The sequence below is a fragment of the bacterium genome, from assembly GCA_024224155.1.
Taxonomy (GTDB): domain Bacteria; phylum Acidobacteriota; class Thermoanaerobaculia; order Multivoradales; family JAHEKO01; genus CALZIK01.
This window is the reverse complement of the sequence record JAAENP010000013.1, coordinates 1-57,671: the sequence shown is the minus strand read 5'-3', so window position 1 is coordinate 57,671 and position 57,671 is coordinate 1. Positions and strand designations below refer to the sequence as shown.

Sequence of the window (57,671 nt, the reverse complement as noted above, 5' to 3'; positions counted from 1 at the left end):
CGGCCTGCCAGGTGTGATCGGGTTCACGGGTGATCGAGATCATGTGGGGCGCCAGGAGCCGCAGAAAGATGCCGAAGAAAGGACGGGAGATGGTCTTGTCGGCAACCGGAACGTGGCCACGAGTCGCGATCCTCTTCAGAAAATGGTCGGGAAGAGCGCCCGCGAACAGCCATTCGAAGAGACTGGTGTGGTTCATCACGGTGACGATGCGCAGATCGTCCCAGGGTGGATCGGGTTCCCCATTCATCCACTCGAACTCGAACCGATAGAAGATGCGGCTCCAGAGCTTGAGCAGTCTGAGGACCTGCGTGCGCGTGAAGTTCTCCACCATTTACTACTCGGGCCGTCTTGCTGGAGGGCACGGGCCCGGTTTTCGGGCTGCAAGATTCTCTCACAGGGCCGGCCGATCGGCGTCGCCCCTGCGGTAGGATTCTTCCGATGAAATCCGATCTCGACCTTTCAAGGAGAACGCAATGAAAGAGCTACTGCCTAAGCAGGCGCAGGACTACATGGAGCGGGCGCGCCACATCGCTGAGACCGCGGTTTACCCGGTCGCGGCCGACCTCGATCGGTCGGGAGAATACCCCTGGAGCGTTATCGAGGCGCTTCGCGCGGCCGACCTGATGGGCATATGGATCCCCGAAGAGTACGGTGGCAAGGGGGCCGGGGTGCTCGATCTCTGCGTCGTGGTCGAGGAGCTGTCGCGAGCCTGCGGTGGAGTCGGCGTGGGTTACGCGGTCAACGCGCTGGGGAGCTTCCCGATTATCGTCGGCGGTACCGAAGAGCAGAAAAAGAAGTGGCTGCCACCGGTCGCCAGCGGCGAGAAGCTGATTGCGTTCGGACTTTCCGAGAAGGCCTCGGGCTCGGACGCCGGCAGCCTCAGAACGCAGGCGGAGCGCGACGGAGACGAGTACGTCATCAACGGTGAGAAGAAGTGGAACACCAACGGCAACGCGGCCAGCTTTTACACGGTTTACTGCTCGACCCGCCCGGATCGTGGTCATCGCGGCATCTCGGCGATCATGGTCGAGAAGGGCACGCCGGGTTTCGAGATCGGCAAGCGCGAAGAGCTCATGGGCATCCGCTGCGTGCCGGTGCACGAGCTCTACTTCGACAACTGCCGCGTACCTGCCGAGAACCTACTCGGTAACGAAGGCCAGGGGTTCGGCAATGCCATGAAGACTCTGGATCGGGCGCGTCCGGGTGTTGCCGCGCAGGCCGTCGGTCTGGCGCAGGGAGCCCTCGATTGGGCAGTGCGCTACACGTCGGAACGCCAGCAGTTCGGCCAGTCGGTGCTTTCGTTTCAGGCGACCCAATTCAAGGTCGCCGATCTGGCAACCGAGATCGAAGCGGCGCGCCAGATGGTGTGGACCGCGGCTCGCGCCATCGATGCCGGCATCGGTAACGTCACCAAGTTCGCCGCGATGGCCAAGGTATTCGCCACCGACGTGGCGATGAAGGTCACGACCGAGGCCGTTCAGATGTTCGGCGGCTATGGCTACTGTCGAGATTATCCGATCGAGAAGTACATGCGCGACGCCAAGATTACCCAGATCTATGAAGGCGCGAATGAGATTCAGCGCCTGGTGATCGGCCGCGCGCTCACCAAGGAGGCCGGCAGGGCGACCGGCCATCTCGACGTCAAGGTCGAGCACTTCGAAGAGGAGCTCGAACAGGTCCCGGTCGGCGTCTAGCCGACCGAGCCGGTGGGTCGGGGGATCGAGGCCATTCGGCCTCCCGGGTTCGGATGCCTGCAGGAGCGCCGCGTGCGCCCCGGAGCGAACCTCTCTTCGTTCGCGAAGGGGCGGTACCGGCGTGACTCTATCGCTTCGGTCGGCACCCTTCGCTTCGTTCGAGGGCAAACGGAGGTCGACCGCCACAGCGTCGGGGACGGAGCCTCGGCGCTACTCCCATGAGACGTCGGTTTCGACCGGTTCGTCGTAGTCGACGCCGTCGACCTGGAACCCGAAGAGCTGCAGGAACTCGCGCTTGAAGCCGCTCCAGTCGCTGATCTCGTTGAGGTTCTCGGTGTCGACGATCTCCCACAGTTCCTGAACCCGGCGCTGGGTCTCGGGAGACATCTCGCGATCGTCCAGCCGGATCCGTCGATGCGCGTCGAGGGTCGGCGTTCGTCCGGGACCGACATGATCCTCGAACATCCGGATCATCTGATCGCTTGGCAGCTCGTGCGTTCCGGCCTCTTTCATGACCCTGTAAAGCAGGCTTTTGTAGAGCGGAACGGCCGGGATGACCGCCGATGCCTGGGTGACGGCGGCTTTGTTGACGCTGATCCAGCAGTGTCCGCCGACGAGGTCCTCGAGCAGGGAGTCCAGCCGATTCGCGGTCGCCTCTAGATGCTCTTTGGCCCGGCCGATGGTGCCGGTGCGGTAGATGGGATGAGTGACACGAGGTCCGATGTAGGAGTACGCCAGAGCGCGGGCGCCGTCGGCCAGGAGACCCTCCGCGGCCAGCAGCCGAATCCACAGCTCCCAATCCTCTCCGCCCATGACCTTGACCGTCGCTTCGACCTCCTCTTCGGTAGCCGGCTCGAGGCCATGACCGGTGACGGTCTCCGAGCGGAGCTCGATGTGCTTGCCCCCGTGCGGCGTGCCGATCGGTTTGATCACGCTGTTCCAGACGGTGTCTGAATCGGGGTCCTTGCGCCGCGGGCTGGCCAGGCTGTAGATGACGAGGTCGACGAGGCCGAAGCGCTCCCGAAGAATCTCCACGACCTGTGTTCTCATTTCGTGGGCAAAGGCATCACCGTTCAAGGTCTCGACATGACGACCCTGTTCACGGGCCATTCGATGGACTTCCGCGATGTTGTACCAGCCGGCACTCGCGGTCCGAGTCTCCTGGGCTGGGCGCTCGAAGCAGACGCTCAGCGCGCTCGAGCCCCAGCCCCAGATCGCCGTGGCCAGCGAAGCCAGGCCGTATCCGGTGCTCGAGCCGAGGACCAGGACGTTCCCGAGCCCGGTCTTGGGCCCGGCCTGTTGGACCTTGTCGACCAGGCGCCGAACGTTGACCGCACAACCTTCCGGATGGGCGTTGGCGCAGATGAGGCGCCGGACCCTCGGGGTTACGACCTTTCTCGCCATGTTCTTTCGCGCCTCGTCTCGATCACTCCCGCGCTCGGCCTCTCGGTTCGCAGCGCGGGTCGGTGGACTGCACAGGTTCGCGGCATCCTACCGCAGCGGTTGGCGCGAGGTCGCCGGTCCCCGTCGGTTGTTCTCTTACACGGCCGCGGGGGCGTCTCCTATCTCGCGCCCGGCCTTCGTCCGGTTCCCGCGGTCCGAATGGGTGGGTACATTATCTGCATGAGCAACGCACAGATCCAGGTCAAGCTAGGCCGATGCGAGACACAGGGCGGAACCAGTTCAGAACTGTCGATCGACGAGAGGACGCGGTACAAGGTCGACAATGTCGAAGGGCGCCTGGGCACGTTCGACACTGCAAACGTGGTGAATATCAGCCTGGGCGGTCTCGCGATTGAAACCCACAAGTACCTTCAGGTCGGCAAGAGCTACCCGATGAGGTTCAAGCGCCCAACCGGGCTGCTTCGGTTGAGCGCGACCGTTGTGTGGAGCCGGCTCATCAGGACAGTGCCGATCGAGAACAAAGAGTTTCGCCCCATCTACATGGCGGGATTCCGGTTCTCGAGCCTGACGGCAAAGCAAAGAGCAGAGCTCGAAGCATTCATCGTCGACGAAGTCGACCGAACGGCCGCCGGTCGTGCGGAGCCGCGACTTGATGCAAGTGCCTGACCTTCGCAAGCACGGGCGACGACCGGGCGCTTCGTTGGAGGCCCGAGTCGGGAGGGGACTGCCGCCATGACTGAGGCGCGGCGTCGAATCCTGATTCTGGATGATGATCCGGAGACCCTGCGGCTGCTTACGGCCTACTTACGGGCGCCTCACGTAGATCTTGTCGCCTGTTCCGAGATCGAGGCCGCGGAGTGTCTGATGGATCGCCAGAGATTCGATGTTCTGGTTACCGATCTGGAAGTCTCGGACCTGGGCGGACTTGAGGGAATCCGGCTGATCCGTCATGTGGCCTGCAACTTTCCAGGGACCGACGTGATTGTCTTCAGCGGCAAGATCGACGAAAGCGTTCGAACCCTCGGCAGGGCCCTTGGTGTCGTGGAGCTGCTGGAAAAGCCCGAGGGTTTGAACCGGCTCAGGGAGTCGGCAGGCGTTGGCTTGTCCGCCGCAAGCGCACCTCCCCGGAACGGGACCGGAACGATCGGATATGTCGAGACCTTGGACGAGATCCTCAGAAGTCGTTGCATAACGGCGGTCTTGCAGCCGATCATTTCGCTCGAGCCCGCACATTCCTCGGCGACCGCGTTCGGCGTGGAGGGTCTTTCCCGGGGACCCGAGGGATCGCTGCTGAGGAACCCGGAGATTCTCCTCGACTATTCCTCGAGGAAAGAGAGACTGTTTGAGGCCGAATTGCAGTGCATCGAAGCCGTTCTGGTCGAAAGCTGCCAGCTGCCCGGTCTCGGCAGGCTCTTTATCAACACCAGTCCAAGGTCGTTGTCGACACCTGACTTCGTCGGCCGACTCCGCGATCTGGTTCGGCAGCATGGTTATTGCGAGAACGACATCGTCCTGGAGCTGACCGAGCAGCAGTCCATTATCAACCTCCGAGCGTTCGACGCGACGCTCGACTCGCTTCGTGGCTATGGGTTCGGGTTGGCCCTGGACGACTATGGCAGCGGATTCGCCAATCTCCATCTGGTACAGCAGCTGAGCCTGGACTACGTGAAGATCGACGGTTACTTCTGCAACGGCATCGCCAGCGATTCGAGGAAGCAGGCGATCGTTGGGTCGACCGTGGACATGACTCGAAAGCTGGGCATTTCTACGATCATGGAACGGGTGGAAACGGAAGAGGAGCTCAAGGTAGTGCGGCGCCTCGGAGTCGACTACGCCCAGGGCTACTACTTCTCGGCACCCCTGCCAGGTAGCGAGCTGGCGGCGTGGTTTCAGCCTGCTGCTCCGACCGCGAGCACGGTGGCTACTTCCACGGAGTTGCCGGCCGGATCTTCCCGTGGTGGTTTGTCCTACACGCCGTCGGGGCCTTGGCCGATTGTCCAGGGGACGCTGGGATCGCAGTATGAGACCAGGAAGTGATCACGATGTCGATCCTCGAGGCAGCCAGCTACTCCGAGACCAGTCTGAGGTTCTGTTCCGCGGTAAGCGCTGGGCCCGAGACAGCGAGCGTCGCAGCCGCGGATCGCGTCGAGCCGGCCCGACCCACCGGCACGGGCAAGGTGCTCGTCATCGATGATTCACGGGTGGCGCGACGATACCTCGAGACGGTTCTGCTCAAGAGTGGGGTTTGCAGGCTCGTTTTGCTTGCCGAGAGTGGAAGAGAGGGGATGAGTCTTCTCCGGGAGCACGACGTCGACCTCGTGCTCAGCGACGTGAACATGCCCGGCCTCAGCGGATTCGACTTTCTCACGCGAATGAGAGCCGACCGAGCATTCGCCGAGATACCGGTGATCATGCTTACCGGCGAGCAGAGCTTCCAGTCGAAGCTCAGATGCCTGGAATCCGGAGCGTCCGATTATCTTCTGAAGCCGTTCGCCGACGAGGAGTTGGTTGCTCGCGCCAGGATTCATCTCCAACTCAAGGGCCTTCAGGACGAGCTGCGAAGCAAGAACGAGCAGCTCAGTGAGCTGGCGCATCTCGATTCCCTTACGGGAATACCCAACCGCCACTCTTTCTTCGAGAGCCTCGAGCGCGAGCTCGGCCGGGCTCAGCGGCAACGGCAGCCCTTGACGCTGGGCATGATCGACATAGATCACTTCAAAAGGGTCAACGACGAGCGTGGCCATCTCTGCGGCGACCAGGCTCTCGTCCGGACCGCGGAGCTACTGAAGAGTGGCTTGCGCAACTACGATCTCCTGGGCAGATATGGTGGCGAGGAGTTCGCGACCCTATTTGTCGATGCGGGGGCGGAGGTTGCCATGATCATTGCCGAGCGTTGTCGACGCCGGGTGGCCGAAAGTCCCTTCGTTCTCGATGGCCGGAAGCTCAATATCACCGTGAGCATAGGGTTGGCCTTGGCTCTGGAGCCGGAGCCGGGCATGCTGACCGAGCTGATCTCGCGGGCGGATGAAGCTCTGTACATGGCCAAGCACCGGGGCCGCAACCAAGTGGTCCTGGCGCCTCAGGAGATCGCCTGTGTTGGCGGTGGTCGAGAAAGCGGAGACCGATCCCTATGAACCAGCAGCAACCCTCAGTGGAAACCGATGAGGGCCCGCTCGCTTGTGGTGAGCCGGCGACCAGCAACGGGGAGTTTCGAGCTCTCTTCGAGAGCGCGCCCGACGCCATTCTCGTCGAGGATCTGGATGGCAACGTGCTGGACGTCAACCCGGCGGGCTGTCGTTTACATGGCCTGCGCCGGGAAGAGCTGATCGGCCGGAACTTCGTGGATCTGGTTCCTCCGGAAGACAGATCGGAGGCACTCGACAGGTTCGCCGATCTGGCAAACGGGAGAGCGGATCAGGCCGAAGGGACGAGCTACACGAGCGACGGGCGCTCGATACCGGTCAGCTTGAGAGTGAGTCATTTCAGCTACCTCGGCAATCCGGCGCTGTTGTTTCACGTCAGCGACATCACCGGCCAGCGCCAGCTCGAGGAGCGGCTTCGTCAGTCTCAGAGGATGGAGGCGATCGGCCGTCTGGCCGGCGGCGTCGCCCACGACTTCAACAACCTTCTGACGGCGATACTCGGCTACACCGAGCGCGGCATCTCATCCCTTGCGCCCGATCACCCCGCGCAGGCCGGCCTGATCGAGATTCAGAAAGCCGGCGAGCAGGCAGCCGACTTGACTCGCCAGCTCCTCGCTTTCAGTCGTCAACAGGTATTGCAGCCCAAGGTACAAGACCTGAACAAGATCGTCACCGACATGGAAAGCCTGCTTCGCCGGACGATTGGGGAAGACATCGAGATAGTGACCAGGCTCGAGCCGGGACTCGAGCGAGTCAAGGTCGACGGCGGTCAGATCGAGCAGGTTCTGCTGAATCTGGCGGTCAACGCGCGAGATGCCATGGTGGACGGAGGTGAGCTCTTCCTCGAAACCCGAGACGTCATTCTGGACGAGCACTACGCGGCTGCCCACATCCCGGTTCAGCCGGGTGCGTATGTAGCGCTCACGGTCTCGGATTCGGGGTCCGGAATGAATGAGGACGTCCGCGGCCAGATCTTCGAGCCGTTTTTCACCACCAAGTCGCCGGACAAAGGGACCGGGCTCGGGCTCTCGACCGTCTACGGCATCGTCAAGCAGAGCGGAGGCTACATCTGGGTCAACAGCGAGCCGGGGAAGGGGACGTCGATCGATATTTTCCTGCCCCCTGTCGAAGCGGAGATTGAAGAGACTCCGGCAGAGATGGGGATCGACCCCGAGATCGCAAGGGAGAAGACGATCCTGTTGACGGAGGACAATCAAATGGTCCGCCAGCTGTCGGGACAGGTTCTCGAAGAGCTCGGGTATCGAGTCCTGACGGCCGAAGACGCGGAAGAAGCTCTGCGCTTGAATGCGTCTCACAGCGGACGCATCGATCTACTGGTTACGGATCTGGTGCTACCCGGCAAGGACGGCTTGACTCTGACGCGCATGATCCTCGCGGAGAATCCGGGCACGAGAGCGCTGCTCATGACCGGCTATTCGAGCAAGGCTCGGTTCAATCCGGAGCCGCTGCTCGAGGGAACGTCGTTCCTGCAGAAACCATTCACGCCCAAGGACCTCGAGAGAGCCGTCGGACAGGCATTCCAGCAGCCGGAGTAACCCGCCTACCGGGGGAGCTCTGGGTGCCGGAGATGGATCCGTTGGTTGGGCTCCCCAGGCGCTGAGCATCACTTGGTTTGTAGGTCTCGGTCCTACAAGGCGCTTGCCCGGACCTCGCCCGGAGACCAGACTAGTTCCTATAGCAGCGCGCCCGCCTGCCTTCTAGCATTCCCGCATGGTGGAGTGGTGGAGGTCGCCGGCGGCGGCCAGGCGCGAGACCGGGCGAGAGCACCCGAGCCTCGCGAAGAGGCGTCGAGATCCGTGGCACCTCCGGAGACGTTGCCGGGCTTTCGAGAGAAAGGTGTCAGATTTCCGGCCCATGAGGGAATCTGTAGTTAATGAGGACTTGTTTCGTCCGTCCGGGCGAGGGTCCACCCGGCTCTTCTATCTCGGAGCTCGGAGCAGTTAGGCAATGCGCACTTACCTCACCAGAATTCCGTTCCTAGCTGGGAGGATCAGCTCGGAGGCGAGGGAGACTCTGGACGGGCAGGTCCTGCGGGCGCTGGCTCCGGTCTCGGGCGGCTTGGCCATCGCGTTCTCGCTATTCGCCGTCCTCAACTTGTTGGATGACCTGTCGCCCCGGGCGACGACCGCGATCGTCGGCGGGGACCTCGGCTCGGTGGGCTGCTTCCTCTTGCTGTACATCGCGCTGAAGCGCCGGATGATCCCCGCGCGCCGGGCCAACGTCTTGGCCTTGGGTGTCGTCGCCCTCAGCCTTGCCAACATTCTGGTGGTCATTGGGCTCGCACGGGAACCGCTCTATCTCAGCTATTTGGCGATCGTGGCCGTTGCCTGTGGCTCGATTCTGCTGTCCTTGCGATGGCTGCTGGCCGCGCTCGGGCTTGCGGCGGTTTCCTCGGCGCCTCTGGCGTGGAGGATGCTCTCGTCGGAGAGTCTTTTCCACTACGGTGTTCTGCTCGTCGCCGCTTCGGCGCTCGCTGTCATCGTTCTCGTCGCGCGGCGAAGCGATGCACTGGCAACCCACAGGGCCCTGGCCTCGGCCAAGCGGGAGACTGCCAGGCGTCGCGAAACGGAAGCGTCACTGCTCGACAGCGAGCGACGAATGGAGTTCGCGATCGCCGGGTCGCAGGGCGGCTGGTGGGATATCTCGATGGACCCGGACGCCCCGGAAACGCTTCCCGACGCCATCACCCTGGATCCGACGGTCAAAGCGTTCATCGGCTTCGAAGATCACGAGTTTCCCGGTTCTCTGCGGGAGTGGCGCAGTCGGATTCTGCCGGCGGACCTGGAAAGGCACTCGGCCGCGGTAGCCGAGCATCTGGCCGGAAAGACGCCGCTGCTCGAGGTCGAGTACCGCATTCGCCACAGAAAGGGCGGTGTTCGCTGGATCTACAGCAGGGGCCGCATTCAGCGAGACGAGAATGGCAACCCGACGCGCTGGTCGGGCATCGACTGGGACATCACCGATTCCAAGCAGACCGAGGATCGCCTGAATCTGCTCACGCGAGCGGTCGAGCAGAGTCCGAGCCTGGTGATCATCACCGACATCGAAGGCACGATCGAGTACGTGAATCCCAAGTTCACCCGTACCACCGGCTACTCCGCCGAAGAGGCGATCGGCAAGAAGCCAAGCTTCTTGAAGTCGGATCAGACCGCCCCCGATACCCATCGGGAGCTCTGGGAGACCATAGCGGCGGGCCGCGAATGGCAGGGCGAGTTCCGGAACACGAAGAAGGACGGCAGCGCCTTCTGGGTGATCTCCTCCATCTCGCCCATCAAGAGCGCGACCGGCGTCACGCAGCACTACCTGGCGGTGCAGGAAGATGTCACCGAGCGAAAGAAGGTCGAAGCCCGGCTGGCGCAAGCCCAGAACCTGGAGAGCGTGGGACAACTGGTCAGCGGTGTGGCCCACGACTTCAACAATCTTCTCACCGCGGTCATCGGGTTCGCCGAGTTGGGGCTGCGCCAGGCCGCCGAAGGCATGCCACTTCACAGGGAGCTGATGGAGATCAAGAAGGCCGGACTGAGCGCGAGCGATCTGACCCGTCAGCTCCTGGCCTTCAGCCGGCGGCAGATGCTGGAGCCCCGTGTGCTCAATCTGAACGACGTCGTGACCGATGTCGAACAGCTCCTCAAACGCACGATCAACGAAGACATTCACGTCGAACTGACCCTGGACCCCGATCTGGGCGCGACCCGGGTCGACCCCGCTCAGGTGAGCCAGATTCTGGTCAATCTGGCTGTGAATGCGCGTGACGCAATGCCCGAAGGCGGCCGGTTGACGATCGAGACCGCTGAGGTCGAGCTCGACGGGGATCACGCCTTCGGTACCGCGGTTCCCGACCCCGGACCCTATGTCCTACTGGCGGTCTCAGACACCGGCGAGGGCATCGACGAGCAGACGCAAGAGCGCGTCTTCGAGCCCTTCTTCACGACCAAGCCGCGAGGTCAGGGAACCGGCTTGGGCCTATCCACTGTGTATGGTGTGGTCAAGCAGAGTGGTGGTTTCATCTCGCTTTATAGCGAGCCGGGGATTGGAACGTCCTTCAAAGTCTATTTTCCGAGAGTCGAGGCGACGGTCGAGGCTCGTACAGCACAGGCCGCAACCGAGGCTCGAGGCGGAGGTGAGACGATCCTGGTCGTCGAGGACAATGATGGGGTGCGCAAGGTGGCCGCCCGAACCTTGAAGAACCGGGGCTACCGCGTCTTCAGTTGCGCAGAGGCGCAGGAGGCCGTCCGCATCTTCGGCGAACAGGAGATCGACCTCCTGCTTACGGATATCGTGATGCCTGGTACGAACGGTGCCACGCTGGCCCAGGATCTCAAGGGGAAGCGGCCGTCTCTGCAGGTGCTCTTGATGTCGGGCTATACCGAACGCTCGGTTCTGGATGCTCACGAGATGGGTTTCGATACATTCTTTCTCCACAAACCGTTTCGGCTCGATGACCTGCTCACCAAGGTAGGTCGCTGCCTGGACAGCAGGTCGTGAGCGCAGGCGACCCTTCTGTCAGGACGATCCTGATCGTTGATGACGAGCCGGAGAGCCTCGGGGCCCTGGTCGAGTACCTGAGGGCCCCTCATCTTCACATCATGACGTGCTCTGAGATCGAGGCCGCGGAGTGCTTGATGGATCATCACGGCGTGGATGTTCTGGTTACCGATCTCGAGGTCGCCAACCTGGGAGGTTTGAAGGGAATCCGTCTCATCCGGCACGCCGCCGCCTGCGCTCCGGAGTTGGAGGTGGTCGTTTTGAGCGACGGGCTGACTCCCGAGCAGCGCGATCTCGCGATGGCTCTGGGGGTGACGGAGCCGCTCGAGTACCCGAAAGATCGGAATCGCCTTCGGGATCTGATCGCGGACGCCCCCCGCGCGCGGGGCCGTGCCACCGGCAAGGCCGGCGGCGAGGTGACGCATATCGGTTCGCTGGAAGAGGTTCTCGAGAGTCACGGCATCTCCGCCGTGCTTCAACCGATCTTTCATCTCGACTCGGCACTCCCGGTCCCGGAGGGCTATGGCGTGGAAGGCCTGGCGCGCGGACCGGAGGGGTCGGTTCTGCGGGACCCCGAGATCTTCCTGGCCTATGCGTCGAAAAAGGAGAGGCTTCTCGAAACCGAGCTGCAGTGCATTGAAGCCGTGCTCGACGAGGCTCGACATCTGTCACGGGTCGGCAAGCTGTTCATCAACGTACGGCCTCGCTCGCTGTCGACTCCCGGGTTCGCGATGAAACTCGTTGAGCGGGTGCTCGAGCACGGCTTTCGTCCAAGGGACATTGTTCTGGAGTTGACCGAGCAGCAGTCGATTCTCGACCAGCGAGCTTTCGGCGCGATCCTGAACGCCCTTCGAGAAGACGGCTTTGGACTGGCTCTGGACGACTTCGGAAACGGGTTCGCCAATCTGCACCTTGTCCAGCAGTTGCCGCTGGACTACCTCAAGATCGATGGCTTCTTTTGCCGGAACATAGAGAATGATCCGCGAAAGCAATCGCTCGTCCGTTCGATCGTCGAGATGGCGCGAGGCTTGGGGATCGCGACCATTGTGGAGGCTGTGGAGACGGAGAGCGAGCTCGAGGCCGTGGGCTCGTTGGGAGCCTCGTTGGCGCAGGGTACTTACCTTTCCCCTCCGGTGCCCGGCTCGGAGCTGGCGAAGTCGTTCAGTCCGCGGAAGGCTACGGATGGCGGGGAGGATTCCTCGAGCTCCGAGCCGGAGGAATGGCTGCCGGTCAGGGGAGAGCAGGATCGCGTCGATCATGAAATCTCGAACCTGTTGACGGCGATCGCTCTCTACGCGGCGCAGAGCATGAAGAGAGTGGGGACGGACCACGCTCTGTACGAGGACCTGAGGCAGATTCTGTCGGCGAGTGAGGAGGCCATCGCGCTGAAGGAGAGCTGAAGACGACAAGCGATACTCTCTCGGAGTCCGCTAGATGCTTGTTCTCGCCACACAGATTCTCCTTGTCGGACTGGTCGTCCTCGGCTTGTACGCCCTTAAGGGGCGTCTGGGCCTTGCCCTGGTCTTCGTGTTCGTCGCCTCCAATCAGTTCGTTCAAAACCTGTTGGTGACGACGGTCTACGTCGACCTCTTCGACCGCTACCCGGTCTCGCCGGGATCGGCGGTGCTATTCAGCTCGAGCCTGTTCGCGCTGCTGCTGATTTACCTGAAAGAGGACATTGCGACTACCCAGAGGCTGATCTACGGCATCCTGCTGGCCAACCTGACTCTCGCTGCCGTGGCCCTGAGCACGCGCTGGGGCGTGGCCCAGGGCCAACTCGAGGAAATCGGCGCCGTGTCGGACTGGTTCGCGCATTACGAGATAGGTGGCTTCGCTCTGGGAACGGGGCTCCTCGTCGCGGATGCGTTCCTCTTGATCATCCTCTACGAAACGTTTCGCTCGAGATTCCGTTGGATCCCGGAGTGGTTTCGAATCGTGTTTTCACTCTTGATCGTGCTCTGGCTGGACACGGCGGTCTTCGTCGGGTTGGTGTTTCGCGGCGAGCCCGGCATGGTCGACACTCTGTTCGGGAACCTGGCGGGCAAGGGCCTTGCCGGGGTCCTCTACGGGAGCCTGTTATGGGGCTACCTCAAGTTGAGTCGAGAAGATCCAGCTGTTCAGGAGAGCCGGGAAATCAGGGATCCGCTGTCGATTCTCACGTTCGGAGAGCGCTACCAGCTCCTCCGACAAGAGGTCGAGCAGCTCGAGCGGCTGCGCGAGCGTGAGAGACAGCGCGCTGAGATTGCCCTGCGCGGCGCCAGGCTGGGTGCCTGGAACTGGCAGATCCAGACCGGCGAGACCTTCCACGACGACCTCTGGGCGGAGATGCTCGGCTACTCGAGAGAGAGGATAGACGCCCGCATCGAGTCTTGGCAGAACCGGATCCACCCCGAAGATCGAGCTCCGGTGAAGGAGACTCTGAACGCTCATCTCGACGGAGCCACTCCGTTCTATGAAGTCGAGCACCGGCTGCGCACCAGGACCGGTGACTGGAAGTGGATTCTGAGCATGGGCAGGGTCGTGGAGTGGGACGAGGACGGAAGACCGCTTCGGATGACCGGAACCCACATGGACATCCACGAGCGCAAGCTGGCGGAGGAAAGGGCCGCCCGCTTCAGCGTAGTGCTCGAGGGGTCCCTCAACGAGATCTACACGTTCGACGCCGAGACGCTTCGATTCGAGGAGGTAAACCGCGGCGCCAGGGAGAATCTGGGCTACTCGATTGAAGAGCTCCGCCGGCTGACCCCCCTAGATATCAAGCCGGAATTTACCGCCGAGTCTTTCGCGGAGCTGCTCGAGACCCTGCGACGGGGGAGCCAAAAGGTAGTCCACTTCACCACGGTTCACCTGCGCAAGGACGGAACGCGATACCCCGTCGAGGTCCATCTCCAGCTCATGACCGGTGGCGCACCCGTCTTCGTCGCCATCGCTCTCGACATCACCGAGCGTCGGCGAGCGGAGTCCGAGCTCCTGCAGCTGGAAAGGCGATACCGGGAGTTGTTCGAGGGAGCACCGCTGCAATATGTAATCACCGAGAGTCACGACGGCGTTCCCATCGTGACCGAGAGCAACTCCACGTTCCTGGAAACCCTGGGCTATGAGCGGAACGAGGTCGTAGGGCGCCCTTTGAGTGACTTCTACACGCCGGAATCAACCACCGAGTTGTTGGAAGGAGGCGGATATCAGAATGCCTTGGACGGGCAGCCAGTTCACTCTGAGCGGCAGCTGGTGGCCAAGAGCGGCGAGGTGGTCGAAACTCTGCTGCGGGCGCTGCCGGAGACGGACTCGGACGGCAAGGTGACAGGTACGCGCGCGATGTATGTGGACATCACCGATCGCAAGAGAGCGGAGACCAAACTGCGGCACTCGGAGCGACAGTTGCGCAGGCTGGCGGCCCGGCTCGAGGCGATTCGTGAAGAGGAGCGCAAGGAGATGTCGCGGGAGATCCACGACGAGTTGGGGCAGGCGCTGACCAGCCTCAAGATCGATCTGTCCTGGATGGGGCAGAAGCTCGATAGCGCTCCGAGCGACCTCGTCGGACGGGTCGAATCGATGATCTCCACGGTGGATCAGACCATCGAGCAAGTGCGTGACTTGTCGGCGCGGCTCAGACCGGCCGTGCTCGATGACCTGGGTCTCGGTGAGGCCGTCCGCTGGCAGGCTCGGCAGTTCGCCGACCGATCAGGCCTCGAGTGTTCCGTGGATCTGCGGGCTCCGGCGGAAGCCGACCTTGATTGCGAAGCGGAGTGCGCGACGGCGGTTTTCAGGATCCTCCAAGAAGCACTCACCAACGTTCTGCGCCATGCGGAAGCCAGTCGGGTCGAGATCACGCTGGGCCTGGTCCGTTCGCAGTTAGAATTGAGGGTGGAGGACGACGGTAAGGGGATGGGTTCGGACCGGGTGTCGGGTGAAGGCTCCCTCGGGTTACTCGGAATGCGTGAACGTGCGGAACAGCTGGGCGGGTCGGTGGAGACGGGCGCGTCGGGGACCGGTGGCACCATGGTGTTGGCGAGGATTCCCCTATGATCCGCCTTCTCGTCGCCGATGACCATCCGATTGTTCGGGAGGGCTTGAAGCGACTCGTCGAGGAGTGTCGCGACATGGAGGTCGTCGGCGAGGCGGAGTCGGGGGACGAGATCCTGGCAATGGCGCATACCCACGAGGCGGACGTCGTCTTGCTCGACGTGTCGATGCCCGGTCCCGGGGTTCTCGAGACCATCCGGCGGCTCCGGCTCACGAGAGAGCATCTCCGCATCCTGGTGCTGAGCGTGCAGCCGGAGGAGGAATACGCGACGAGGGCGCTACGGGCAGGGGCGAAGGGCTATCTCATGAAGAATCACTCGCCGGAAGAGCTGGTCGGTGCCGTACGCAAGGTCTTTGATGGGGGCACCTACATCAGCTCGGCGCTGGCAGAGAGGCTGGTGTTCGAGCCGGACGCCACGGAGTCCCCGCCTCACGAGAGGCTCTCGAACCGCGAGTTCGAGGTCTTGAGGATGCTGGCGAGCGGTCAGTCGATCAAGGAGATCGGCGCGCGGCTGTCTCTGAGCGCGAAGACGATTAGCGGCTATCGCGCGCGTCTCCTCGAGAAGCTGGACCTCAGGACGACCGCAGACCTGATTCGGTACGGCATCAAGCACGGGCTCGATTCCTAGGCCGGAAGCGATTCACCGGCTCAGACGCTCCTTGTAGGTCTTTCTCCTACAGGGTTGTGCATCAAACCTCGCCCCGAGACGAGAGCTACTCCGGTGTCTTGATCGGCGGTGGTGCCCTACGCTTTCGACATGAAGTTATCGCCTGGCGGGCCGACTGAACCGGGGGGGCTGGGCCTGAGCGTTCCGATGAAGGGTCTGGTCGTGGACGATTCACCGGCCATTCGTCGGAGATTGATCGAGAGGTTGGAGGGAATCGAAGGTGTCCGGGTCGTCGGCGAGGCCGGAGACACCGGGGAAGCGCTCGCGGCGATCAGGAGTGCTCCGCTCGATTTCATGACCCTGGACATTCGAATGCCGGCCGTGGGCGGTTTGACCCTGTTGGGAGCGCTCCAGAAGATGGCGCATGCCCCGCGGGTCGTGGTCATCACGAACAATGCCACTCCCGAGTATCGCCGCCGCTGCATGGAACTGGGTGCGTTCGCGTTTCTGGACAAGTCGAACCAGTTCGACGAGCTGATTCTCATCGTCGAGAAACTGCAGCGAACCACGGCTCACGAAAGACGGAGGGTGTGAGCAAGTCCTCGGAGGAGGGATCTCGCACACCGACCACCGCATCGTGAAAAGAGCCCTGATCCTGGACGACGACCCGGTCGTTCTGAACCTGCTGGTGGAGTTTCTGAGAGGTCCTCGGCTCCATCTCGTGACCTGTTCCGAGATCGAGGCCGCGGAGTGCCTGTTGGACCGGGACCCGTTCGATGTGCTGGTCACGGATCTCGCGGTTTCGAACCTGGGTGGGGCGGAAGGCTTTCGCCTGGTCCGGCACGCACGCGCTCATTTTCCGAACCTCCAGGTGATCGTTTACAGCGGCATGCTGAACGACGAGTTGCGCGACCGGGGGCTGGCTCTGGGAGTGATCGAGCTGCTCGATAAGCCCGCCGGGTTGCTGCGGCTCAAGGAACTGATCGAGATGGGCTCGCCCGACCGCGCTCGAGAGCCCGCCGACAGCGGCGAGGTAACGCGGGTGGCGACCTTGGACGAGGTCCTCGCGAATCACGCGATCTCGGCCGTTCTGCAGCCGATCGTCGCTCTCGCCCCGACGGTCTCGTCACCGGCGCTTCTCGGAGTCGAGGGTCTGGCCCGGGGGCCCGAGGGCTCGGGGCTCGGGAGTCCCGAGCTTCTGCTGGGTTATGCATCAAGAAAAGAGAGACTCTTCGAAGCCGAGCTGCAATGCGTCGAGGCGGTGCTCGGCGAAGCCCGACATCTTCCAGGCATCGGAAAGCTTTTTGTCAACATGAGCCCGCGCGCGCTGTCGGCGCCGGGGTCTGCGACGATCCTCGCCGACCTGGTGAGCCACCACGGCTACCGGTACGACGACATCGTCTTGGAGCTGACCGAAGAGCAGTCCATTCTCAATCTGCCGGCTTTTGACGTGACTCTGAACGATCTGCGTGAGAAGGGCTTCGGGCTGGCACTCGACGACTACGGCAGCGGCTACGCGAATCTCCAGCTCGTGCAGCAGCTGCCACTCGACTATCTCAAGATAGACGGCCTGTTCGCGCGGGATCTTCCAGGTGCCCTCCGGAAACAGGCGATCGTGAGCTCGGCCATCGAGATGGCGCGCGAGCTCGGTATTTCGACAATCATGGAGCACGTGGAAACCGCGGACGAGCTCGAGATCGTCAAGAACCTCGGAGCGGCATTTGCCCAGGGCTACTATTTTTCGGCGCCGAGACCGGCCCGGGAGCTGGCGTCCTCATTCGCGCCTCCGGCGGTGACCGGGGCGATTCTCCGGGACCCGAGCTAACCTGTTGTTGACGGCGCCCGCCCTTCCTGCGCATCCCGCCTTCTCGCTCCGGGTTCTCGCGCATCGTTCTTGCCGCCTTCGACGCGGCGGTCATCGTCCGGGTACGAATTGCAGGGTGGTCCGAGCATCAGATCCGAACAGCAGACCTCGGCGAGTGAGTGCGACATAACGGTTTCCTCCGTGTAGCTCGGTGTTGTTCCGGAGGCTCGTTTCTACAAGCTCTGGCGGAAGGCCGCGATCGCATCTCGCATCTGCTCGCCCTGTCCCGGTGTGAACTGGTTCATGCAGGAGTCGTCGGTGTAATTCATGTAATTGCGCACCGAGTCCATTCCGGGCGCCGAACAGGTGTCGCGCTTGAGAGGACAGCCGAAAGCGGGGGATTGTTCGGCGGGGGTGTCGGCAACCTGGTCTCCGTCCGAGCAGCCGCCCTCAAAGGTGTGGTACAGGCCCAGGTAGTGCCCGACTTCGTGGACGAGGGTGTCGCCCAGATTGAAGGGGGCCGCTGACCCCTTGGGGAAGGTGGAGTACTGCAGGACGACTCCGTGCATGAAACTGTCTTCCGGGAGATCCCAGGGGTGCGAGGAGTAGCCGAGATAGCCGTCGGGCATGCAGGTGTAGATGTTGAGGGTGTTGGCTGGATCAACGGCGTGGCGACTCTTGAAGTCGCGTTCGATGCCCTTGTCGGCGCAGCCTCTGGCGAACTCATCGTCGACGTGGCGGCGGATCGCCTGAAGCTCGAACCGGATGCCATGTGAGGCGTAGGCTCGGTTCAGGACACGGATCTGGCGCTTGATGTGCTTCTTTTTCAGATGCCCCGTGCGGTCCGACGTGCGCACCATGTGCAAGACGAGCGGGATGTTGAGCTCGCCGTAACGGTGCGAGCGCCCCCGGTTGGCGATCAAATCACCGAGCGCGGCATCGATCATGGTGCGCTCGAACTGGCCGACCGAACGCGTGGCGCATTTGACACCCGGTCGCATGGCTCCATCGGCGTCAGCGAAGGCGATGTTCTCTTTGAGGTCTCGGCGATCGGAATCGCGAGGAAACTGCTGGAGGAAACTGGCCGTCTCGCCGGTCTGAGCGAAAGCGGGCACCCAGCCGCAACCGAACAGGATCAGTGTCACGAGGAGGACTGCGCTCGATCTGATGGTGTTGGTCATAGCGTGGTTCCCTTCCGCGTCATGCGATTGGTGTGTTTCACGACGCCTCAAAGGTAACTCCGATGGCGGCGACTCTGAATCGGCGATCTTCTGTGCTCTCTGACAGCAGAATGCGTCTGCCCGGGTAGGCGAACAAAGCACGTCGAGTCGGACGAGCTCGCAGCAGCTGTAGGCCGATTGGTTGATCCGGGGCGGGCTTTTGGCCTACAAGGCGGTGGGTGTTTCGCCGGTGTTCGATGGGTCCCGAAAGGGGCGATGATGAGTCGACAGGAGATCGACCCATGCTGGCACTAGACCCCCTACCCACAGTCACCAGAGCCCGTCCCGAAGAAGGCCATCTCCAGTTCATGCGCCGACGGCTCCGGCACACGAGCTCGGGCTGGACGGCAAAACAGCTCGAGGACACGGAGCTCGTCGCCGAGGCCGACGACAACAAGATGTTCTGGGAGCTGATCGGAATACGGGTCAAGGGGCACCCGGGAGTCATCCTGGGCGCGGTCAAGTTCCGGAGGCAGACCTCGGAGTCCGCCTATGCCCGGCAGTCGCTGCCTTCCTATCTGGCGCTGGAAAGCCCGGCGGGCGACGGTAGTGCTCCCCATCAGCGGGCGCTGGTTTCACTCGAGGTCCCGGACGCGACGGAATCCGTTCCCGAGTTCCTTCGTGAGCTGACCGGCAAGAGCAGCCGGCACCAGGTGCTCGTCGACAAAGCGCTGATCCAGCTGGTGTTTGACTTGAGAACCAAGAACCCGTCGATCGAGAAGCTGAGCCGCCCGGCCGTATCCGTGCGTCACAAGGTGGTTCTTCGCACTCGGTGCGGCCACGTAATCTCCGGAGATCTGCTGGATCTCGACCTGAAGCTGCACCGGGACATGCCTTTTGTGGCCTTGACCATGGGCGTGCAGCACACCATTCACGGGAATATCCCGTTACCGGCGCTGTTCTTTCACCGGCGGTCCATCTCGATGCTGTTGGAGATGAGCGGCGTGGACGAACTGGAAGACAAGCTGGCCTGTGCCCCGTTCAGGCTCGAGAACGCCAACCCGCTACACCTGATCCTCGAGGGCTAGCCCGATCCGGTCAGCAGCGAATGCGCCCCGAGCGCCGGCCCGAGCCGAGAGAGGCGTCAGTCGATGAGGTCGTTGTCGAGCACGTAGCGCATGATCTCGGCGTTGTTCCGGAGCTGCGTCTTCTCGAGGATTCGGGTTCTATAGGTGCTGACCGTCTTGACGCTCAGGTTGAGCTCGTCGGCGATCTCCGAGACCGTCTTGCCGTCCCCGATCATGCGCATGACCTGAAACTCGCGGTCCGAGAGACTCTCGTGCGGCATTTGGGACGAGTCCCTGCCGATGCTCTGAGCCAGCAGCTCCGCCAGGGCTTCGCTGATGTACTTACCACCTCCGTGGATCTTGCGAATTGCGGTGATCAGCTCGTCGCTGGCGTTGATCTTGGTCATGTAGCCGTCGGCGCCAGCTCTCAGACAACGCAGAGCGTACTGGTCTTCCGAATGGGAGGTCAGCATCAAGACTCGCATGCCGGGGTTCCACCGCTTCAGCTCTTCGACGATCTCGAGACTGTCTCGCCCGGGCATGACGACGTCCAGAAGAACGATGTCGGGCTGAAACTCCCTGCTCTTGTCGAGGGCCTCGGGGCCATTCTCGGCCTCGGCCACGACTTCCAGCGAGCTCTCGTCCTCGAGCACTCGCCGAAGCCCGTCTCGAAACATCTTGTGGTCGTCGGCTATAAGGACTTTGATCATCGCTCGGGTCGGCCTGTCGATTGCTGGGTTTTTCGCGATTCTAGCATGCGCGGCGGCACAGATCTGCCCGCGTTCTCGGTGAGACCGAGTACCCCCTCGCCCGGGGCGGACCGGCGCCCGTTCGAGTTGCTCTTGATACGGGTGGAGTCGTCCTTTGTCCTACGTTCGAACCAGGTTTTCCCCGCTGTCGGGATCTGCGGCCGGCGCCGATAATCGAAGGCGGAGGAGAGTACGTGTCACCGGCAAGACCCCGATTGAAAGTAAGCCACCCGCGGGGCACCGGTCCGGCCGGGCTGGAGGACGGCCGTGGTGCTCTTGCGGTTGCGCGCCTCGCTCGATCGGAGAAGCGGCGCTACAAGTCCCCCAGGCTCGAACGCCACGGCGACCTGCGAACCCTCACACTCGGCGGCTCTCCAGGCGTCGGCGACAGCGGCGACATGTTCTCCCAGAATCCTCTCGTCTAGGCGTTCCTCGGGCTAGCTGCGGCGCAGCTTCTCGAACTGCTCGATTCGCTTTTCAAGCAGCTGTTTTTCCATCGCCAGGCCGGCCTGCAGCAAGAGCAGCTCGAAGTCGTCGAGGCTGCCGATCGGGCGGGCGTGACCGGCGTTGTCGCCATAGAGCACCAGCATGGTCTCGCCGTTGAGGAGCAGGGGCAGGGCCGCGGACTCGGTTGGCTGAATCCCGCCCAAGTGGCTCAGCAGGTAGAGGTTCCATTCGAGCCGCTCCATCTTGCCGCGCTGGGTCGTCCGGCCCTCGGCCGCCCGCGAGAGAATCGAAGGCTGGTTCTTGGGTAGCTTGAGACTGCCCCGGCCGGGACCTTCGCCGTCTGCGAAGCCGAAGTGCCCCATGCTCACGAAGTTGCCCTGGCTCAGAATAAACAGCACGCCGCGGGCGAACACGCCCTTGCCGAACTCGATCAGTGCCGAGGTCACTTCGCCCGTGAATTCGGGCGATCTGATCTCTTCCATCAGGGCCCGGAGACCGACGAGCCGCTGAGTGCCGGACTGCGCGTTGAGATCGTCCAGGTCGATTGCCTCTTCTTCGGCGAGCTTCGCCTCGAGCTCCTCCAGGACTTCGCCCGGTGAGACCCCCTGGGCGAGCAAGAGGTCGCCGGTGTCGATGCTGATCTCGCCGTGGTCGATGAGCTCGAAAGGCTCGAACTTGAAGAAGCCCTGTTGCCATTGCAGAAACTCGCTCAGGACCTTTTCCAGTTGCTGGCGCAGCACTTGCTCCAGGTCCTTTGAGGTGACGTGCCCGGCGTCGATCAGGATCGTGCCCAAGCGTTGTTCGGTTGCGTCCGAGTGTTGAATCTCCAGAGCCTCGACCAGCTGATCCTGAGAGATCAAGCCGCCGCAGAGAAGGAGATGCCCGAGCGTCTCGCGGGCGGCCGAGCTCGAGGCATAGACGATCTCGCCCTCGCGAAAGACGATGATGCCCTCGGCGTCGCTGCGTGTCAGGTTGAGCTTGCCGGTCTTGCGATTGGAAGCGACGATCTGCAGTAGATCTGCGAGTTGGAACTGATCGAGACGGCCGACGAAACTCATTGTGTGAGGGCTCTTCGGCGTACTGTGCGCCGTGGAATGGCCTAGTTTAGCTGTTCTGAGTCTTTCGGATGCCTTCGCGCTAGCGAAAGTCGTGGCTGGGTGTCGGGGCGATCTCCGGTAAAGGCCAGAATCGTTCGCCCTGGATCGAAAGCGAGCCGTCCCGGTGCTGAACGGTTCCTTCGACGATCAGTCCCGGACTTCCGATCAGAGTCTTGCGGTGCTTCCGGAGCAAGTCGGGCCGAACGATGGCTTGCACCATCCCGGATTCGTCTTCCAAGGTGATGAAAAGCACGCCCTTTGCGGTCCCCGGGCGCTGGCGGACGATGACCGTCCCTGCGGTTCGGACTCTCTCTCCGTTGCGGACCTTTCCCACCGTCGCCGTCTGCAGGATCCCCTGCCTGCTGAGGCTTTTTCGAATATGGGCCAAGGGATGCACTCCGGTCGTGATGCCGGTAGTGGAGTAGTCCGCGAAGGTCTCTTCGATAGCCGACATCTCCGGCAATGGGCTCGAAGTCGCGCGGCCTTGTTCCCTATCGCCGTCTCGAAACAAAGGCGCGCTGGGTTTGGACTCCCAGGCTACCTGCCATAGGGCCTGCCGCCGCGTGAGCCCCAGAGAAGCCAGGGCACCGGCTTCGGCGAGGTGAGTCAGCTCGTCTTCGCGCAGATCGCATCGGCGGGCCAGGTCGGCGGCGTCCTTGAACGGCCCGGTGGTTCGAGCATTTTCGATACTCTCGCCGGATTGCTTGCGCAGTCCGTGGATGTAACGCAGGCCGAGCCGTATGGCGCCCTCTTCGCAGCGGCATTTCCAGTCCGAGAAGTTGACATCCGCCGGCCTGGCTTCGACCCCGTGCCGCTGGGCGTCCTTGACCAGGGTGGCGGGGTGATAGAAGCCCATCGGCCAGGCGTTGAGCAGCGCCACACAAAAGGCGGCGGGGTGATGGCATCTCAGGTACGCGCTGGCGTACGCGATCAGCGCGAAGCTCGCCGCATGCGATTCCGGGAACCCGTAGAGAGCGAATGATGTGATGGATTTGACGATCGCGTCCTGGGTATCGCCGGTAATACCGCGCTCGGTCATGCCCTGGCGCAGGTTCTGCTCGATCGTGTGCATGCGCTCGGTCGAGCGCTTGAAGCCCATGGCGCGGCGCAGTTCCTCGGCTTCGCCACCGGAGAAGCCGGCCGCTTCCATGGCGATGCGCAAGATCTGTTCTTGAAAGATAGGGACTCCCAGGGTGCGTTTCAAGATCGGCTCGAGGCAAGGGTGGGCGTACTCGACCGGCTGCCGGCCGAGGCGGCGCTCGAAATAGGGATTTACCATGCCGCCGACAATTGGGCCCGGTCGGATGATGGCGACCTGGATCACGAGGTCATAGAACCGCTCGGGCTGGTTGCGCGGTAGCGATGCCATCTGGGCGCGGCTTTCGACCTGAAAGACGCCGACCGTGTCGGCTTCGCGCAGCATCTTGTAGGTGGCCGGATCATCCGCGGGCAGATGGGCGAGGTCGATGTCCTTGTTCTCGTGAGTTTTGATCAGCGGAATAACCTCTTCGAGCGCTTGCAGCATGCCCAGTCCCAGAAGGTCGACCTTGATGATGCCGAGATCGGCGCAATCGTCCTTGTCCCACTGGACGACGACTCGATCTTCCATCGCCGCCGGCTCGAGCGGTACGACTTCGTCGAGACGGCCGGCGGCGATCACCATTCCGCCGGAATGCTGGCCCAGGTGGCGCGGGATATTGTGAATGCGACGCCACATCTCGGCGAAATGGCGAATCCGCGGGCTGTCCGGGTCGAAGCCGGCGGCCTTCAACTCGTCGGCCATCGACTTGGGGTCGCCGCGCACGAGATCGTAGTGCCAGCTGCCCAGCTGCTTGGACAGCTTGTTCTGTTGTTCGAGCGAGAAACCCAGGGCCTTGGCCACTTCCCTGGCGGCCGAGCGATTGCGGTAGGTGATGACATTGGCCGTCATCGCGGCCCCGTGGGGTCCGTAGCGCCGGTAGACGTACTGGATGACCTTCTCGCGTTGATCGCCGGAGGGAAGATCGAGATCGATGTCCGGCCATTCGCCGCGCTCTTCGGAGAGAAATCGCTCGAAGAGCAGCTCCATCTTGACCGGATCGACCGCGGTGATCGAGAGCGCATAGCAGACGGCGCTGTTTGCGGCCGAGCCCCGGCCTTGAGCCAAGATGTTCTCGCGCTTGCAGAACTGAATGATGTCCCAGACGATCAGGAAGTATCCGGCCAGTTCGAGTCTTTCGATCATCGCCAACTCGTGCTCGATCTGTCTTTGCGCGCGCGAGGTGAGCGGTCGGAATCGAGCGCGGGCTTCGTTCCAGGTGATGTGGCGCAGATACGACATTTCGGTTTCACCGGGTGGCAGGGGATAGTCGGGGAAGCGATAACCGAGGTCGGAAAGCGTGAAGTCGAGACTCTCGGCGAGCTCCACGGTCTGGTGCAGGGCTTCGGGTAGATCGGCGAACAACTCGGCCATCTCCGCGGCGCTTTTGAGATGGCGTTCCCGGTTGGCGTCGAGCAACCGTCCGGCCTGGTCGAGCGTGGTGTGGTGCCGAACCGCGGTCAGCACATCGTAGAGCCGGCGATCGTCCGGGCGGGCGTAACGAACCCCGTTGGTGGCCACGATCGGAATACGATGCGCGCGGGCTTGTTCGAGGAGGAAATAGTTTCGTGCTTCCTGGCGGGGCTGCCGGTGGCGCTGGATCTCGATGTGCAAACGTCCGGGGAAGAGCCCTCGGAGGCGTTCCAGAACCTTCCGTGCGCTATCCGGAGCGGGCGACTTGCCGTTTTTGGGGCCGGTTGAAGCCAGGGCGTCGGCAATCAAGCCTTGCGGTCCACCCGCCAGGCAGTGGAGACCGCGGCTATAGCGTTCGATCAGCTCCCAGTTCGCCACGGCCTCGCCCTTGGGGTGGTCGCGCGCCATGGCGGTCGAGAGCCTGCACAGATTGCGGTAACCGGTGCGGCTGGCGACCAGGAGAGTGAGTCGGGCAGCTTCAGCTGCCCGACTCATCCCGAGCGCAGCGAGGGATCTCTCGCCAACCGTTCGGTTTGTGTTTGTCGGTGGCTTGGAGGGATGCCTCGCTACGCTCGGAATGACCTTGGGGGCGTTCGCCGCCAAGGTCACCTCGGCTCCTACCAGGGCCTTGATCCCGGCTTTTTGGGCGGCTTGGTGGAAACGGGGCGCGCCATAGACCCCGTTGCGGTCGACCAGGGCGACGGCGCCGAGCCCGAGCTCGGCCGCGCGCGCGATCAGATCCTCGGGAAGGGAGCCCCCTTCGAGAAAAGAGAACGCCGAGGCCGCGTGCAACTCGAAGTAGGGAAGGCGACCACGATGCGAGCCTTGCGGGGCATAGTAGCGCTCTTTGACCTTTTCCTTGCGAGCTCCGGGAGACGTGCGCAGCCACTCCAGGCCGTAGCCGAAGTCCCGAGCGGGCGGGCCTTTGTCTCGCCGACTCCCGCCATGATGACGAGCCGCCATCGCAACAGGTTAAGCGAAAATAAGGCGTAAATCAAGACTCAGTCGCCTGCGAACCGGGACTCAATCTCCTCGGCCGTTGCCGGGCGGCTGAACAGATACCCCTGCATGAATCCGCACTGCAACTGCTTGAGTGTATTCAGCTGGTTGTCGGTCTCGACGCCCTCGGCGACGACCTCGATCTCGAGATTCTGGGCCATCCTCAGGATGGTCTCGACCATCTCGCCCTTGCCGCCCGACATTCCGAGCTTGCTGATGAAAGAACGGTCGATCTTGAGGATGTCGATCGGCAGGCGATCGAGATAACCGAGAGACGAGTAGCCGGTCCCGAAATCGTCGATGGCGACCGCGACTCCCATCTTGCGCAACGCCTCGATAATCGAGGAGGTGCCCTCGAGATTCTCGATAAAGGTGCTTTCGGTGATTTCGAGCTGGAGCCGGCTTGGCTCGACTCCCGCGCCCTCGACTGCCGCCGTCACGTCACGCACCAATCTGGGATGGTTGAACTGTTTGGGTGAGAGATTGACGCTCACCTTCCACCCCGCGGCCGGGTCCCCTTTGTGCCGCCACCTCGCAAGCTGGTGGCAGGCCTCCGCCAGCACCCAGCGGCCGATGGGTAGGATCAGGCCGGTTTCTTCGGCTGTTTCAATGAAGTCGTGCGGGCGCAGCAGACCGCGCTCGGGGTGATTCCAGCGAATCAGCGCTTCCATGCCGACGATCGTGTCCGTCTGCAGGTCGAGAATGGGCTGGTAATAGACCTCGAACTCTCCGCGCTCGAGCGCGTGCCGGAGGTCGGTTTCCACGCGCAGTTGATCGACCGCCTGGCGGCGCATGTGGCGGTCGAAGACCTGGTATCGACCGGTGCCCTGCGATTTCGCGCGGTACATGGCGGTGTCCGCGTCCCGGAGCAGGTCCTCCGGGTCCTCGTAACCGGTCGAGCTGAACGCGATGCCGATGCTCGCGGTTGTGAAGACCTCTTGCTCGCCGACCAAGAAGGGCTGACCGAGCTCGGCGAGCACGCGCTCGGCGACCTGGCTCGCGCTTCCTTCCTCGGTGACTTCGTCGAGGAGAATGGTGAACTCGTCGCCTCCCATGCGGGCGACGGTGTCGCTCGGTCGCAGAACGGTGCGCAGAACCCGCGCGACGCTTTGCAGGAGCAGATCTCCTGCCGGGTGTCCGAGGCTGTCGTTGACCACCTTGAACCGATCCAGGTCGAGAAACAGGATCGCGCATACCTGGCCCTGCTGGCGGCGCTGCCGCCGCAGTGCGCTCTTCAATCGATCGAGCAGGAGCGCTCGGTTGGGTAGTCCGGTCAGGGGGTCGTGGACCTTGCGATCGGTGACGTCGGTGAGCGAGCCGGCGATCCGGACCGGCACGCCCTGGCCGTCGCGGACGACGACGCCGCGGGCCAGCATCCAGCGATGATCGCCATCGCGATGGAGCATGCGGTGCTCCGTGTGAAACTGCTGAGTGGCCCCTTCGAGATGCTCTCCGAGGTCTCGCTTCAGTCGGTCGATGTCGTCGGGGTGAACTCTGGACCACCACTCCTCGGGCGTTTGCTCGATCTCTTCGGGCGCGTAGCCGAGCATCAACTTCCAGCGATCGGAGAAGTAGATCCGGTCGGTTTGAAGACTCCAATCCCAGATCCCGTCGTTCGCTCCTTGAACGGCGAGGGCGTAGCGTTGCTCGCTTTCCATGAGCTTGGCTTCCGCGCGCTTCTGTTCGGTGATGTTGCGCGCGATCGTCACCAGGCCGATAGGAGCGCCTTGGGCGTTCATGACCACGTCGGAGAGCACTTCGACCGGAAAGGTCGAACCGTCTTTACGCTCGTTGACACTTTCGCGGCGCCAGCTCTTGAGCTGCTTGAGGGTCTCGACATCCATCGGCTTGGTGCGGATCTTCTCGGGCGCGAGAATCGTCGCATCCTCACCGATCAGCTCCTCTTTGGTGTAGCCGTGCATCTCCGCTTCGGCCCGGTTGACGTAGACGATGCGCCGGTTGACGTCGGTGAGCGTGACGCCGACCTGCATCGTATCGAGGGCCTTTTCCAGGCGTAGCAGCTGTTGGTGCACCAATTCCTTGGCCATGGAAGTTCACGCTAGCAACGCACCGGACGTGTTCGTATTGATTTGGTCACAGAGGCTCTTAGCCAGGCTAATCGTAGATGCCGTCGGCGAACCATTCTCCAGTGAGCTGATCTCGGAAGATCCGGTAGATGCCGCCGTTGTCGAGCTCGATATCCCAGTAGTCCCGGCTGACGGCTTCGCGCTCCGACCACCAGCTCTCTTCCATAGCCCATGGGCCTGATGCGATCCGAATACGACCTCCGAGTCGAGGGCGGCGCCGGTCGGCACGGGACTGAACCGCCAGAAGTTTGCCGGCGGCTTTGCGAACCACCAGAGGGACGGGAGGGCGGAGGCTGCGCACCGCGAGGAGCCCCTTGCTGCGGGGAGTCTCGGGACGAACGGTGGGAGGATCGGGTGGCTCGAACTGGAAGATCTCGAAACGGCTGGGCAAGTGGCTGTCGATGGGCTTGCCGTGGCCAAGGCCTTCCGAGCCGAGTAGAGCGAAGAGACGGGCCAGGCTCGTGGCCATTTTGTCGGGAGACAGTGCGGCGGGGCCGAGTAGCGTCAACTGCGCGGTGCGCGGCCGGTCGGGATGGGCTTTGAAGGTGAAACCAACCACCGGCGCGCCGGGTGGCTGGCGCTCCAAATCGAGCCGCACCAGAGTGAGCAGAGTTTTCACATCGCGGCTGGGAGCAGGCAGCAGAATCGAACGGTCGCAGAACCCGTCGGGCTCGAGGCGCAAGGACAGCTCGAGCTGGATGCAGGCCAGCCCTCTCGAGTCGAGGCGCGAGCACAGACGGCCGAGGGCCGCGCGGGCGACAAAAAGAAACGGCTCGAGCGACACCAGGGGCCAGTCGAGATCCATTCCTTCGCCGAAGACCTCGGGCGGTGGGTGGGGCACGAGCGGCTGAGGGTCGATGCCTCGTGCTCGCTCGTGAAGTCGTCGGCCGGCCTCGCCCAGGCGGCTGGCGACTTCGTTGGCCGACAAGACGGCAAAGCTCCCGATCGAACGGATCCCCCAGCGGCACAGCGTTTCGTAGACGTGAGCCTCGGGTGACAGGTGAGCGAGTGGGAGGGGAGCCAGGAAGTCCGCCTCCTGATCGACGGGGATGATCGTGGGCGAGGGCAACCGCTCCGCTGCGATCCTCGCGCCGAGCTTGCTCGACGCGATACCCGCCCAGGCAGGCAAGCCGGCCTTGTGGTCGGCATCTGTCATCAGGTCGCGCCCCAGCGCCAGCTCCGCGAGCGCGAGATCGGAGAGTCGGGGCCGTTCGGCTCGCTCGAGATCTCCGGGCGCATAGTGGCGCTCGAGACCTTGGATATCGAGGTAGACGACGCCTTCCCGGGCGTCTTCGACACGAGGCGAAAAGCTTTCCGCGACTTCGAGTAGCGCTTCTTGGGCGGTTCTTTCACATTCCGGGTCTCTCGCCCTGACGTGAAGCTTCGGTAGCAGGGCGCGGGCTTGCGAGAGGGTCATGCCCGGGCGCAGCGCGCCGCGTCGCGCCCGCCGGGTGGCCGCGATCAGGCGGGCAGCGCTGCCGTTGCCCTGAAAGATCGCGACCGCCTCTTCGAGTAGTTGGGGCTCGGAGCGAAGGCGGGCGGCCAGCGCGAATAACGGCACATACAAACAACATACACGGGGCGGCGAATTCGACTGCATCTACAACGTGGTTTCTTCTTTCGGTCGACACGGGGGTCGACCGCTACAACGAAGCACTTTGCGTGGCCCTACAACGAAGCACTTTGCGTGGCCCTGTAGCGGTCGAGCTCTGTCTCGACCGTCTTCTTTCGGTCGACACGGGGGTTGCTCGCTACAAATCTGGTGTCCGCCAGCTTGCCGAGGAAGGCCTCGGGCGAGGAGAGCGTGAAGGAAACACGCCGGTTGAACGAGTTGTGGCGGGTTTTTCGGAGTTTCCAGTGGAACCGAATCGCTTCGAGGAGGTAGGGCGCACGGTTGCCGCCACGCCAGCTGGATTCGGCACGTTCGGTCTCGAAAACGGTGGTGGCGGCGGTGCCGCTGACCCGGTAAGGGCTGGACACGCAGACAACGCTTTGGCGGGCGGCCGCCGCGCGCGTCAGACGGAGCCAGGCGGCCTCGGGCCCACGGCCTCCACAAACGGGCGGCTCGCCCAGATCCAGAATCACCAGTGGGAACCCGGTTTGAAGAGCAATCTCGGCGGCAACGAGAGCCGGCTTCAGGTGCTTGGGCCGCAGCCAGAGGAGACGGTCGAGATCGACTCCCAAATCCGAGGCGTTACCCGGGTCCAGGCTATCGCCCAAGTCGACGAAGGCGGCCACGTCTCCAGCGGCGGTGGTGGCCGCCAGGGTAGACAAAACCAGAGAAAATCGGCCGCTGGAGTTCCGGCCGGTTACCTCGATCAGGCATCCGCGCGGCAAGCCGCCGGTGAGCGACCGATCCAAAGGAGAAATTGTCGTCGGCAGGGGAGGAGACAGGTTCTCGGCTGCGCACGCGGCCAGTTCGGCGCCGCTGGCGACGAAGTGCCGGAGCTCCTCGGAGAATCGGGTCTTTCCGGCCCTGGATTCGAATCTGTTTCGAAGCCCTGGTCGGTCCTTCGACCGCCGGATATTTTGAGTTGGAGAGGCAGCGCGTTGCGCCTGAGCGGTCGCCATGGGGGGCAACGAATATAGGCGCAAATAAAGCGCAAGTCAAGGGCAAAAAAATGCCCGGTGACCGTCTCGATCACCGGGCATTTTGAAGCTGTCAAACGAGCTCTGAAGCTCAGCCGTCGGACATCCCCTCGGCTTCGCCGGCCTCACCTTCGTGTCCTTCACCCTCGTGTCCCTCACCTTCCGCGGCCTCTTCCGCCCCCTCGGCGGCCTCTTCGGCTGCCGCTTCAGCTTCACCGGCCATCTCGCCCACCGCTTCGGCGGCCTCTTCGGCCATCTCGCCGGCGCTTTCGGCGGCTTCGCTCGCCATCTCACCGGCCGCTTCGGTGGCCTCCTCGGCCTTGGTGCAAGCCACGAAAGGCAGCGCCACGATCAGTGCTAGTCCCAAAACTGCGATCAGATTCTTCTTCATCTTCCGAACCTCCTGATTGGTCGATCTGCGAATGGCCTGCTTCGGCCGCAGGCCTTCAAAGCCCTGGCACAATGCGGCCGCTCCTTGGGTGAGGCGGAATCTTATACCAGAACTTGTCAGATATCCGGCAATGCGGCAACGCCCTCCCGAGCTCGCGCTTCAGCGCCGATCGGCAGCGCACCCAGCCAGGGGCCGCCTCGGGCTTCTCAGCCTGCTTAGGTAAGGCCCTCGGCTGCGCGCCGCTTCGCGCAAACCACCATGAACCTCCGAATCTCCCTCTCGAGCGCTTGCGGCGAGCCCCCTGGGCCGGGTGCCTGCCGATCGGCGCAATTGGGTATAATTGCCCGGTTCCTGTGGGGAGCATTCTCATAAAAAGTAGGCACGCGTCGGCCTTCATCGGCGGCGCTTGGATTTCTTTCACCAGATCTTAAGGAGTTGTGTATGGACAATTTGCGTACGAGCCTTGCCTCGGTCGGCGAGAACCTCCTGGGCGAGATGGGTGTTTACCTACCCAGGCTGCTGGGAGCTCTCCTCATTCTCATTCTCGGCTGGCTTGCGGCCTATCTGATTTCGAGGCTGGTGCGAGCCGCTCTGCGACGGACAACGATCGACAATCGAATCGTCAGTTGGGTCCGCGGGGAAGAGGGCGAAACACCCGATATCGAGCCCACGATCGGCAAGATCGTGTTTTGGTTCGTGATGATCTTCGTCTTCATCGCTTTCTTCAACGCCCTGCAGCTGGCAGCGGTCACCGAGCCGCTGCAGAACATGGTCGAGTCGATCCTTGGCGCGCTGCCCAACGTGGTCAAGGCGGGTGTCCTGCTCCTGGTGGCGTGGTTGCTGGCGACCGGTCTTCGGCTGGTCGTGCGCAAGGGACTCGACACCGTTGGATTGGATCAGCGTCTCGGCGGCGAAATGGTGGATGCCGACGGCGAAAAGCAGGTGCCGGTTTCGCACACGCTGTCCGAGACCGTGTACTGGTTGATTTTTCTTCTGTTCCTGCCGGCGGTTCTGGGAGCGCTCCAGATGGAAGGTCTCCTGGCGCCCGTACAGAACATGGTGTCGAAACTGGTTGGCTTCATACCGAATCTCTTCGGCGCGGCGGTCATCTTCTTGGTCGGCTGGTTTATCGCCAAGATCCTGCGTCGGATCGTCACCAGCCTGCTGGCGGCGGCCGGCTTGGATTCCCTGGGCGACAAGGCCGGATTGGATCAGGCGCTCGGCAGACAGAAGCTGTCGGGCCTGATCGGGCTGTTGGTCTACATGCTGATCTTGATCCCGGTGCTGATCTCGGCCCTGGGTGCCCTGGAGCTGGATGAGATCACCAGACCCGCGAGCCAGATGCTGGATCAAATTCTGGGAGCTCTGCCGAACCTCTTCGGGGCAGCGCTGATTCTCGGTATCGCTTACGTCATCAGCAGGATGGTGGCCGGCCTGGTGAGTAACGTGCTCAATGCTGCGGGCTTCGACCGCCTACTTGGAAGACTCGGTCTGAAGTTCAAGGGTGGCGACGACGGCACGGGTACCGGTTCCGAGCTCGTCGGTCACCTGGTGGTGGTCGCGGTGATGCTCTTTGCGGCGGTCGAAGCCTTGCGCTTGCTTGCCTTCGAGCAGCTCGCGGTTCTGGTGTCCTCCTTTATCGTCTTCTTCTTCAACGTGCTACTCGGCGTCGTGATCTTCGGATTGGGTGTTTACCTGGCCAACCTGGCGGCGCGCGCGATTCAGTCAAGCGGGCAGACTGGCCTTTTGGCGACTGTGGCTCGGATCGCGATTCTGGTTCTGGCCGGCGCCATGGCGCTTCGCCAGATGGACGTGGCGGAGGACATCATCAACATGGCCTTCGGTTTGGTGCTCGGTGCGGCCGCGGTAGCCGCCGCGATCGCGTTCGGAATGGGCGGTCGGGATCTCGCCCGCCAGGAGCTCGAGCGCTGGAGCGATGACATGAAGGGCAAATAGAGGCGGATCCACCACGTAAAGCCGATCAACAAAGAACTTTGGTGAGAAGCCGATTGTGCTAGGGTCTCGGCGGCTCGGATGGGAAGAGCCGTCCGAGAGTCGCCCTGAGTTGGGGGACTGTATGCGTTGGAGGTTTGGAGACATGAAGAATTGGGTACTCGTGGTTGTGGCCGTCTGTGCCTTGGTCCTGCCCGGTCGGATGGCGTTGGCGGACGAGCGCGAAGAGGAGCAGAAGATCTACCTCGATGAAGAGTACGAGGAGGGACGAGATTGGGCTCTGGGGATTGGCCTCGGTTTGGTCGATCTCGGGGATGACTTCGTGGTCGCCGACGATGCTGTTATCGACATTGACGACGTCGAGCAGTACCTGATGCTGAATCTGCGGATCCCGTTCGGCGATCGGCACGCCCACGGCGGTTCGAGTGCCGGCGGGTTCCGTGGCTATCTCGAGCCCGAGCTGGGCTACTGGGACGGTGATATCTCCAGCGACATGCTATTGGGCATCAACATCGTCGGCGGCATGCCGTTCAACGCGGTCGAGTTCTTCATCGGCGGCGGTATTGGTCTGCACTTCATCGACAGTGACCTTCAACTGGCCGGTGGCGACGACAGCGACGAAGCGCTGGGAGTCAACGCCCATTTCGGAGTGGACGTCAGCGTCAGCGACAGCGTCTCGCTTTTCGGGATGGGACGCTTCGACCTCGTGGACGACGATCGTGACGAGCTCGAGGGCAAAGCCTCCGTCGGCCTGCGCTTTCGTTTCTAGCGGACTGCTCGAACGACTTTCCCTAGTCGCCGATCGTCGCGGCCTCGGCGTAGGCATCGACGGTGTCACAGGTGCAGACCAGATTACGATCGCCGAAGGCGTTGTCGATACGAGACACCGACGGCCAGAATTTGCGCTCGCGAATCCAGGGCAACGGGTAGGCCGCGCGCTGTCGCGAATACGGATGCAGCCACTCGTCGGCGGTTACGGTCGCCGCGGTGTGGGGTGCGTTCTTGAGGAGGTTGTCTTCGCGGTCGGCTCTACCGTCTTCGATCTCTCGGATCTCCTCGCGAATCCAGATCATGGCTTCGCAAAACCGGTCGAGCTCCGCCTTCGATTCCGACTCGGTCGGTTCGATCATCATCGTGCCGGCTACGGGCCACGACATGGTCGGGGCGTGGAAGCCGTAGTCCATCAACCGCTTGGCGACGTCGTCGACCGAGACGCCGGAGCTCTGTTTGAGCGGGCGCACGTCGATGATGAACTCGTGAGCGACGAATCCGTTGGCGCCGGTGAACAGAATCGGATAATGCGGAGCGAGGCGCTTGGCCATGTAGTTGGCGTTGAGGATCGCGATTCTGCTGGCGTCGGTGAGACCCTCGATGCCCATCATCGCGATGTACATCCACGATATCGGCAAGATGCCGGGACTGCCCCAGGGAGCAGCCGAGACCGGTCCGATGGCCGAATCGCTGCCAGCATTGCGCTCGACCAGAGGATGGGTCGGAAGGAACGGCGCCAGATGGTCGGCGACGCAAATCGGGCCCATGCCCGGGCCGCCGCCGCCGTGAGGGATGCAGAAGGTCTTGTGGAGATTCAGATGGCAGACATCGGCGCCGTAGTCGCCGGGCCGGCAGAGCCCGATTTGGGCGTTGAGATTGGCTCCGTCCAGGTACACCTGGCCGCCGTGCTCGTGGATGATCTCGCAGACCTCGGCGATGCCCTCCTCGAAGACGCCGTGGGTCGAAGGGTAGGTGACCATCAGGGCTGCCAGCCGGTCGCTGTTCGTTTCGGCCAGCCGGCGCAGGTGCTCCAGATCGACGTTGCCGCGGGCGTCACACTCGACCGCAACCACCTTGAGGCCCGCCATGACCGCGCTCGCCGGGTTGGTGCCGTGCGCCGAGGTGGGAATAAGGCAGAGATCGCGCTCGGACTCCCCGCGGGCGCGGTGGTAGGCGCGAATGACCAGTAGCCCGGACAGCTCGCCCTGCGAACCGGCATTGGGTTGAAGAGACACGGCCGAGAAACCGGTCAGCTCGGCCAGCCACGCCTCGAGCTGCCGGGCGATCTCCGCGAAAGCCCGCTGATCTTCGGCGGGAGCGAAGGGGTGAATCGAGCTGAACGAATCCCAAGTTATGGGCATCATCTCGGCCGAGGCATTGAGCTTCATCGTGCAAGACCCGAGTGGGATCATCGAGTGCACCAGCGACAGATCACGACTCTGGAGGCGGTGCATGTAGCGGAGCATCTCGTGCTCGGTGTGGTAGAGACGAAAGACGTCCTGTGACAGGAAGTCGCCGGTACGTAGATGTGATTCGGGGATTCCGAAAGGGAGGCTCCCTGGAACCGTCCGCGACGTGCCCCGCCGTTCGGGCGAGGCGGCGGCTGCGAAACTCTCGACCAGCGCGCCGAGCTCGTCCTCCACCACGGCTTCATCGAGGGTAATGCCCAGGCTTCCGTTGCCGAGGCGGCGGAGGGTCAAGCCGCGGCCTCGCGCGCGCTCCCAAATGTCGTCGGCGTGCTTGCCCGCCTCTACGCGCAGGGTATCGAAAAAGGCCCGGTTGCCAACCTCGTACCCCAAGGCCTCGAGGCGCTCGGCAAGATCGATCGCGATGCCCTGGACACGTTTGGCGATGCGTCTCAGACCTTCGGCTCCATGGTAGACGGCGTACATCGAGGTCAGCACTGCCGGCAGCACCTGAGCCGTGCAGATGTTGCTGGTCGCTTTCTCACGGCGAATGTGCTGCTCGCGAGTCTGGCGCGCCAGACGATAGGAAAGGTCGCCCGCGGCATCTCTCGAGACGCCGGCGATGCGGCCGGGAATCAGCCGCTCCAGGTCGTGGGCCGCGGCCAGATAGCCGGCGTGAGGGCCGCCTCCTGCCATGGGCAATCCGAGCCTTTGTGTCGAGCCGACCATGACATCGGCGCCGAAGTCGCCGGGCGCTTCGAGGAGCACCAGGGCCAGCGGGTCGGTCGCGACGATAAGGCGGCTGCGGTTCGAGTGCAGGTCATCCGCGAGTTCGCTGTGGTCGCGAATCGCACCATCGGTCGTCGGATACTGCACCAGAGCCGCGAACACGTCGTTTCGGTGGGGATCGAAATCGACGGTGTCGGCGACTTCAACGATGATGCCCAGTGGCTCGGTGCGGGTCTCGAGGACCGCGAGTGTTTGCGGATGGCATTGAGAAGATGCCAGCAATGTCGAGCGTTTGCGGCGACCCGCCGACCAGCACATGCTGACGGCTTCCGCCGCCGCGGTTGCTTCGTCGAGCAGGGAAGCGTTGGCGACCGGCAGCCCGGAGAGCTCACAGATGAGGGTCTGGAAGTTGATCAGGGCCTCGAGACGGCCCTGAGCGATCTCAGCCTGGTAGGGTGTGTACTGCGTGTACCAGCCGGGGTTCTCGAGGATGTTGCGCTGGATGACCGCCGGCACGAGGCACGCGGCATAACCCATTCCGAGCAGACTACGGCTCTTGCGATTGCTCTCTGCGATCTCCGCCAGGGCCTGCAGAGCCGCGGTTTCGCCGAGCGGCTCGGGCAGCTGTGGCAAGGCGCTCGAACGAATGCTCGCGGGCACGACGGCTTCGCACAGGCTTGCAAGGTTGGGTAGGCCGAGTGAGTCGAGCATCGATGTGATCTCTTCGTCGTTCGAGCCAAGATGCCGGGGCGCGAAGGGATCACGGATTCTGAGTTGCTTGTCGTCGCTCAAGGATTCTCCAGGTTGGGTCGCCGGGGGTGTGGATAAGACGAGCCAGAGGACCGCATTGTACGACCGCCTCGCGGTGGCGCTCAACCGCGGCGGGAGCATCTTCTGTTGGGATAAAGTAGCGGCTCACTCTTTTCCCGGGAGGCGTTGGATATGGTGCGCGGCTTCGGTGTTTTCTTCGTGCTGGCTCCGCTCGTTTGTTTCGGATTCGTCGGCTCGGCGGCAGCCCAGGATGACACGGCCGATACCGAGGGCTTCGCGACCGGGTTTCATATTGTCCGGCCGGGGGAGAACCTGCGCCGGATTACCGAGAGCTATCTGGGCTCGCAGGATCTCTGGCGGCGCAACTTGGATCTCAATCCGACGATCGTGGACCCCGATTTTCTGTTGCCCGGGCAGCGGCTGCAGGTCTTGCTGCGGCCCGAAGACGCGGTGCCCTCGGCCCAGGTGGTGAGCGTTTCGGGGAACGTCGAGGAGCGCCCCGATCCGATTGCTTGGACCAGGGCTCAGCGCCAGGATCTCATCGTCGAAAGTGACGGGGTCCGGACCTTCGATCAATCGTCGACGGCTCTTCGCTTTCATGATGGAACCAGTCTGGTTTTGACCGAGGACTCGATCGTGTTCTTGAAAGTCGCGGGCAGGACGCTGCGGGGCATCGAGACACGGTCGGTGGAGATTGTCGAAGGTCAAGCCGATCTGGCGAGAGTCGAAACCGGCGAAACGCCGCCCGAAATCGAGATCGTGATCGGGGATGCCAGGGCCAGACCAAAGGCCGGCCCGACGGGAGCGTCCGAGGCTCGCCTCCGGAAGTCGGGCAGCGGAGCGGCCCAGTTGATGATCTACGAGGGCGCGAGCCAGGTCGAGGCGGGAGGCAAGAGCGTCGCGGTTGCCGAGGGCATGGGAACTTCGGTTCCCGAGGGTGCTCCGCCGCTGCCGCCCGAGAAGCTCCTGCCCAGGGCGGTGCTGAGCTCGCCGGCACGGAACGGCAGCGTCGAGGTGGGGCGTTTGCAGTTCTCGTGGCAGCCCGTCGAAGGGGCCGCCGGTTACACCGTGGAAGTGTGCTCCGACGCGGCTTGCGAGGCGCTGGTCGCCCGGGCGGTCGGTTTGACCTCGACGAGCTGGGCGGCGGAGTTGCTGCCAGTCGGAGACCACCAGTGGCGCGTGACGGCGGTCAGCCCGAGCGGCCTGGACGGCTACCCGGCGGCGACCCAGCCCTTTACGGTGGCGCCCGAGAGGGCGGAGTTCGACCCTCCGGCAGCGACTTTTTCGATTTCCGGTATTGCCGTCGAGCCGTTGCGAGAAGGCGCGAGCGGTACTCTGTACGCCCCCAGTGCCCGGGTCCGGGCCGAAGTCGAGGATCCCAGCGGGGTGGCCTCTTGGCGGCCGGTGATCGACGGCGAGCCGGCCGAAAAGGACGACCTAAGAGGCCGCTGGTCGCACGGCTCTCACACCGTGACCGTGGTGGCCGAGGACGAGCTGGGCAACCGGGGGGCGGAAGCGCGGTCCCTGTCCTTTGCCGTAGATGCCGAGGCGCCCGAGCTCAGGTGGCGGGTAGGAGGCCCGGAGCTTCTGACCGAAACTCTGGGTAAGGAGGCGCTCGAGCTGCGGGAGTCTCGCTGGTGGCTTCGCAAGGCCGCCCGGCGCAATGCCCGCCGGGCCCGGAAGAACCGGCCGCCCCTCTGGACTCTGGTGAGCTGGAGCAACGAGCGCGTGGAAGGGCCCCGGACTCTCGAGCGCAGGGCCCTGATCCGCGGACTCTATCGGGACTACAGTGGAGTTCGCCTGACCGGCGAGGCGCCGAGCGTGCTGCTTCTGGCGCCGGGGATTCTCGGAGCGGGGAGTCCTGGCGAGGCCGAGGTCGGGCGGTTTCTGTTTCTCCAGGCGGTCGACGCCGGAGCGGGAGTCGAGGAGCTGACCGTTACCACCACGGGATCGCCCTCGGCGGGCTACGAGCTCCGCGCTCGCTCACGGGACCGGTTGGGCAACGCCAGCTCGGCGAGTTGGGTTTTCAGCCGTTGATCGCGCGCTTCCGATCGGAGAGCCGGATCGTCGGCAGGTAGCCCGTGCCATCGGAGGCCGAGCCTTCGCGAGTGCCAGAGCCGGCAGAGCTGGCGCCGGCGTCACTCGGCGGTGTTGTGGGGCCCGCTTCCGGTGGCTGCCATTGGGCGCCGCTGGTGCTCCTGAGGTCTTCCAGACGCCTGGCCACCCGGGCTGCGGTCGCCGGCCGGCGATCGGGCTCTGAGTCGAGCAGACTGAGAATCAGGGCCTCGAGCTCGCTCGGGACCTCGGGCACCAGTTCGGAAGGCGGCCGAGCCGATCCGAAGAGCGTCTTGCGGATCACCTCCTTGACCGTCTTGCCCTCGAAAGGCCGGCGTCCGGTGATGCAGAAGTAGAGCACGGATCCCAGCGCGAAAAGGTCACTGGCCTGGTCGTGGCCCTTGCCCTGAAGCGCCTCTGGAGGAAGGTAGCCGGGCGTACCGAAGACCACGTCGTCGCTCGGCGCCATGGAGCTGAGCAACTCGGCAATCCCGAAATCGGTGATCTTGATCGCGCCGTCTTTCCCAAGCAGGATATTCGCCGGCTTGATGTCGCGATGCACCAGGCCGTTCTCGTGCGCGGCAGCGAGGCCACGCGCGACCTCGGCTCCGAGCGCGATGGTCTGGTCCGATGCGAGCTGCCGCTTGTTCCAGACGAAGGGTTCGAGAGAAGTACCGTCTACGAACTCCATGGCCAGGAACGCGGAGTTTTCGCCCTCCTGAACGTCGTAGATCGCGACGATGTTGGGGTGATTGAACTTGGCTGTGACCACCGCTTCCTTGACCAGGCGCGACAGCAGATTCTCGCGCTTCTTTTGCGAGAGCTTTTTGTCCAGGCGTAGAGTCTTGAGAGCCACCGGGCGCTCGAGCTTGGGGTCGAATCCCAGAAACACCGTTCCCATGGCGCCGGTGCCGAGCACTTTGCGCACTTGAAAGCGCCCCAGGAACACCTCGTCGAGCGCGCTCTGTTCCTTGAGACGCTGCTCGAGCGCCTCGAACGCCGATCTGAGCTGGCCGATCTCGCCCCCGCCAGCACCGGTTCTGACGCCGGCGAGGCGGCGCTGGGCCTGGGCGAGCTGGCGGATCGGTCGCACGACGGATGCGTAGGCAATGGCCGAAAGAACAAGTACGAGTCCCGCGACCAGGCCGAGCGCCAGACGCGCGTTTCTACTCATGGTCAGCGCGACTTCGTGCGCGACGCTCAGGGGCTGTCTCGACAGCACCGCCCAGTCCGTGCCGACTACGGCCGCGTGCGCGCCAATGAAGCCGTCTGCGTCCTCCATCGGCGAGGTTCTGAAACCGTCGACCCACTTCGACTCGGCATGCTCGAGGAGCTCGGCGGAGAAGCCTGCGACGCTTCCCAGGATCGCCTCGCCCTTACGGTTCGCGAGGGCCACTTGTGCTTCACGACCCAGCTCATAGTTCTTCACCGACTCCGTTATGGGAGTCCCATCGGCGACCAGCCAGATCTGTCCGCGCTCGGCGCCGAGCGGCTCGGCAATTCGGAGCACGAAGTCCTCTCCGATCTGGGACCCGTCAACGCCGGCGTCGACTGGAGTCTCGAACATCCGGTCGACCCAGGCGCGCACGCGCTCGTCGCCCAGTTGCGCGCTGATGACACGCTCTCCCTCGGGCGTGGCGACGATGATCGCCGCGATCCCGAGATCGGTCCACGCCGAGAGGCTACGTCCGAGTAGCCCGCGTGCTTCGGCCGAGCGCGGCGCTGTCAGAACTGCATTGCGCGCCAGGCCCGAGGCCAGGCTCTTGATTGCGGCCACGCGAGCGGAGATTTCACTGGCCGTGCTTCTGGCCACTCGGACATGGGTGAGGCGAACCTGCTCCTCCATGGCGCTGCGATTGATGTCGATCAGCCGGTAGGCGAGGATTCCAACCGGCAGCAGACCCACCAGGCCGAGCGCTATGGTGACGCGCAGCAGCAGAGAGGAGCCCAGCCGGCTGACAAGCTTGCGCATTGTCTATGCGGTTCCTCAGCGGTGGAAGCTGCCGGCGGCCGCCGGCGCCCCGAACAGAAAGCCCTGGCCGTAGGCGAAGCCCAGGTCGCGGCATATCGCGGACTCGGCTTCGCTTTCTATGCCTTCTGCGATCGGAGAGATGTCGATCTCGAGGGCCATGGCAACAAGCCGCTCCAGCACCGTGAGCTTCGCCTTCGACGCTGTGTCGATATCTCGAATCAGGCTGATGTCGAACTTCAAGAAGTCGGGCGGCACCTCGGCCAGCTCGAGCAACCGTGCCTGTCCTGCGCCGAAGTCGTCGTACGCGAGTTGCATGCCCAGGTCGTGTAGAAAGTCTCGGAGGGCGCTGACGGTTGCCGGATCGGTGATCGAGCTTTCGTGGATCTCGAGTACGGTGGTGAGGTCGGGTGTGAGTCGGTGAAACTCCTCGATCGACTCGATCAGCTCGGGAGTGCCGATCTCGTTCGGGTGGGTGTTCATGAAAATAACGGGTTTCTTCTCCCGAAGCTTGAGACAGTCCTCGGCGGATCTCGTCCTGAACATCCGGCTGAGCGCGGCTTCGGCACCCAGGATCTTGGCGGCGTTGAAGAGCTCCTTCGATCCGCTCGAGGCACCTTCCAGATCGCCACGGCCCAGGACCTCGTACCCCATGACCGAAAGATCGCTGAGGTCGACGATCGGCTGAAACACGGACACCACGGCTCGCTTGTTCATCAGCTCTCGAAGAATCCGGCTCTTGTCGAGGGCGAACTGCGGCAAGTGGGCGTCGACCGCGATGGTTTGGGCGAGAAGAGCCTCGGCCTGTTGGGCTTCGACCAGGCTCAATCGGTACTCCAGCCGGGCGAAGTGAATCGTGTCCCCTTCGGAGATTCCCTTTGGCTCCTCGATCTTCTCTCCGTTGAGGAAGGTCCCGTTGGTGCTGCCGAGATCCTCAATGAGAATCTGTCCGTCTAGTAGAGAGATCTCGGCGTGCACGCCCGAGATCTCGGTGGCGGTCAGAGTCAGGCCGAGTCCTTCACGCCGGCCCACTCGAAAGGGGAAGGCCAGGATCGGGATGCGTCGCAGAGTCCCGTCGGCTTCCGACAGGCCTTCCAAAAACCAGAGCACCTGCCCACCGTTCGTTTCCACCCTGCTCATACGCCGAATCCGTTGGCGCAACTCTAGCATCGCTGCGATGGGCTCTGGCGCCTTACCAAGCCGATTACAGCTCCGGCTATTCCGTGGGAAAACCGAAGCGCAGGAGTCTCTCGAAGGCCTCCAGGGGAACCGGCCGGCTGAAGTGGAAGCCCTGAAGAATCTCGCAGCCCTCATCGCGGAGGTACTCGGCCTGTTCGGCGGTTTCCACACCTTCCGCGACGACCTCCAAGCCGAGGTTGTGAGCGAGGGCAATGACGCCTTTGACGATCGCCATGTCGCCTTTGTCCTTGGGGGTGCTGAGCACGAAGGACCGGTCGATCTTCAAGGTGTGGATCGGAAACCGCTTGAGGTAGGCGAGCGAGGAATAGCCGGTGCCGAAATCGTCGATGGCGATCTGGACTCCCAGGTCGTGCAGCTCTTGCAGGCGCTCGAGGGTCTTCTCGACCTCGTTCATCGCCACGCTTTCCGTGACCTCCAACTCGATCGCGCCCGGTTGGACCTCGGTGTCTCTCAAGATCGAAGCGACGGTAGCGACAAAGTTGCGCTCACGAAACTGAATTGCCGAGATGTTGATTGCCATCGTCAGATCGTCATATTCGCGGTGCCACACCTGAGCTTGCTTGCAGGCTGTCCGCAGAACCCACTCGCCGAGAGGGATGATCTGACCGGTCTCTTCCGCGATCGGGATGAACTTGGTGGGGCTGATCTCGCCCATCCCCGGGTGGTTCCAGTAGGTCAGGGCCTCGACTCCGACGATGGTGTTGGTGTTGCTCGATACCTTGGGCTGAAACCGCAGCATGAGCTCATCGTTCTCGATCGCGTAGCTCAGCGCCATTTTCAGTTGTAGCTTCTCGAACGCGTACCCACCCATGGTGGGTGCGTACATCCTGTAAAGGCCACGGCCCTGTTTCTTGGCCGACACGAGAGCGTTCTCGGCATTGCGCATGAGGGTTTGCGCGTCTTCCCCGTCCCAGGGGAACACACTGCCGCCGATGCTGGCGGAGATCACCAGTTCCTGCCCGCCGAAGTCGTAGGCCGCCGACACGACATCCAGGACTTTCTGGGCGATGGTCTTGACGTCCTCACCGGATGCGACCTCGCCGATTAGAAACGCGAACTCATCGTCTCCGAACCGGGCCAGCAGATCGATTTCACTGCGGAGCCCGACCAAACGCTCTGACACGCTTTGCAGGAGAAAATCGCCCACTGCATAGCCAAACGTGTCGTTGACCTCCTTGAAGTGGTCGATGTCGACCACCAGGATCGCGAGCTTGTCGTCGCGCGGGTTCATTTCCAACAGTGTTTGCTTGAGTTGTTTCGAGAAGATCCGCCGGTTCGGGAGCTTGGTCACGGAGTCGAAGAACTGGCGATCGCCGGTCGGTTCCGTGGTGCGCGCCGTGTTGATGGTCAGGCCGGCCAGTGCGGCAGCGGTCTCGAGTGCCTGAATCTCGCCGGAAGAAGCGCCTCGCGGTCCCGGAAAGTAGAGGGCGACCGTGCCAAGTACCACGATGTGGTCGTGCTCGTCGGGTTTCTCGGCCCAGCGAACTCCACGAATCGGCGTCGACCAGCAAGCGCCCAGACCCGCGGCGAGAGCCTCCTCTCTGAGGCCCTCCCATACCAAGTCGGCGTGGAGATCGTCCGAGATGATGGTTTCGTTGCCGTAAGCGGCGGCGCAGCACGCCCCCGGAGCCAGACCGACCGTCAAACCGTTGATCGATTCCCGAAAGGCCTCGGGAAGGCTCGGCGCGGCGAGGACCTCGAGCGAGCTCGTGGCCGGGTCGACGACCGTTACGCAGGAGCTCGAGTCTGGGAACAGGTTCTCGAGACCGGCACAGAACTCGTTGAAAACCTCGCTCACTTCGGCTCCACTGCTGACCAGCTCGAGGATCTTGCCCTGGGCAAGAAAGATTCTCGAGGACAGTGAGGAAGCTTCGTCGGTGACGGCGAGCCGAGGCAGATTCATTTCGTTTGAGAGCTTATCCGGAGCGGTGCCCCCGGTTCAGTGAGCTTTTGCGCAGTGCTCTGGCAACAGCGGTGTTACCCGACAATGCGTTCTCGGCCTTCCCCGCCCAGAGATTTTCACGTTTCTGAAGGAAAAGCCAGCTGGTCCTGGATGCCAGTCGGGCCGTCGACGCGTCTGTTATGGTTCGAGAGTCGTGGCCGCAAAGAACATCTACCGCGTCAACTTTCTACAGCAGGGCAAGGTCTACGAGGTGTATGCCGAGAGTGTCTCGCATGGCGCCCTGGTCGGCTTCGTCGAAGTCGAATCGCTGGTTTTCGGCGAGCGGAGCCAGGTCGTAGTGGACCCCTCCGAAGAGCGTCTCAAGACGGAGTTCAAGGGCGTGAAGCGATTCCATTTGCCGCTCCATTGGATACTGCGAATCGATGAGGTCGAAAAGCACGGCACGCCGCGCATTCGTGATGCCGAGGGAGATGGCGCGAGCGTGTCGCCGTTTCCGGTGCCGATGATCACGCCTCGCGGCGATTCGAATCAATCGTGAGGGCGGTCCATCTGGTTGTCGGCCTTCTGGTGACGTGGCTCGTGGCGCCGGGTCCGGCCGATGCCTGGGTCGCGAGCGCGCATGCCAAGATCGCGGAAGCGGCGGTCGCGGCTCTGCCGGACTCGATGCCGCCGTTCTTCCGAGCGGGGGCTTACCGAATCGGGCGTAGCGCCATAGACCCCGACTACTACCGGCTCCGCGATCTCCCGCAGTTGCGCAATTCCGAATCTCCGGAGCACTATCTGGATTCCGAGCTGCTGGATGGGGCCGAGTGGCCCGAGAGCCGATACGACTACCTGAAGCTTGTCGCGGAGATCGACCAGAACGCGTACTTCGTCGGCACCTTGCCGTATTCCCTGGCTGAGGGGGTGCAGCTCCTCGCCGCCAGCTTTACCCAGGTGCGCTTGAGTCCCAATGATGAATGGGCGCGAGCCAAAGCGCTCCATCATGCCGGAGTCATGGCGCACTATGCAGCGGACCTCTGTCAGCCATTGCACACGACGATTCACTACAACGGACGGGCGCGAGCCGACGGCTCGTCGCCGCGGACCGGCATCCACTCTCACACCGATAGCTTGGCGAACGCGGTATTTGCCGAGGGCGCGCCCGCGGTGGCAGAAATTCATGCAGTGGGTGATCTGCGGGCCGCGATTCGCCGCGAATTCGGGGCGAGCCACGCCCTGGTCGATAGAGTCTACGAGTTGGAAGGCGGGCTCGGCCTCGATGAGGTGTCGACCGAAGGGATGGCGTTCGCGCGCGAACGGGTCGCGGCGTCGATTCGCTTCACCTCGTCCCTGTTCGTTACCGCTTGGGAGCTTTCCGCCGGCGTCAGCGTGCCGGACTGGTTTCGTCAGCTTTCAGCTGGCCGCTGACTCGCCGCGGTAGAGAGTTTGGACCCAGTCGGCCTCGGCCGGCGAAAGAGCCGTACCGAGTCGAGCTGCCGCTCGCGCCTGCTCTCGGTTTCTCATCCCGACCAGGACACACTGGTTGCCGGCCGCCCGGCCGGTGCCGAGAAGGGCGCCCGTCAGGGCGTGCAGAACCGGTTCCGGGTGGCGAGCAAATCGCCTTTCGACGGCTCGGCGGCAGCTTGCGAAACGCTCGAGTGCCTCTAGGTCTTGGAACTCCGCGATCTCGTTGCGCATGTCACCCGCCTCGAAGCTGATGGGCTCTCTGTACTTGCCCAGGAGCACGCCGTGTTTCAGCGCCGAAAAAAAGACCGCGCCCAGGTTCTGCTCTGCCACCCAGGTCTCGAGTCCGCTCCTACGGTACTGATCGTCGATGACGTTACGGTAGACCTGGACAACGTCGGGTTCCACCTTTGCCCCGACGCGCAGAACCTTGTCGGAGCTCCAATCGGAGAGACCGAGGAACCGGAACTTGCCGGCTTGACGGGCTCTGTCGAGAACCTCGAGGACCGGAGGCAGTCTCGAGTCTTCGGGGCCGAAATCACAGTGATGGAGATAGTAGAGATCGAGGTAGTCCGTTCGGAGCAGATCGAGAGAGCGCTCGAGGCGGGCCGCCACGAGGTCGGGATGGTAGAAGTGACCATAGGGTCCCGGGTCCCAGCCCACCTTGCTGGCCAGGAAGACTCGATCACGTGGAATTCGCTCCCAGAGGGAGCCGATGATTCTCTCGGACTGGCCGTCGCCATAGACGTCGGCCGTGTCAAAGTGATCGATGCCGGACTCGAAGGCTTCGATCAGAGCATCTCGAGCCTGTTTTTCGTCGTGGCCCGACCAGCCGACTTGATGGCTCCCTACTTGCCTGGGTCCGCCATGCGCCCAGGTTCCGACCCCGATGGCCGAAACTTCGATGCCTGTGCGTCCCAGTGTGACTCTCTCCATGTTCTCTCCTGCTTGCGGGGGCTTACCATTTCCCCCGGCACGAGTCTAGCAACGGTGTCCAAAGGCGTGGAGAAGCGCACCTGGAAGTACAATGGCGGAAGGAGCCGACTGAGATGGAACCGAGCAGAACGCAATACGACCTCGATCCGCCTGGGGGCCCCCGGCGCCTTCAGGGCATGCCATGGTGGCCGGCCGCCTTGGTCATCGTCCTTCTGATCCTGGCTATCGGCTGGTTTTTGTGGTCCCGTTCGAAGGATCGGTCACTGCCCGTGGCGGAGCTTCCCGAGGCCGCAGCGCCTGAGCCGAGTCCCGCGCCCGAGCCGGCCGCGGAGGCGCCCGAGGCCTGGGAGCTGCCATCGCTCGCCGAGAGCGATGATTTTCTGCGGGATGTCGCTACGCGGCTTTCGAGCCACCCGGAATGGCTGCAGTGGATCGCGACCGACGATCTGGTGCGCCGTTTCGTCGCGGCGGTCGACGAAGTCGCGCGCGGCGAGGTTCCCACCTCTCAGCTCGGCTTCCTGATTCCCAAGCGCGGCTTCACGCCGGCTCCGAGCGGCGGACAGATCTATCTGGGAGCGGACAGCCAGCGCCGCTACACACGGTTGACAGCCGTCGTTTCCGGCCTGGACGCAGAGGGCGCCGCGGACCTCTACAGTCGCCTGCGCCCCCTGGTGCAGGACGCCTATCGCGAGCTGGGCTACCCGAATGCTGATTTCGATGCCGTGCTGGCGAAGGCGGTGAAGAGAGTTCTCGAGACTCCGGACATGGAAGGATCCGCTGAGCTGGTTCCGGCGTTACGCAGCTACAAGTACGCGGATCCGAGGCTCGAGGCCCTGCCGCCCGTGCAGAAGCTGATGCTTCGCTTGGGACCGGACAACGCCAGGATCGTCAAGAGCAAGCTGCGTGAGATTACCCGCGAGCTCGACCGGAGTCAGGTAGCGGCTCAAGACAAAGGCGACTAGCGGGAAGGTGGCTCGGTGACCGGTTGTGAGCGCTCTTCGAGCTCGTCGAGAGCCCGGGCTACGGCCCGGATCTTCTCGAGTTGTCCGAGCCTGAATCCGGAATGAGCTGCGATGGCAAGCAAACCAAGCGAGAAGATGCTGTCTTCGCTCGGTCCGATGCTGAACATCTCTCCGCTCCGTGCCCGTACGAAGACCAGGATGAGGATCGCGATCCAGTCGAACACGACGACCAGAAGGGCTCGTCTGCGCGCGCGCTCGAGTGCGGCTACGGAATCTTCGGGCTCCGGGTGCCGCCGCACTCCGGCGATGTCTTCGAGCAGCAATTGCCTGACGGCGCGGGTCCTGAACACCGATGTGCTCCTTTCGAAAGCTAAGAGAACACCCCGTGGCCAACGTACCATGAGCCAGTTCAGGCCAGTCCTTCTTGATTAACAGCCCTTTGGGGAAGCATCATGAGAGTCAGAACCGTTTTACTTCTCTTGGCCGCGGCCGCGATTGCCGTGGCTTTGATCGGTGGTTGGATGTTGTGGCGAGCCGACGACGGCCCGGTTCTCGGCTCCCGAACGGTTCTGGAAGTGGATCTGACGCAGGGCTTTGCCGAGGACACGCCACCCGAGGCCTTCGCGTTGTCCTTTATCGAGAAGCGGCCGCGATTGAGAGAAGTGGTCTCCGCCTTCAGGCGGGCCGCCCGAGACGACCGGGTGCTGGGAATCATCGCGAAGGTGGGCGCGTCGCCGGGCGGTCTGGGGACGCTTCAGGAGTTACGCGACGCGGTTCTGGATTTTGCTGACAGTGGCAAGCGGACCATGGCCTATGCCGAGACGTTCGGCGAGTTCGGAGCCGGTGACGGCGGCTACTACTTGGCGACCGCGTTCGACGAGATCTTCCTGCAGCCGTCTGGAGACGTGGGACTTACCGGACTTCGCTATGAGGTTCCCTTCGTGGCCGGCACGCTCGAGAAACTCGGTTTGAAGGCTCAGATGGGGCAGCGGCACGAGTTCAAGAATGCGGTCAATACCTACACCGAGAAGGAGTTCACGCCGGCTCACGCCGAGGCCATGCAGGATCTGGTCGATTCGCAGTTTTCTCAGATCGTTCGCGGAATCGCCATCGGGCGGGGTCTCGACGAAGACGACGTCCACGGTGTCTTTGATCGGGGCCCTCATTTTGGGGCGGAAGCCCTGCAACTGGGCCTCGTGGATCAACTTGCCTATCGCGACGAGGTTTACGAGGCCGCCGAGACCGAGTGGGGTGACAAGGTCGAATACCGTGACCTCGTGAGCTACAGTCGGTTCTCACCCGCGCGCATCGGCGGAGTGAAGACCATCGCCCTGATCTACGGGGTGGGAGCGATCAGTCGAGGCTCGAGCGGCTATGACCCCTTGACCGGGAGGGTCCGCATGGGAACCGATAACGTCGCCCAAGCGTATCGCGACGCCGTCGAAGACGACGACGTTCGGGCCATTCTCTTTCGGGTCAACAGCCCGGGCGGTTCCTACGTCGCTTCGGACACGATCTGGCGTGAAACCGTTCGTGCCCGCGAGGCTGGCAAACCCGTGATCGCATCGTTCGGCGATATCGCCGGTTCGGGTGGCTACTTCGTGGCCATGAACGCCGATCGCATTATCGCGCAGCCCGGCACGATTACCGGCTCGGTCGGGGTCTACGGCGGCAAGCTCGTGTCGCGGGGCTTCTGGAGCAAGATCGGCATGACGTTCGATGCGGTTTCCACCAGCGAGAACTCCGAGATGTGGAGCGGCGTCGAGGAGTTCGACGAGCGCGGCTGGCAGCGCATGGAAGACTCGCTCGACCGCATCTACGCCGATTTCGTGGGCAAGGTGGCCGCGGGTCGAGGATTGCCCATCGAGAAAGTAGAGGCCGCGGCCCGGGGTCGTATCTGGACCGGAGAAAGAGCAGTGGAGAGAGGTCTGGTCGATGAACTGGGTGGTTTCCCAGCGGCCTATGCGGCGGTGAGGGAGGAGCTGGATCTGCCGGACGACACGCCGCTGGCCCTTCGTATCTTTCCGAGACCGAAGAGCACCTGGGAAGTCTTCTTCGATCGCTTGTCCGAGCTCGATACCGGCAGCCAGAGCCGGCTGAGCCTGGCGCGCTTCGAGAGGCTCAGATTGCTTGTCGACAGGCTGGCGGGTGCCGTCGAGCCCACCGACGTCCTCGAGATGCCGTTCGTGCCGGAGATTCAGTGACTACGCCTCCGCTGCGGCCTCTGCCGCGGGCGGCCCGAGCCTGCGCCTTGTTGACGGCCTCGGCGCTGCTTCCGGTGAGCGCCGTACACGCGATCGAGGTGTCGGCTAGGCCTGGCAGCGTGGTGCGCTGGGAGGGCACGGGCACCGAAACCTGCGGTCGGGGCGCGCGGACCTGGCCGGCGACCGCGGGTACTTGCTGGTACCCGATCGACTTGCTCGAGGCGGAGCGCGAGGTGAGGGTCTTTCGCCGGCGCGCGGGAAGACGCGAGCAAGCCAGGATTCTGGTGACCGACTATCCGTACCCGGTGCAGCGAATCACCCTTCGCGACTCGTCCAAGGTCGACCTGTCGCCCGAAGACCTGGCCCGGGTCCGGCGCGACCAGGCTCGGGTCAGGCCGTTGTGGGAGCTCGACGGGCCCGCCCGGTTTGGCCTACCGCTGGCGGCGCCGCTGGAGGAAATGGAGCCGCCGGGTAGTTTCGGCTCGCGACGGTTCTTCAACGATCAGCCCCGAAGCCCGCACTCGGGAGCCGACTATCCGGCGCCCGAGGGCGCAACGGTGTTCAGCGTTGCAGCGGGTACGGTGGTACTGGCCGAGGATCTCTTCTTTTCCGGCCAGAGCGTTTTCGTCGACCATGGAGATGGTCTGGTGTCGATGTACTTTCATCTCAGCTCGATGTCCGTGGAGGCGGGAGAGACGATCGGCAGCCGAGCCGTCGTCGGCGAAGTGGGACAGACCGGGCGAACCACTGGGCCTCATCTCCACTTCGGGCTCAGGTGGCGCGGTGCCCGGGTGGATCCGTCCTTGCTGCTCGGCCCCACGGCTGAGATCCCGGCGCTCGGCGACCTGACATCACAGTAGGGCCGACGAGAGGTCGGCTCAGGCCGGCTCGAGGACGCCCGAACCCACGAGCTCGATCTCGTCGTCCCCTTCACGGCGCCAACCCATCTGCGCCAGCCAGGCCTCGGCCTCGTCGCGGCGTTCATGGTTGATCACCGCGTAGAGCTGATCGTTCTTCTTGAAGCTCAGATCGGCGACGAAGGGCAGAACGTGCCTTCCCCGAGCGACCGCCAGGGGGATCAGCACGCTGTCGGGATCGGGTGGATTGCCGATCTCCTCGATTGCGGTCAGGTCCCCGGACCGCCGCCGGGTGTAGGTTTCCAAGAAGCCGCTCTTGCGCTCGATGCGCACGGACCACAGATCCAGATTTCGGGGTTGTGCGAACAGAACCTGGGTACCGGCCTCCTTCACCATTTCCGCCGTTATCTTCGTGTGGCCGCTACGCAGGGCCATCCAGGCCTGTCGGATCTTGAAGTCCTTGCGGGCCTTGGTCACGAAAAGCAGGTTGACCTCGTCGTTGTCCGTGACCGCCAGAACGCCGGCGCGACTGTCGGTTTGCGCGCGATAGAGGATCGAGTCGGACAGGCCGCTGCCGAAAAGAACGCGGAAGTTCTCGGCCTCGGCGGCGCGACAGGCGTCCGGGTTCGCGTCGATAAAGACCACTTCCTGGTCGCTGTCGCGGAAGACCTTGCCCAGCGCCAGGCCCAGCGGCGTGGCGCCGAGGATCAGGAAGCCTTGGTCGGTGGGTCGCCGGACGCCCAGGACTTGAGCCACCCAGCCGCCCGACAGGCCTTGGATGAGCACTGTCGCGGCGATCACCAGGAAGACCAGGGCTCGGAGCTCGTTGCCGCCGGGGAGGCCCGCGGCCGCCATTTCCTGAGCGAACAGGGAGGCCACGGCGGCGGCGACAATACCCCTGGGCGCGAGCCACGACAGAAACGCCTTTTCGCGCCGGGTCAAGTCCGAGCCCATTGTGCCGACGAGGATGTTGACAGGTCTGACGACCAACATGAGAGCGAGAACGGTGAGTGCTCCGCGCCAACCGAGCGAGCGTACCTCTTCGAGCCGCACGTCAGCTGCCAGTAGAACAAACAGCATGCCGATCAGCAGAATCGTGAGCTGTTCCTTGAACTCCTTGAGATCACTGAGCAGTCGGGTCTTGATATTGCCGACGACCAGACCGGCAATGGTCACCGCGACGATGCCACTCTCGGCAAACAGCGTGTTGCTGACCTGGAACAGGACCAGGATCAGAGACAGGGTGAGGACGTTTTCAAGGCCCTGGGGTATCAGTCGCTCGAAGCGCAGCAGGACCGCAATGAGTACGCCCCCGGCAATACCCATGACGAGCCCGGAACCGAGCCGGATGAAGAGACTCTGCGCTCCTTCAGCCAGGTTGCCCGCGGTGGGAGCCAGCACGACCTCGAGGGTGACGACCGCGATCAGGGCCCCGATAGCATCGATCAGAACGCCTTCGGCCTCGAGCACCGTGGAGACACTGTGACTGAGTCGGATTCTCCGCAGGAGCGGCGTAATCACTGTCGGCCCGGTCACGATTACCAGACTGCCGAAGAGAATCGCCAGCGACCATTCCCAGCGGAGGATGAATCGGGCGGCGAGAGCCCCGCCCGCGGCCGTTACCAGAGCGCCCAGTGTCACCAGCTGCCGAATGCTGCGGGCCTCGCGCCGCAGGCGCTGGATGTTCAGGTTCATGCCGCCCTCGAAGAGAATGACAGCGACCGCGAAGCCCACGAGCGTTTGCAGAGCGCCGCCCATCGAATCCGGCTGGACGATTCCCAGGACGTCGGGTCCCAGAAGCACCCCGGCGGCGAGCAGAATGACGATTCCGGGTATCCGCAGATGCCGCCCGACGGCTTGGGAGAACATCCCGGCCGCCATCGCGAGGGCAACGCTCAGTGCCGGGTCGGAGAGGTTCTGTTCGCTAGACAAGAATAAGAGGAGCCGGCGGGATTAGGCGGTTTCGCGTCGGTTCAAGAACCCTCGCAGCTCAGTTGCGTATCTCTGCGGAGTATACAAGCGTGAATTCTCCGCTCGGAGATTCTCTTTGGGCCGGATCCGCGACAGAATGGCGGTCGGAAACCACTTGCGAGCGGAGGAGATCCTGTTGATGAAAAAGTACCTTATCGTCCTCATCGTCGCGTGCGCCGGCGGCGGCTGCGCGACCTTGAGCATCGTACCGCCCGAGGTGACTCTGGTGGACCTCGAGTTCACCGACCTGACGATGTTCGAGACCACCGGCGAGTTCACCGTGCGGCTGGCGAACGAGAACCCGGATCCGCTGCGCATCAACGGCGGGGTCTTCCGTCTGTACCTGAATGGCGTCAAGGTCGGCAAGGCGTTGACCTCGGAGTCCGTCGAGGTCCCCCGGCTCGGCACGGCGACCCAGAGAGTCGCGCTTCACGTCAACAACGTGGCGCTGATCAGTCGCCTGGCCTCCTTGCTGGAAGAGCCGGTTCTCGACTATCAGATCAAGACGCGGCTATTCGTCGAGGGGGCCTATGGAACCCGGCGGGTCAATTTCGAGAACGCGGGGACATTCTCCTGGGACCAGCAGGAGACCGAGCCACTCGTCGAATCCGAGGTAGACGGCTGATCGAGACATGGGTCTCTTGACGCGAACGAGCTCGGTCTGCGCCACGCTGCTGCTGCTAGGTCTCCCTCGGCTTGCGGCGCAGGAGCAGCCACCGGCGCCGGTGCGGGTGACCCGCGCAATCAGCGCCGAAGTGCGCCGGACCGTCGAGCTGAGCGGCTCCGTCGAGGCTCGTCAATCGAGCCTCGTCGCCACCGAAGTAGCCGGTCTGATCGTCAAGATCTTTGCTCGCGAAGGTGACCGGGTCCAAGCCGGGCAGCCTCTGGTTCGCCTGCGGCAGGTGAACATCAACCTGCGCCTGCGCGCCAAGGAGGGCGAGGTGGATGAGGCGCGGTCGCGGCTGGCCCTCGCCCGCGGTGCTCACGAGCGCGCGCTGGGTCTCTTCGAGGAAGAGCTGATCAGCGTCGAGCGGCTCGATAGCGCTACCTCGGAGCTCGAAGCCTGGCAGGGCAGAGTGGCCCAGCTCGAGGCCGAGCTCGATCTGCTCAAGGCCGAGCTCCACAACACGGTGGTGCGCGCACCCTTCGACGGCGTGATCGCGAGCGAGCACGTCTCCGAGGGCGAGTGGATCGACGCTGGCGGACCCACGTTCGGGCTGGTCGATACGGGCAACCCCGAGGTCGCACAAGAGGATCCGGCGGCGCTGATCTCAGGACTCGAGCCGGGCGAGCGGGTGGCGATCGTGATCGAGGCGCTCGAGGGGCTCGAGGTCGAGGGCGTTGTTCGGGCGGTGGTGCCGAGGGCGGACCCTAAGGCGCGGACCTTCCCGGTGAAGGTGGATTTGCCGAATCCGGAGGGCCGGATCGGAGTGGGGATGCTGGCCCGAGCGCGTTTCGCGGCCGGTGCACCCGAAACCGCGGTGCTGGTCCCCAAGGACGCGCTCGTTTCCCAGGGTACCAGCCGCAGGGTGTTTCGGGTCGACGAGCAGGGAGCGGCGCAGCCGGTGGCCGTGACCACCGGTTCGGCGTCGGGTCTCTGGATCGCCGTCGAAGGCGGTATCGCAGCCGGAGACACGGTCATCATTCGGGGCAACGAGCGCTTGCGTCCCGGCCAGGCGGTAGCAGCCGAGGCCTTGGAGGTGCCCAGGGATTGAAGGTCGTCGAAGGCGCCATCCACTATCCCGTAAAGGTCGCGGTCGGGGCCATCCTGCTGGTGCTCTTCGGTTCGCTGGCCCTGTTCAGGATCCCGGTTCAGCTCACCCCCACGGTCGAAGAACCGGAGATCAGCGTGGTTACGGTCTGGTCGGGCGCCAGTCCTCAAGAAGTCGAAAGGGAGATCGTCGACGAACAGGAGGAGCAGCTCCAGGGGATGGAGGGTCTGGTCAAGATGGAGAGCTCGAGCTCGGACAGCTTCGGCTCGATCACGCTGACCTTTCTGACCGGCACCGAGGTCGACTCCGCCCTGCTCAAGGTCTCCAACCGGCTTCAACAGGTGCAGAGCTCGCCGCTCAACGCCGAGAAGCCGATCGTTCAGACGGTGAGCTCGGGGGTCTCGGCGAGTGCCTGGTTTGCTGTCCTGCCGGTCGAAGAGGGCAGCCACGAGGGGGAGATCGGTCAGCTTCTCACCTACTTCAACGATTTCGTCAAGCCCGAGTACGAGCGTGTTCCGGGGGTTGGCTCGGTCAACTTCTTCGGCGGTCAGGAGCGCGAGCTGCAGGTCATCATCGACGCGACCGCGCTGGCCGCGCGGCAGATCACGATCACCGAGCTGGTGAATGCGCTCGACCGCGAGAATCGCAACGTCTCCGGCGGCGACTTCGACGAGGGCAAGAGCCGATACGTCGTCCGCACCCTGGGCGAGTACACCTCGCCTTCGGACGTCGAGAACATCGTAGTGGCCTTCCGCGGGGGCGTGCCGGTCTACGTGCGCGACGTCGCCCGCGTCGGACTCGGCCACGCGAAATCGATCGCCGAGGTATATCTCCTCGGTCAGCAGACCGTCGCGTTCAACGCCGTGCGGGCCGTCGGGTCCAACGTGCTGGCCGTGATGGACGGCATACGCAAGGCCACCGATCGCGTCAATCGTGAGCTTCTGGCGGATCGGGGTCTGCAGGTCGTCCAGATGTACGACGAGACGGAGTACATCGATAGTGCCATCGACCTCGTCCAGCAGAGCCTGATCGTCGGCGGCATTCTGGCGATTCTGGTGCTGATGGTGTTCCTGCGCAGCCCCAGCAGCACGTTGATCGTCGCCATCGCGATTCCGATCAGCGTCATCGGCACCTTTCTCATGATGGCCTGGTTCGGGCGCACGCTCAACGTCATCAGCCTGGCCGGCATGGCTTTCGCGGTCGGCATGGTCGTCGACAACTCGATTGTCGTGCTGGAGAACATCTATCGCCACAGGCAGATGGGCAAAGCGCGCATGCGCGCAGCGCACGATGGCGCCAAGGAGGTCTGGGGTGCCGTTCTCGCCAGCACGCTTACGACAATCGCGGTCTTTGTTCCGATCCTGTTCGTTCGCGAAGAAGCGGGTCAGCTCTTCCGGGACATTGCGCTGGCCATCAGCTGCGCGGTCGGACTGAGTCTCGTTGTCGCGATCACGTTGATTCCCAGTCTGGCGGCGAGAATCTTGGGAACCAAGGAGGAGACGCGGGGCGAGCCGGTTGGCGGCCGGTGGGATCCGGCGCCGACGGCCAAGCGCTTCTCCCGGTGGGTCACCGAGACGGTGTACTGGTTGTGCGGCACGACGCGCCGCCGCCTGAGTGTCGTGGTCGGTCTGACGGTGGCGGCGCTGGGCCTGAGTGTGGCGCTGGCGCCCAAGGCCGAGTACCTGCCGACCGGCAACCAGAACTCGCTTTTCGGCATCATTCAGACCCCACCGGGGCAGAGCCTGGCGGAGACGGCCAAGCTGAAGGAGAGCTACCGCGAGGCTCTGTCGGAGCTGTGGACAAAAGCCCCCGAGGAGACGCGCGACTTGCCGGGCGGCGGTGTGCGTTCCTTCTGGTTCGTGGCACTCGCCAATCAGGCCTTCATGGGTATCAGCGCCCGGGTACCCGAGCGGGTCCGTGAGCTGCTGCCGGAGTTCAACGGCATCAGCTCGAAGTTCCCGGGCTCGTTCGCGTACGTCTTCCAGAGCAGCCTGTTCCAGAGGCGCTTCGGAGCCGGGCGCACGATCGATGTGGAGCTGACGGGCCCGCAGCTCGAAGAGCTGGTGGCCCGTGGCGGCCGCGTGTTGGGCGAGGTGATGGGCAAACTCCCCGGCGCCCAGGCGCGGCCGGTGCCGAGCCTGGATCTGGCGAACCCGGAGGTGCACGTGGTTACCGACCGGCGCCGGGCCGCGGAGCTCGGCATTTCCAACCGTGATCTCGGCATGATGGTCAACGTTCTAGTGGACGGGGCCAAGGCCAGCGAGTACCGCTACCAGGGACGGGAGATCGATCTACGGGTGATCGCCGAGGCCGACGGTCCGTACCGAACCCATCTGCTGGATCAGCTGCCGATCGCCGCCCCGGCCGGCGAGCTGGTGACCGTGGGCTCGGTGGCCCGGGTGGAGTTGAGCACCGGCCCCACCCAAATCGCCCATCGGGAGCGGCAGCGCGCGATCACCATTCAGGTAACGCCGCCAGAGGAAGTTCCGCTGCAGGCGGCCATGGAGACCATCGAGAGTGAGATTCTCGGCCCGATGCGCGCCCAGGGACGGCTCGGCGGCCTGTACCGGGCGCAGCTCACGGGGACCGCGGACAAGCTCACCCAGACCGCTCGTGCGCTGTCGTTCAACTTCGTGCTGGCCATCGTCATCACCTATCTCCTGATGGCCGCGCTGTTCGAGAGCTTTCTCTATCCGTTTGTGATTCTGTTCAGTGTCCCATTGGCCGCCCTCGGTGGCTTTCTGGGTCTGGGCCTGGTGAACCTGTTCACCCTGCAGCCGCTCGACGTCTTGACCATGCTGGGCTTCATCATTCTCGTGGGAACGGTGGTCAACAACGCCATTCTGATCGTCCACCAATCGCTCGAGCACATGCGCTCGGGCGAGATTGAGCCTCGCAGGGCGATTCGAGACGCGGTTGCCAACCGGATCCGGCCGATCTTCATGAGCGTCTCGACCAGCGTTTGCGGCATGCTGCCCCTGATTTTGTCTCCGGGCGCCGGTTCCGAGCTCTACCGCGGGCTCGGGAGCGTGGTCGTTGGCGGGCTGATCGTGTCCACGGTCTTTACCCTGTTTCTGGTGCCCGCCCTGTTCAGCCTGGTGCTCGACGCTCGCGCCGCCGTTGTCGCGCGACTCGTCGGACGCACGGCCCAACAGTCGATCTGAGGCGACCCGGGGCCGGAGCCGGCGAGGGCTGAGGTCGGGCTCGTCTCGACCTCAGACGAGGTGAAACATTTCACCGCCGGTCCCCGTCCTAGTAGGAGTGATCGAGAGAAACTCCCTAACCGAGCTCCCGGTGGAGGCAAATCCCATGAGAGAAAGCACATCCCGCGCATTCGTTCTACTGCTCGCCCTTACGGCAATCGCCGGTTCGGCTCGAGCGGCCAGCAGCCTGTGGCTCCACGTGACGGTCGACGAAGGTGGCGGCGCCAAGGTCACAGTGAACCTGCCTCTGGCCCTGGCGGAGAAGGCGCTACCGATGATTCCGCTGCACGACGAGCTGCGCTGGCATCATCACCGTGGCCATGACGGCATGGAGCTCGAGGACTTGCGCGAGATCTGGGCCGAGGTCAAGAACAGCCCTGATATGACGTTCGTGACCGCCGAGGACGATGGAGAGAAGGTCAGAGTCTGGAAGGAGAAAGACTTCGTCTTTGTCGAGGTCCGCGATGACGACGGCGACGAGAAGGTCGACGTTCAGGTACCACTCGAGGTCGTGGACGCCCTCGTCTCCGGTGACGAGATCGATTTCACCGCTGCCGTCCAGGCCCTGGCCAAGCGTGGCGGAGGAGATCTGGTCTCGGTACGAGATCGCGACGACAACGTGCGGGTCTGGATCGACGAGACCCCGGAAGCCAGATAGGACACGATGATGACAACCACCAAGAAGGTCTTTCTGATCCTCGGTTCAGCCTTCGGTCTATGCGTTCTCTGTTGGGTCGTATTGGTCGGGGCGGTCTACGCCTACGGCGGCGTGATGACCGTGCGAGTCGACAACCCGAACGGGCCGGACCTGGCGATTCCTGTGCCGATGGCCGTGGTGGATGCTGCTCTCGCGACCGGCGAGATGGCTCTGGATGACATTCACGTCGAGCTCGGCGAGTACGGTCCGATGCTGCGCGAGATCCTCGCGGTCATCGAAGATTGTCCCGACGTGACGTTCGTGGAGGTTGAAGATGGCTTCGACCATGTGCGCGTGGCGAAGGAGGGTGGCTACCTCCTCGTCGAGGTGAACGAGCATCGTGGCCACGGGATGAACATCAAGGTGTCGCTGCCGACGCGCTCGATCGCGCGGCTGGTCGGCTGAGGGAGACAGTACGTAATACAGGCTCCTGGGGGTCTGCTTTGAGCAGTTCCCCGGGGTTAGTTACGTACTGTGTCCCCCTACGAGCTGGTGAAAGAGGCTCGACTCGCGCTTGAAGAAGCCCTCGGTATGGAGGCTGTCTTCGAGCTCGAGAAGCTCGTAGTCCAGATGATGGCCGAGCTCGTGGAGCAGCGTCCGTAGGAACGTCTTGAAGGCGACGACGTTTCGCTTCTGAGCGGTTCGCATCCAAACGCTGATCCTCGCT

General features: G+C 63.4%; 44 protein-coding genes (1 of these 44 running past the window's edge). 26 read left to right on the top strand and 18 right to left on the bottom strand.

What is annotated here, in order from left to right; genetic code table 11:
* Positions 1 to 331, bottom strand: the beginning of a protein-coding gene (locus tag GY769_01345) for a hypothetical protein (GenBank protein MCP4200562.1). It extends 407 nt beyond the left edge of the window; only the first 331 of its 738 coding nucleotides appear in the window; it begins with the start codon at positions 329 to 331; the stop codon falls past the left edge of the window.
* Positions 332 to 473: 142 nt separating this feature from the next.
* On the opposite strand from GY769_01345, the gene GY769_01340 reads away from it, so the two are divergent.
* Positions 474 to 1,694, top strand: a complete 1,221-nt coding sequence (locus GY769_01340) for an acyl-CoA dehydrogenase (protein MCP4200561.1) — start codon at positions 474 to 476, stop codon at positions 1,692 to 1,694.
* Positions 1,695 to 1,904: 210 nt separating this feature from the next.
* Here the strand turns inward: GY769_01340 and GY769_01335 are convergent, their stop codons facing one another.
* Positions 1,905 to 3,098, bottom strand: coding sequence for a trans-2-enoyl-CoA reductase family protein (locus GY769_01335; protein ID MCP4200560.1), 1,194 nt, complete (start codon positions 3,096 to 3,098; stop codon positions 1,905 to 1,907).
* A gap of 219 nt (positions 3,099 to 3,317) precedes the next feature.
* Between GY769_01335 and GY769_01330 the strand changes: the two genes are divergently transcribed.
* The 10 genes from GY769_01330 (at position 3,318) to GY769_01285 (ending at position 17,203) form a co-directional block, all read left to right on the top strand.
* Positions 3,318 to 3,764, top strand: a complete 447-nt coding sequence (locus tag GY769_01330; GenBank protein ID MCP4200559.1) for a PilZ domain-containing protein — start codon at positions 3,318 to 3,320, stop codon at positions 3,762 to 3,764.
* A gap of 66 nt (positions 3,765 to 3,830) precedes the next feature.
* Positions 3,831 to 5,135 (top strand): EAL domain-containing protein, encoded by a 1,305-nt coding sequence (locus tag GY769_01325; protein ID MCP4200558.1) that lies wholly within the window; start codon positions 3,831 to 3,833, stop codon positions 5,133 to 5,135.
* Positions 5,136 to 5,140: 5 nt separating this feature from the next.
* On the top strand, positions 5,141 to 6,232 hold the full coding sequence (locus tag GY769_01320; GenBank protein MCP4200557.1) for a diguanylate cyclase: 1,092 nt from the start codon (positions 5,141 to 5,143) through the stop codon (positions 6,230 to 6,232).
* Positions 6,229 to 7,797 (top strand): PAS domain S-box protein, encoded by a 1,569-nt coding sequence (locus tag GY769_01315; protein ID MCP4200556.1) that lies wholly within the window; start codon positions 6,229 to 6,231, stop codon positions 7,795 to 7,797. Before GY769_01320 ends, GY769_01315 begins: the two co-directional genes overlap by 4 nt.
* Before the next feature lie 412 nt (positions 7,798 to 8,209).
* Positions 8,210 to 10,747: a PAS domain-containing protein gene (locus GY769_01310; GenBank protein MCP4200555.1), complete on the top strand. Its 2,538-nt coding sequence runs from the start codon at positions 8,210 to 8,212 to the stop codon at positions 10,745 to 10,747.
* The gene (locus GY769_01305) at positions 10,744 to 12,147 is read left to right on the top strand and encodes an EAL domain-containing protein (protein MCP4200554.1); all 1,404 of its coding nucleotides are present in this window, start codon (positions 10,744 to 10,746) and stop codon (positions 12,145 to 12,147) included. Before GY769_01310 ends, GY769_01305 begins: the two co-directional genes overlap by 4 nt.
* 34 nt (positions 12,148 to 12,181) lie before the next feature.
* Positions 12,182 to 14,773, top strand: coding sequence for a PAS domain S-box protein (locus GY769_01300; protein ID MCP4200553.1), 2,592 nt, complete (start codon positions 12,182 to 12,184; stop codon positions 14,771 to 14,773).
* Complete coding sequence (locus tag GY769_01295) at positions 14,770 to 15,399, top strand: response regulator transcription factor (protein ID MCP4200552.1); 630 nt, start codon at positions 14,770 to 14,772, stop codon at positions 15,397 to 15,399. Before GY769_01300 ends, GY769_01295 begins: the two co-directional genes overlap by 4 nt.
* Before the next feature lie 129 nt (positions 15,400 to 15,528).
* The gene (locus tag GY769_01290) at positions 15,529 to 15,972 is read left to right on the top strand and encodes a response regulator (protein ID MCP4200551.1); all 444 of its coding nucleotides are present in this window, start codon (positions 15,529 to 15,531) and stop codon (positions 15,970 to 15,972) included.
* A 43-nt stretch (positions 15,973 to 16,015) separates the two neighbouring features.
* Positions 16,016 to 17,203 (top strand): EAL domain-containing response regulator, encoded by a 1,188-nt coding sequence (locus GY769_01285; protein ID MCP4200550.1) that lies wholly within the window; start codon positions 16,016 to 16,018, stop codon positions 17,201 to 17,203.
* A 212-nt stretch (positions 17,204 to 17,415) separates the two neighbouring features.
* On the opposite strand, the gene GY769_01280 is transcribed toward GY769_01285, so the two are convergent.
* Positions 17,416 to 18,363 carry a zinc metalloprotease gene (locus GY769_01280; GenBank protein MCP4200549.1) on the bottom strand — a complete coding sequence of 316 codons (948 nt, stop codon included), beginning with the start codon at positions 18,361 to 18,363 and terminating at the stop codon, positions 17,416 to 17,418.
* Between the two features lie 281 nt (positions 18,364 to 18,644).
* Between GY769_01280 and GY769_01275 the strand changes: the two genes are divergently transcribed.
* Positions 18,645 to 19,430: a hypothetical protein gene (locus GY769_01275; protein MCP4200548.1), complete on the top strand. Its 786-nt coding sequence runs from the start codon at positions 18,645 to 18,647 to the stop codon at positions 19,428 to 19,430.
* A 56-nt stretch (positions 19,431 to 19,486) separates the two neighbouring features.
* On the opposite strand, the gene GY769_01270 is transcribed toward GY769_01275, so the two are convergent.
* On the bottom strand, positions 19,487 to 20,119 hold the full coding sequence (locus GY769_01270; protein ID MCP4200547.1) for a response regulator transcription factor: 633 nt from the start codon (positions 20,117 to 20,119) through the stop codon (positions 19,487 to 19,489).
* A gap of 233 nt (positions 20,120 to 20,352) precedes the next feature.
* On the opposite strand from GY769_01270, the gene GY769_01265 reads away from it, so the two are divergent.
* The gene (locus GY769_01265; protein MCP4200546.1) at positions 20,353 to 20,583 is read left to right on the top strand and encodes a lasso RiPP family leader peptide-containing protein; all 231 of its coding nucleotides are present in this window, start codon (positions 20,353 to 20,355) and stop codon (positions 20,581 to 20,583) included.
* A gap of 12 nt (positions 20,584 to 20,595) precedes the next feature.
* Here GY769_01265 and GY769_01260 read toward each other — a convergent pair whose 3' ends face one another.
* The 6 genes from GY769_01260 to GY769_01235 form a co-directional block, all read right to left on the bottom strand.
* On the bottom strand, positions 20,596 to 21,663 hold the full coding sequence (locus tag GY769_01260) for a DUF4388 domain-containing protein (protein MCP4200545.1): 1,068 nt from the start codon (positions 21,661 to 21,663) through the stop codon (positions 20,596 to 20,598).
* 79 nt (positions 21,664 to 21,742) lie between these two features.
* Positions 21,743 to 25,156, bottom strand: coding sequence for a DNA polymerase III subunit alpha (gene dnaE, locus GY769_01255; protein MCP4200544.1), 3,414 nt, complete (start codon positions 25,154 to 25,156; stop codon positions 21,743 to 21,745).
* Between the two features lie 38 nt (positions 25,157 to 25,194).
* Positions 25,195 to 27,240, bottom strand: a complete 2,046-nt coding sequence (locus tag GY769_01250; GenBank protein MCP4200543.1) for an EAL domain-containing protein — start codon at positions 27,238 to 27,240, stop codon at positions 25,195 to 25,197.
* A 67-nt stretch (positions 27,241 to 27,307) separates the two neighbouring features.
* Entirely contained in the window at positions 27,308 to 28,840 is a 1,533-nt protein-coding gene (locus tag GY769_01245) for a hypothetical protein (GenBank protein MCP4200542.1), read from the bottom strand.
* A 107-nt stretch (positions 28,841 to 28,947) separates the two neighbouring features.
* Positions 28,948 to 29,640, bottom strand: a complete 693-nt coding sequence (locus tag GY769_01240) for a DNA recombination/repair protein RecA (protein MCP4200541.1) — start codon at positions 29,638 to 29,640, stop codon at positions 28,948 to 28,950.
* Between the two features lie 319 nt (positions 29,641 to 29,959).
* Entirely contained in the window at positions 29,960 to 30,259 is a 300-nt protein-coding gene (locus tag GY769_01235) for a hypothetical protein (protein MCP4200540.1), read from the bottom strand.
* A gap of 441 nt (positions 30,260 to 30,700) precedes the next feature.
* Here GY769_01235 and GY769_01230 point away from each other — a divergent pair, with 441 nt between their 5' ends.
* Positions 30,701 to 32,215: a mechanosensitive ion channel gene (locus tag GY769_01230; GenBank protein ID MCP4200539.1), complete on the top strand. Its 1,515-nt coding sequence runs from the start codon at positions 30,701 to 30,703 to the stop codon at positions 32,213 to 32,215.
* 142 nt (positions 32,216 to 32,357) lie between these two features.
* Complete coding sequence (locus tag GY769_01225) at positions 32,358 to 32,981, top strand: hypothetical protein (GenBank protein MCP4200538.1); 624 nt, start codon at positions 32,358 to 32,360, stop codon at positions 32,979 to 32,981.
* A 22-nt stretch (positions 32,982 to 33,003) separates the two neighbouring features.
* Here the strand turns inward: GY769_01225 and gcvP are convergent, their stop codons facing one another.
* Positions 33,004 to 36,009, bottom strand: a complete 3,006-nt coding sequence (gene gcvP, locus GY769_01220) for an aminomethyl-transferring glycine dehydrogenase (GenBank protein ID MCP4200537.1) — start codon at positions 36,007 to 36,009, stop codon at positions 33,004 to 33,006.
* Between the two features lie 51 nt (positions 36,010 to 36,060).
* Here gcvP and GY769_01215 point away from each other — a divergent pair, with 51 nt between their 5' ends.
* Positions 36,061 to 37,926 carry a LysM peptidoglycan-binding domain-containing protein gene (locus GY769_01215; protein ID MCP4200536.1) on the top strand — a complete coding sequence of 622 codons (1,866 nt, stop codon included), beginning with the start codon at positions 36,061 to 36,063 and terminating at the stop codon, positions 37,924 to 37,926.
* On the opposite strand, the gene GY769_01210 is transcribed toward GY769_01215, so the two are convergent.
* From GY769_01210 to GY769_01200, 3 genes are all read right to left on the bottom strand, one after another.
* Positions 37,916 to 39,916, bottom strand: coding sequence for a protein kinase (locus GY769_01210; protein MCP4200535.1), 2,001 nt, complete (start codon positions 39,914 to 39,916; stop codon positions 37,916 to 37,918). The genes GY769_01215 and GY769_01210 overlap by 11 nt on opposite strands.
* A 15-nt stretch (positions 39,917 to 39,931) precedes the next feature.
* Entirely contained in the window at positions 39,932 to 41,053 is a 1,122-nt protein-coding gene (locus GY769_01205; protein MCP4200534.1) for an EAL domain-containing protein, read from the bottom strand.
* Positions 41,054 to 41,129: 76 nt separating this feature from the next.
* Positions 41,130 to 43,016 carry an EAL domain-containing protein gene (locus GY769_01200; GenBank protein MCP4200533.1) on the bottom strand — a complete coding sequence of 629 codons (1,887 nt, stop codon included), beginning with the start codon at positions 43,014 to 43,016 and terminating at the stop codon, positions 41,130 to 41,132.
* Between the two features lie 193 nt (positions 43,017 to 43,209).
* On the opposite strand from GY769_01200, the gene GY769_01195 reads away from it, so the two are divergent.
* A complete protein-coding gene (locus GY769_01195; GenBank protein ID MCP4200532.1) occupies positions 43,210 to 43,554 on the top strand; it encodes a DUF1820 family protein in 345 nt (114 codons plus the stop codon).
* Complete coding sequence (locus GY769_01190) at positions 43,551 to 44,426, top strand: hypothetical protein (protein MCP4200531.1); 876 nt, start codon at positions 43,551 to 43,553, stop codon at positions 44,424 to 44,426. Before GY769_01195 ends, GY769_01190 begins: the two co-directional genes overlap by 4 nt.
* On the opposite strand, the gene GY769_01185 is transcribed toward GY769_01190, so the two are convergent.
* Positions 44,412 to 45,398, bottom strand: a complete 987-nt coding sequence (locus GY769_01185; GenBank protein MCP4200530.1) for an aldo/keto reductase — start codon at positions 45,396 to 45,398, stop codon at positions 44,412 to 44,414. The genes GY769_01190 and GY769_01185 overlap by 15 nt on opposite strands.
* A 113-nt stretch (positions 45,399 to 45,511) precedes the next feature.
* Here GY769_01185 and GY769_01180 point away from each other — a divergent pair, with 113 nt between their 5' ends.
* Positions 45,512 to 46,360: a DUF3014 domain-containing protein gene (locus GY769_01180; protein ID MCP4200529.1), complete on the top strand. Its 849-nt coding sequence runs from the start codon at positions 45,512 to 45,514 to the stop codon at positions 46,358 to 46,360.
* On the opposite strand, the gene GY769_01175 is transcribed toward GY769_01180, so the two are convergent.
* Positions 46,357 to 46,710 (bottom strand): hypothetical protein, encoded by a 354-nt coding sequence (locus tag GY769_01175; protein MCP4200528.1) that lies wholly within the window; start codon positions 46,708 to 46,710, stop codon positions 46,357 to 46,359. The two genes, GY769_01180 and GY769_01175, sit on opposite strands and share 4 nt — an antisense overlap.
* A 102-nt stretch (positions 46,711 to 46,812) precedes the next feature.
* On the opposite strand from GY769_01175, the gene GY769_01170 reads away from it, so the two are divergent.
* On the top strand, positions 46,813 to 48,564 hold the full coding sequence (locus GY769_01170; protein ID MCP4200527.1) for a signal peptide peptidase SppA: 1,752 nt from the start codon (positions 46,813 to 46,815) through the stop codon (positions 48,562 to 48,564).
* 74 nt (positions 48,565 to 48,638) lie between these two features.
* Entirely contained in the window at positions 48,639 to 49,424 is a 786-nt protein-coding gene (locus GY769_01165; GenBank protein ID MCP4200526.1) for a M23 family metallopeptidase, read from the top strand.
* Between the two features lie 18 nt (positions 49,425 to 49,442).
* Here GY769_01165 and GY769_01160 read toward each other — a convergent pair whose 3' ends face one another.
* The gene (locus tag GY769_01160) at positions 49,443 to 51,353 is read right to left on the bottom strand and encodes a sodium:proton antiporter (GenBank protein MCP4200525.1); all 1,911 of its coding nucleotides are present in this window, start codon (positions 51,351 to 51,353) and stop codon (positions 49,443 to 49,445) included.
* Positions 51,354 to 51,531: 178 nt separating this feature from the next.
* Here GY769_01160 and GY769_01155 point away from each other — a divergent pair, with 178 nt between their 5' ends.
* From GY769_01155 to GY769_01135, 5 genes are all read left to right on the top strand, one after another.
* Positions 51,532 to 52,017 carry an LEA type 2 family protein gene (locus GY769_01155; protein MCP4200524.1) on the top strand — a complete coding sequence of 162 codons (486 nt, stop codon included), beginning with the start codon at positions 51,532 to 51,534 and terminating at the stop codon, positions 52,015 to 52,017.
* 7 nt (positions 52,018 to 52,024) lie between these two features.
* Positions 52,025 to 53,107: an efflux RND transporter periplasmic adaptor subunit gene (locus GY769_01150; protein ID MCP4200523.1), complete on the top strand. Its 1,083-nt coding sequence runs from the start codon at positions 52,025 to 52,027 to the stop codon at positions 53,105 to 53,107.
* Positions 53,104 to 56,268, top strand: coding sequence for an efflux RND transporter permease subunit (locus GY769_01145; protein ID MCP4200522.1), 3,165 nt, complete (start codon positions 53,104 to 53,106; stop codon positions 56,266 to 56,268). Before GY769_01150 ends, GY769_01145 begins: the two co-directional genes overlap by 4 nt.
* Before the next feature lie 145 nt (positions 56,269 to 56,413).
* Entirely contained in the window at positions 56,414 to 56,965 is a 552-nt protein-coding gene (locus GY769_01140) for a hypothetical protein (GenBank protein MCP4200521.1), read from the top strand.
* A gap of 9 nt (positions 56,966 to 56,974) precedes the next feature.
* Complete coding sequence (locus tag GY769_01135; GenBank protein MCP4200520.1) at positions 56,975 to 57,409, top strand: hypothetical protein; 435 nt, start codon at positions 56,975 to 56,977, stop codon at positions 57,407 to 57,409.
* Positions 57,410 to 57,469: 60 nt separating this feature from the next.
* Here GY769_01135 and GY769_01130 read toward each other — a convergent pair.
* On the bottom strand, positions 57,470 to 57,671 hold a 202-nt coding region (locus GY769_01130), incomplete at its 5' end, for a hypothetical protein (GenBank protein MCP4200519.1).

What these genes read in the sequence shown, in the direction of transcription:
- GY769_01340 (MCP4200561.1), top strand. Translation starts at nt 474, where the DNA reads ATGAAAGAGCTACTGCCTAAGCAGGCGCAGGACTACATGGAGCGGGCG.
- GY769_01335 (MCP4200560.1), bottom strand. Translation starts at nt 3,098, where the DNA reads ATGGCGAGAAAGGTCGTAACCCCGAGGGTCCGGCGCCTCATCTGCGCC.
- GY769_01330 (MCP4200559.1), top strand. Translation starts at nt 3,318, where the DNA reads ATGAGCAACGCACAGATCCAGGTCAAGCTAGGCCGATGCGAGACACAG.
- GY769_01325 (MCP4200558.1), top strand. Translation starts at nt 3,831, where the DNA reads ATGACTGAGGCGCGGCGTCGAATCCTGATTCTGGATGATGATCCGGAG.
- GY769_01320 (MCP4200557.1), top strand. Translation starts at nt 5,141, where the DNA reads ATGTCGATCCTCGAGGCAGCCAGCTACTCCGAGACCAGTCTGAGGTTC.
- GY769_01315 (MCP4200556.1), top strand. Translation starts at nt 6,229, where the DNA reads ATGAACCAGCAGCAACCCTCAGTGGAAACCGATGAGGGCCCGCTCGCT.
- GY769_01310 (MCP4200555.1), top strand. Translation starts at nt 8,210, where the DNA reads ATGCGCACTTACCTCACCAGAATTCCGTTCCTAGCTGGGAGGATCAGC.
- GY769_01300 (MCP4200553.1), top strand. Translation starts at nt 12,182, where the DNA reads ATGCTTGTTCTCGCCACACAGATTCTCCTTGTCGGACTGGTCGTCCTC.
- GY769_01295 (MCP4200552.1), top strand. Translation starts at nt 14,770, where the DNA reads ATGATCCGCCTTCTCGTCGCCGATGACCATCCGATTGTTCGGGAGGGC.
- GY769_01290 (MCP4200551.1), top strand. Translation starts at nt 15,529, where the DNA reads ATGAAGTTATCGCCTGGCGGGCCGACTGAACCGGGGGGGCTGGGCCTG.
- GY769_01280 (MCP4200549.1), bottom strand. Translation starts at nt 18,363, where the DNA reads ATGACCAACACCATCAGATCGAGCGCAGTCCTCCTCGTGACACTGATC.
- GY769_01275 (MCP4200548.1), top strand. Translation starts at nt 18,645, where the DNA reads ATGCTGGCACTAGACCCCCTACCCACAGTCACCAGAGCCCGTCCCGAA.
- GY769_01270 (MCP4200547.1), bottom strand. Translation starts at nt 20,119, where the DNA reads ATGATCAAAGTCCTTATAGCCGACGACCACAAGATGTTTCGAGACGGG.
- GY769_01260 (MCP4200545.1), bottom strand. Translation starts at nt 21,663, where the DNA reads ATGAGTTTCGTCGGCCGTCTCGATCAGTTCCAACTCGCAGATCTACTG.
- dnaE (MCP4200544.1), bottom strand. Translation starts at nt 25,156, where the DNA reads ATGGCGGCTCGTCATCATGGCGGGAGTCGGCGAGACAAAGGCCCGCCC.
- GY769_01250 (MCP4200543.1), bottom strand. Translation starts at nt 27,240, where the DNA reads ATGGCCAAGGAATTGGTGCACCAACAGCTGCTACGCCTGGAAAAGGCC.
- GY769_01235 (MCP4200540.1), bottom strand. Translation starts at nt 30,259, where the DNA reads ATGAAGAAGAATCTGATCGCAGTTTTGGGACTAGCACTGATCGTGGCG.
- GY769_01230 (MCP4200539.1), top strand. Translation starts at nt 30,701, where the DNA reads ATGGACAATTTGCGTACGAGCCTTGCCTCGGTCGGCGAGAACCTCCTG.
- GY769_01225 (MCP4200538.1), top strand. Translation starts at nt 32,358, where the DNA reads ATGAAGAATTGGGTACTCGTGGTTGTGGCCGTCTGTGCCTTGGTCCTG.
- gcvP (MCP4200537.1), bottom strand. Translation starts at nt 36,009, where the DNA reads ATGCTCCCGCCGCGGTTGAGCGCCACCGCGAGGCGGTCGTACAATGCG.
- GY769_01215 (MCP4200536.1), top strand. Translation starts at nt 36,061, where the DNA reads ATGGTGCGCGGCTTCGGTGTTTTCTTCGTGCTGGCTCCGCTCGTTTGT.
- GY769_01210 (MCP4200535.1), bottom strand. Translation starts at nt 39,916, where the DNA reads ATGCGCAAGCTTGTCAGCCGGCTGGGCTCCTCTCTGCTGCTGCGCGTC.
- GY769_01205 (MCP4200534.1), bottom strand. Translation starts at nt 41,053, where the DNA reads ATGAGCAGGGTGGAAACGAACGGTGGGCAGGTGCTCTGGTTTTTGGAA.
- GY769_01200 (MCP4200533.1), bottom strand. Translation starts at nt 43,016, where the DNA reads ATGAATCTGCCTCGGCTCGCCGTCACCGACGAAGCTTCCTCACTGTCC.
- GY769_01185 (MCP4200530.1), bottom strand. Translation starts at nt 45,398, where the DNA reads ATGGAGAGAGTCACACTGGGACGCACAGGCATCGAAGTTTCGGCCATC.
- GY769_01180 (MCP4200529.1), top strand. Translation starts at nt 45,512, where the DNA reads ATGGAACCGAGCAGAACGCAATACGACCTCGATCCGCCTGGGGGCCCC.
- GY769_01170 (MCP4200527.1), top strand. Translation starts at nt 46,813, where the DNA reads ATGAGAGTCAGAACCGTTTTACTTCTCTTGGCCGCGGCCGCGATTGCC.
- GY769_01155 (MCP4200524.1), top strand. Translation starts at nt 51,532, where the DNA reads ATGAAAAAGTACCTTATCGTCCTCATCGTCGCGTGCGCCGGCGGCGGC.
- GY769_01150 (MCP4200523.1), top strand. Translation starts at nt 52,025, where the DNA reads ATGGGTCTCTTGACGCGAACGAGCTCGGTCTGCGCCACGCTGCTGCTG.
- GY769_01140 (MCP4200521.1), top strand. Translation starts at nt 56,414, where the DNA reads ATGAGAGAAAGCACATCCCGCGCATTCGTTCTACTGCTCGCCCTTACG.
- GY769_01135 (MCP4200520.1), top strand. Translation starts at nt 56,975, where the DNA reads ATGACAACCACCAAGAAGGTCTTTCTGATCCTCGGTTCAGCCTTCGGT.